General features: G+C 42.6%; 46 protein-coding genes (2 of these 46 cut by a window edge). 30 read left to right on the plus strand and 16 right to left on the minus strand.

Translation table 11 applies throughout. The features are described 5' to 3' along the window. On the minus strand, positions 1 to 883 hold the 5' portion of the coding sequence (locus C4S61_RS11925) for a glycosyltransferase family 4 protein (RefSeq protein ID WP_103925089.1). 407 nt of this gene lie to the left of the window's left edge; 883 of the gene's 1290 nt are visible here — the first part of the coding sequence; its start codon is at positions 881 to 883; its stop codon lies off the left edge, out of view. Between the two features lie 338 nt (positions 884 to 1221). Continuing rightward, positions 1222 to 2676 (minus strand): NADP-dependent isocitrate dehydrogenase, encoded by a 1455-nt coding sequence (locus C4S61_RS11935; protein WP_103925030.1) that lies wholly within the window; start codon positions 2674 to 2676, stop codon positions 1222 to 1224. A gap of 208 nt (positions 2677 to 2884) precedes the next feature. Between C4S61_RS11935 and C4S61_RS11940 the strand changes: the two genes are divergently transcribed. From C4S61_RS11940 to C4S61_RS12015, 16 genes are all read left to right on the plus strand, one after another. Continuing rightward, a complete protein-coding gene (locus C4S61_RS11940; RefSeq protein ID WP_103925031.1) occupies positions 2885 to 3670 on the plus strand; it encodes an enoyl-CoA hydratase/isomerase family protein in 786 nt (261 codons plus the stop codon). A gap of 15 nt (positions 3671 to 3685) precedes the next feature. Continuing rightward, a complete protein-coding gene (locus C4S61_RS11945; protein WP_103925032.1) occupies positions 3686 to 5191 on the plus strand; it encodes a lipopolysaccharide biosynthesis protein in 1506 nt (501 codons plus the stop codon). Between the two features lie 75 nt (positions 5192 to 5266). After that, on the plus strand, positions 5267 to 7015 hold the full coding sequence (locus C4S61_RS11950; protein ID WP_103925033.1) for a tetratricopeptide repeat protein: 1749 nt from the start codon (positions 5267 to 5269) through the stop codon (positions 7013 to 7015). Beyond that, on the plus strand, positions 7008 to 7745 hold the full coding sequence (locus tag C4S61_RS11955; protein ID WP_103925034.1) for a DUF4292 domain-containing protein: 738 nt from the start codon (positions 7008 to 7010) through the stop codon (positions 7743 to 7745). Before C4S61_RS11950 ends, C4S61_RS11955 begins: the two co-directional genes overlap by 8 nt. Before the next feature lie 5 nt (positions 7746 to 7750). Then, complete coding sequence (locus C4S61_RS11960) at positions 7751 to 8992, plus strand: murein hydrolase activator EnvC family protein (protein WP_103925035.1); 1242 nt, start codon at positions 7751 to 7753, stop codon at positions 8990 to 8992. A 112-nt stretch (positions 8993 to 9104) separates the two neighbouring features. Further along, complete coding sequence (gene tatA, locus C4S61_RS11965) at positions 9105 to 9302, plus strand: twin-arginine translocase TatA/TatE family subunit (protein WP_077353614.1); 198 nt, start codon at positions 9105 to 9107, stop codon at positions 9300 to 9302. 18 nt (positions 9303 to 9320) lie between these two features. Then, entirely contained in the window at positions 9321 to 10748 is a 1428-nt protein-coding gene (gatA, locus tag C4S61_RS11970) for an Asp-tRNA(Asn)/Glu-tRNA(Gln) amidotransferase subunit GatA (protein WP_103925036.1), read from the plus strand. A gap of 11 nt (positions 10749 to 10759) precedes the next feature. Next, positions 10760 to 12145, plus strand: a complete 1386-nt coding sequence (locus C4S61_RS11975; protein ID WP_103925037.1) for a LysM peptidoglycan-binding domain-containing protein — start codon at positions 10760 to 10762, stop codon at positions 12143 to 12145. A 112-nt stretch (positions 12146 to 12257) separates the two neighbouring features. After that, positions 12258 to 13355, plus strand: a complete 1098-nt coding sequence (locus tag C4S61_RS11980; protein ID WP_103925038.1) for a DUF4837 family protein — start codon at positions 12258 to 12260, stop codon at positions 13353 to 13355. Positions 13356 to 13375: 20 nt separating this feature from the next. Next, positions 13376 to 15649 (plus strand): NADP-dependent malic enzyme, encoded by a 2274-nt coding sequence (locus C4S61_RS11985; protein ID WP_103925039.1) that lies wholly within the window; start codon positions 13376 to 13378, stop codon positions 15647 to 15649. Continuing rightward, positions 15646 to 16242: a Holliday junction branch migration protein RuvA gene (gene ruvA / locus C4S61_RS11990; protein ID WP_103925040.1), complete on the plus strand. Its 597-nt coding sequence runs from the start codon at positions 15646 to 15648 to the stop codon at positions 16240 to 16242. The genes C4S61_RS11985 and ruvA overlap by 4 nt, the downstream gene beginning before the upstream one ends. Positions 16243 to 16449: 207 nt before the next feature. Continuing rightward, positions 16450 to 23388 (plus strand): T9SS outer membrane translocon Sov/SprA, encoded by a 6939-nt coding sequence (gene sov, locus C4S61_RS11995; protein WP_200820577.1) that lies wholly within the window; start codon positions 16450 to 16452, stop codon positions 23386 to 23388. Between the two features lie 51 nt (positions 23389 to 23439). Next, positions 23440 to 23817 (plus strand): glycine cleavage system protein GcvH, encoded by a 378-nt coding sequence (gcvH, locus tag C4S61_RS12000; protein ID WP_103925041.1) that lies wholly within the window; start codon positions 23440 to 23442, stop codon positions 23815 to 23817. Between the two features lie 16 nt (positions 23818 to 23833). Beyond that, on the plus strand, positions 23834 to 24205 hold the full coding sequence (locus C4S61_RS12005; protein ID WP_146064387.1) for a VanZ family protein: 372 nt from the start codon (positions 23834 to 23836) through the stop codon (positions 24203 to 24205). A 67-nt stretch (positions 24206 to 24272) separates the two neighbouring features. Next, positions 24273 to 24953: an energy transducer TonB gene (locus C4S61_RS12010; RefSeq protein ID WP_103925043.1), complete on the plus strand. Its 681-nt coding sequence runs from the start codon at positions 24273 to 24275 to the stop codon at positions 24951 to 24953. A gap of 133 nt (positions 24954 to 25086) precedes the next feature. Continuing rightward, on the plus strand, positions 25087 to 25755 hold the full coding sequence (locus tag C4S61_RS12015) for an energy transducer TonB (RefSeq protein ID WP_103925044.1): 669 nt from the start codon (positions 25087 to 25089) through the stop codon (positions 25753 to 25755). 93 nt (positions 25756 to 25848) lie between these two features. On the opposite strand, the gene C4S61_RS12020 is transcribed toward C4S61_RS12015, so the two are convergent. From C4S61_RS12020 to C4S61_RS12030, 3 genes are read right to left on the minus strand one after another with little or no spacing between them, the layout of a single operon-like run. Then, complete coding sequence (locus tag C4S61_RS12020) at positions 25849 to 26727, minus strand: YicC/YloC family endoribonuclease (protein WP_103925045.1); 879 nt, start codon at positions 26725 to 26727, stop codon at positions 25849 to 25851. 9 nt (positions 26728 to 26736) lie between these two features. Further along, on the minus strand, positions 26737 to 30036 hold the full coding sequence (locus tag C4S61_RS12025; protein WP_103925046.1) for a BamA/TamA family outer membrane protein: 3300 nt from the start codon (positions 30034 to 30036) through the stop codon (positions 26737 to 26739). Positions 30037 to 30057: 21 nt separating this feature from the next. Next, on the minus strand, positions 30058 to 31125 hold the full coding sequence (locus tag C4S61_RS12030; RefSeq protein WP_235009947.1) for an NAD(P)/FAD-dependent oxidoreductase: 1068 nt from the start codon (positions 31123 to 31125) through the stop codon (positions 30058 to 30060). A 37-nt stretch (positions 31126 to 31162) separates the two neighbouring features. Here C4S61_RS12030 and C4S61_RS12035 point away from each other — a divergent pair, with 37 nt between their 5' ends. Genes C4S61_RS12035 through C4S61_RS12055 form a run of 5 tightly spaced genes read left to right on the plus strand, consistent with a single transcriptional unit; the run spans position 31163 to position 38241 of the window. Further along, entirely contained in the window at positions 31163 to 31816 is a 654-nt protein-coding gene (locus C4S61_RS12035) for an MBL fold metallo-hydrolase (RefSeq protein WP_103925047.1), read from the plus strand. Next, complete coding sequence (gene pssA, locus C4S61_RS12040) at positions 31813 to 32508, plus strand: CDP-diacylglycerol--serine O-phosphatidyltransferase (protein ID WP_103925048.1); 696 nt, start codon at positions 31813 to 31815, stop codon at positions 32506 to 32508. The genes C4S61_RS12035 and pssA overlap by 4 nt, the downstream gene beginning before the upstream one ends. Then, positions 32505 to 35753: a type IX secretion system sortase PorU gene (gene porU, locus C4S61_RS12045; RefSeq protein ID WP_103925049.1), complete on the plus strand. Its 3249-nt coding sequence runs from the start codon at positions 32505 to 32507 to the stop codon at positions 35751 to 35753. The genes pssA and porU overlap by 4 nt, the downstream gene beginning before the upstream one ends. After that, complete coding sequence (gene porV, locus C4S61_RS12050) at positions 35750 to 36970, plus strand: type IX secretion system outer membrane channel protein PorV (protein ID WP_103925050.1); 1221 nt, start codon at positions 35750 to 35752, stop codon at positions 36968 to 36970. Before porU ends, porV begins: the two co-directional genes overlap by 4 nt. Then, on the plus strand, positions 36970 to 38241 hold the full coding sequence (locus C4S61_RS12055; protein WP_103925051.1) for a M16 family metallopeptidase: 1272 nt from the start codon (positions 36970 to 36972) through the stop codon (positions 38239 to 38241). The genes porV and C4S61_RS12055 overlap by 1 nt, the downstream gene beginning before the upstream one ends. Here the strand turns inward: C4S61_RS12055 and C4S61_RS12060 are convergent, their stop codons facing one another. From C4S61_RS12060 to C4S61_RS12070, 3 genes are read right to left on the minus strand one after another with little or no spacing between them, the layout of a single operon-like run. After that, positions 38242 to 39192, minus strand: a complete 951-nt coding sequence (locus C4S61_RS12060; RefSeq protein WP_103925052.1) for a glycosyltransferase — start codon at positions 39190 to 39192, stop codon at positions 38242 to 38244. A gap of 2 nt (positions 39193 to 39194) precedes the next feature. Then, positions 39195 to 40124 carry a hypothetical protein gene (locus C4S61_RS12065; RefSeq protein ID WP_235009951.1) on the minus strand — a complete coding sequence of 310 codons (930 nt, stop codon included), beginning with the start codon at positions 40122 to 40124 and terminating at the stop codon, positions 39195 to 39197. Beyond that, positions 40108 to 40539 (minus strand): sugar 3,4-ketoisomerase, encoded by a 432-nt coding sequence (locus C4S61_RS12070; RefSeq protein ID WP_103925053.1) that lies wholly within the window; start codon positions 40537 to 40539, stop codon positions 40108 to 40110. Before C4S61_RS12070 ends, C4S61_RS12065 begins: the two co-directional genes overlap by 17 nt. An 86-nt stretch (positions 40540 to 40625) precedes the next feature. Here C4S61_RS12070 and C4S61_RS12075 point away from each other — a divergent pair, with 86 nt between their 5' ends. Beyond that, positions 40626 to 41252, plus strand: a complete 627-nt coding sequence (locus C4S61_RS12075) for an IMPACT family protein (protein WP_103925054.1) — start codon at positions 40626 to 40628, stop codon at positions 41250 to 41252. On the opposite strand, the gene C4S61_RS12080 is transcribed toward C4S61_RS12075, so the two are convergent. From C4S61_RS12080 to C4S61_RS12090, 3 genes are read right to left on the minus strand one after another with little or no spacing between them, the layout of a single operon-like run. Next, positions 41239 to 41844 carry a 3'-5' exonuclease gene (locus tag C4S61_RS12080; RefSeq protein ID WP_103925055.1) on the minus strand — a complete coding sequence of 202 codons (606 nt, stop codon included), beginning with the start codon at positions 41842 to 41844 and terminating at the stop codon, positions 41239 to 41241. The two genes, C4S61_RS12075 and C4S61_RS12080, sit on opposite strands and share 14 nt — an antisense overlap. Further along, on the minus strand, positions 41841 to 43298 hold the full coding sequence (nhaC, locus tag C4S61_RS12085; protein ID WP_103925056.1) for a Na+/H+ antiporter NhaC: 1458 nt from the start codon (positions 43296 to 43298) through the stop codon (positions 41841 to 41843). The genes C4S61_RS12080 and nhaC overlap by 4 nt, the downstream gene beginning before the upstream one ends. Positions 43299 to 43347: 49 nt before the next feature. Beyond that, positions 43348 to 44475, minus strand: coding sequence for an NAD(P)/FAD-dependent oxidoreductase (locus C4S61_RS12090; protein WP_103925057.1), 1128 nt, complete (start codon positions 44473 to 44475; stop codon positions 43348 to 43350). A gap of 76 nt (positions 44476 to 44551) precedes the next feature. Here C4S61_RS12090 and C4S61_RS12095 point away from each other — a divergent pair, with 76 nt between their 5' ends. Next, positions 44552 to 45031, plus strand: a complete 480-nt coding sequence (locus C4S61_RS12095; protein WP_103925058.1) for an Mpo1 family 2-hydroxy fatty acid dioxygenase — start codon at positions 44552 to 44554, stop codon at positions 45029 to 45031. A 21-nt stretch (positions 45032 to 45052) separates the two neighbouring features. On the opposite strand, the gene C4S61_RS12100 is transcribed toward C4S61_RS12095, so the two are convergent. After that, a complete protein-coding gene (locus tag C4S61_RS12100; protein WP_103925059.1) occupies positions 45053 to 47311 on the minus strand; it encodes a patatin-like phospholipase family protein in 2259 nt (752 codons plus the stop codon). A 197-nt stretch (positions 47312 to 47508) separates the two neighbouring features. Here C4S61_RS12100 and C4S61_RS12105 point away from each other — a divergent pair, with 197 nt between their 5' ends. Next, the gene (locus C4S61_RS12105) at positions 47509 to 48000 is read left to right on the plus strand and encodes a DUF4494 domain-containing protein (protein WP_103925060.1); all 492 of its coding nucleotides are present in this window, start codon (positions 47509 to 47511) and stop codon (positions 47998 to 48000) included. Between the two features lie 31 nt (positions 48001 to 48031). On the opposite strand, the gene C4S61_RS12110 is transcribed toward C4S61_RS12105, so the two are convergent. Continuing rightward, positions 48032 to 48643, minus strand: a complete 612-nt coding sequence (locus C4S61_RS12110) for a hydrolase (protein ID WP_103925061.1) — start codon at positions 48641 to 48643, stop codon at positions 48032 to 48034. 80 nt (positions 48644 to 48723) lie between these two features. Between C4S61_RS12110 and C4S61_RS12115 the strand changes: the two genes are divergently transcribed. Further along, on the plus strand, positions 48724 to 49770 hold the full coding sequence (locus C4S61_RS12115; protein ID WP_103925062.1) for a PAS domain-containing protein: 1047 nt from the start codon (positions 48724 to 48726) through the stop codon (positions 49768 to 49770). Between the two features lie 56 nt (positions 49771 to 49826). Here C4S61_RS12115 and C4S61_RS12120 read toward each other — a convergent pair whose 3' ends face one another. After that, positions 49827 to 50699, minus strand: a complete 873-nt coding sequence (locus tag C4S61_RS12120; protein ID WP_103925063.1) for an SDR family oxidoreductase — start codon at positions 50697 to 50699, stop codon at positions 49827 to 49829. Positions 50700 to 50777: 78 nt separating this feature from the next. Here C4S61_RS12120 and C4S61_RS12125 point away from each other — a divergent pair, with 78 nt between their 5' ends. Continuing rightward, positions 50778 to 51578, plus strand: a complete 801-nt coding sequence (locus C4S61_RS12125) for a hypothetical protein (RefSeq protein WP_103925064.1) — start codon at positions 50778 to 50780, stop codon at positions 51576 to 51578. Between the two features lie 49 nt (positions 51579 to 51627). On the opposite strand, the gene ahcY is transcribed toward C4S61_RS12125, so the two are convergent. Beyond that, positions 51628 to 52947, minus strand: coding sequence for an adenosylhomocysteinase (gene ahcY, locus C4S61_RS12130; protein WP_103925065.1), 1320 nt, complete (start codon positions 52945 to 52947; stop codon positions 51628 to 51630). Positions 52948 to 53023: 76 nt separating this feature from the next. Beyond that, positions 53024 to 53788 carry a biotin--[acetyl-CoA-carboxylase] ligase gene (locus C4S61_RS12135; RefSeq protein ID WP_103925066.1) on the minus strand — a complete coding sequence of 255 codons (765 nt, stop codon included), beginning with the start codon at positions 53786 to 53788 and terminating at the stop codon, positions 53024 to 53026. A gap of 58 nt (positions 53789 to 53846) precedes the next feature. Here C4S61_RS12135 and rsfS point away from each other — a divergent pair, with 58 nt between their 5' ends. The 4 genes from rsfS to C4S61_RS12155 form a co-directional block, all read left to right on the plus strand. Next, positions 53847 to 54194, plus strand: coding sequence for a ribosome silencing factor (gene rsfS / locus C4S61_RS12140; protein WP_103925067.1), 348 nt, complete (start codon positions 53847 to 53849; stop codon positions 54192 to 54194). 67 nt (positions 54195 to 54261) lie between these two features. Then, positions 54262 to 56316 carry an ATP-dependent zinc metalloprotease FtsH gene (gene ftsH / locus C4S61_RS12145; protein ID WP_103925068.1) on the plus strand — a complete coding sequence of 685 codons (2055 nt, stop codon included), beginning with the start codon at positions 54262 to 54264 and terminating at the stop codon, positions 56314 to 56316. Positions 56317 to 56378: 62 nt separating this feature from the next. Then, positions 56379 to 57155, plus strand: a complete 777-nt coding sequence (locus C4S61_RS12150; protein WP_103925069.1) for a UDP-2,3-diacylglucosamine diphosphatase — start codon at positions 56379 to 56381, stop codon at positions 57153 to 57155. Further along, on the plus strand, positions 57152 to 57671 hold the 5' portion of the coding sequence (locus tag C4S61_RS12155) for a hypothetical protein (protein ID WP_103925070.1). The gene runs 311 nt beyond the window's last position; 520 of the gene's 831 nt are visible here — the first part of the coding sequence; it begins with the start codon at positions 57152 to 57154; the stop codon falls past the right edge of the window. The genes C4S61_RS12150 and C4S61_RS12155 overlap by 4 nt, the downstream gene beginning before the upstream one ends.

The raw sequence follows: 57671 nt of genomic DNA on the forward strand, positions 1-57671 counted from the left end.
TTTGAACTTGCTCACTGACTTTTCCTACAAATGTCCACTCGATTTGTTCTCCTGATTTTTCAAATTCCGCCTTCATTCCTTCCATCAGTGGGATCGGATTTCGGATCGCGTCAATGATTCCGGAGTATACCAAATGGAGTTTTACAGCCTCTTTTTTCTTTGGAGAAAAGCCCAAAGGAATGTCTGCAGGATCGTAGCCGTTGGTGAGAAGCTTGATTTTTCGATGGGCGAGTTTTTCCAGATCCTGCTGAAAAGTCGGGGAAATCGTGAGTACCGCATTTGCCTCTTTTAAGACGCTTTGTTCCATCTTTTGATGCTTTATTCGGATAAAAGAAGTCATCGGAAGGGTATCCAAAAACTCCCATTGCGACCAAGGATCGCGGAAATCAGCGATCCAAGTGATTCCTGTTTTCCGCTTCAGATCCCGTCCGATCAAATGCATGCTATGCGGAGGTCCAGTAGTGATTACCGCCTGAAATTGTCCGCTTTTTAACAAATCAGTCAAAAATTTTACAGAAGGTTTGACCCAAAAAACACGTGGATCAGGGACCAGCAAATTCGCCCGCATCCAGATCGCAAGCTTCTCCAGGAAGCCTCGGTCCTTCTGCTCCATTAGCCTTCCCGGATGCAATTTGGTTTTACCTTTTATCCTAGAAAATAACTGATACGGCTCCCATATTGGGAATTTCAGTACTTCGAGTGAAGATGGGATTTCAATTTCCAAGGTCTTATCCTGCAGATCAAAATCCGGATTTTCAGGAGTAAAAATCACCGGTTCCCATCCGGATTCAGGCAGGTATTTGGCAAACTTCAGCCAACGCTGCACGCCCGAACCTCCACTTGGTGGCCAGTAGTAAGTGATTATCAGAACTCGCTTTTGCATCGGAGTACAAAGTACCATGTACCAAGTACAAAGTACAAATCAGACCAAAGAAAAAGGAGAAAGTTTCCTCTCTCCCCTATTCATCTTCATTCTTCGATATTCATCACTCGGCGTTCAACATTCGAAATTCGTTCTTTTTACTTTACTATCATTGGAGAAAAATCATTCACCAGACGTTCCGCTGGAACGCGGAAACAAACTGACAACTTGATTTTATACCAACCAATTGTCCCGCTGGGACAATCTCGAATTTCAAACTACAAATCTCAAATTCGAATCTTCACATTTCTACTTGAAGGGTTTTCTCTACTCTCTTAAATCAAAAATCGTAGATCCCTTTATTCTCCCTGCGCCAGCGAATAACCTCTCACCCCATCAAACGAATAGAGATTTGCAGTTTGGATGGTATCAAATCCAAGATTATTCACTTGCCCGATTAATTCAAGAACCTGAGCGTGAGATACTTTTGATTGATCTGCCTTAGCAAATCGAGCTCTCCAATGGTCTGTGCAGAAAGTTTCTCTCATTCCTGCCGGAAAGACTTTTACACCCCGATTGGTGATCAACTGAAGCTGAAGCCCATTTACATTAGCTTGACGAAGCTTTTCTCCGATGACATTTGGATCCCTGCCTTCCTCATTCCAATCTATAAATACATCGACTCCAATCAGTTCTTTTTTCTGAGTCGGCTTTCCTTTCACTTTCGTGTTCATAGGAGCAGTTTCGTCTTTGTCGAACGAGGCTGGCACCATAGTTTTAGGCAATTGTCCCAATCGGTCGATTACCGCTTGGGCGAATTCTTTGGTTCCTGCTTTTATTGTAGAAATCCCCTCCTGATAGACATCTCCTGTATGAATTCCATCTTCTAAAGTTTTCATCCACGCATTGGATATCTTCTCCGCCACTTCCGGCTGACCGATATGAACGAGCATCATAATTGCCCCATTGAGCAATCCTGATGGATTGGCAATTCCCATCCCAGCAATATCCGGCGCAGAGCCGTGGATCGCTTCAAACATGGCCACTTCCTCGCCGACATTGGCCGAACCACCAAGTCCTACAGAACCGGTCACTTGGGCTGCCACATCGGAAATTATGTCTCCGTAGAGATTCAAGGTTACAATCACATCAAATATCTCAGGACGATCTGCGATCAAAGCCGTTCCGATATCGATGATCTTATGATCGGTCTGGATGCTGGGATATTCTTTGGCGATTTCGTCAAAAGTCCTGTGAAAAAGTCCATCCGCCAACTTCATGATATTGTCTTTGGTCATACAAGTGACCTTTTTTCGACCATACTTTTTCGCGTATTCAAACGCGTACCGGATGATCTTCTCTGACCCGGGTTGAGAGATCAATTTGATACTTTGCACTACTTCCTGAGTCCCTCGGTGCTCAATTCCTGCATAGAGGTCCTCCTCGTTTTCACGAATGATGACCATGTCTGTCTTTGGGAAATGAGTATGGATGAATGGTGAAAAAGCCTTGCAAGGGCGTACATTGGCAAAAAGCCCAAAAGAAGTCCTCGTAGTTACATTCAGGGATTTAAATCCTCCACCTTGCGGGGTGGTGATGGGTGCTTTCAAAAAAACTTTGGTTTCGCGAAGTGACTCAAAAGCGCTGGGTTCCATTCCTGAACTGATTCCTTTGAGATACACTTGCTCGCCGATTTCGATCACATCATATTCGAGCTGCGCACCTGCTGCTTCCAAAATATTGATTGTGGCTTCCATGATTTCCGGGCCGATTCCGTCGCCATAGGCCACTGTGATTTTTCTTTTTGAAGACATATTAATGGTGGATTTAGTTTATTTTTTCTTGCTGCAAAAGTAAGCAAAAATACCTGAAACCGACCCTGATCCGCGATATTTTCCCCATATCGTATGGTCCAAGTCCTTTGTACAAAAGCAAAATTTAGGTTGAATTTGGATTATTCAAAGTCTCTCAATTTGCCTTTGACCCCCCTAAGCGTATATTTGTTCTATACATCCTACGCTTATGGCTGAATATCTGAATATACTCACTGAAGAAAAAAATGGCATCCTCTTCCTCACTATAAACCGGGAGGAAAAGATGAATGCACTCAATCATGCCACTTTGGAGGAATTGAAAGCGATTTTTGAAAATGTGGTTGATAACCGTGGAATCAAAGCAGTGATTTTGACAGGATCGGGAGAGAAAGCTTTTATAGCGGGAGCGGACATTAGTGAGATCGCATCGTTGAATGAAGTAAACGCACGGAAATTTGCAGAAAGAGGCCAGGAGATTTTTGCCATGATCGAAAACTGCCACAAACCGGTCATTGCAGTGACCAATGGCTTCACCCTTGGTGGAGGTTGTGAATTAGCAATGGCCTGTCACATGCGAATCGCTTCGGCCAATGCCAAATTCGGTCAACCGGAAGTTAATCTCGGAATAATTCCGGGTTACGGCGGAACCCAAAGACTCACCCAACTGATCGGAAGAGGCAAAGCAAATGAGCTGATGATGACCGGTGATATGATCGGCGCAGATGAAGCCTATAGGCTTGGTTTAGTCAATCATGTGCTCCCAACCAAAACAGAAGCGATGGAAAAAGCTGAAGAGCTCATCGGCAAGATCATGAGTAAAGCCCCACTAGCCATCGGGATGATCGTAGATTGTGTCAACGCGGTCTTCCTTTCAGATGAAGATGGATTTCAGACAGAAGCCAATAGCTTCGCCAGATGTGTCAAATCAGGAGATTACAAAGAAGGAACTTCTGCATTTTTGGAAAAAAGAAAACCAATTTTCAAAGGAGAGTAAGCTCCTTGCTCCTGCATGAGTAATCTCAAAAAACTAGCCGGACAGACAGCCATTTACGGGCTGAGTAGCATCCTGGCTAGGTCTATTAATTTTTTAATGATATTCATTTACACTTCCTATCTCAATAGAGAAGTGGTGGGTTCTTTTACGGGAATTTACGCCCTCATTGGCTTTTTGAATATCATTTTTACGTATGGAATGGAAACTTCCTTTTTCAGATTTTCTACAGGGAAAAATCTAGATCCAAAAAAGGTTTACAATACCACCCAATCACTTTTGATTACAACAACGCTAATTTTTGGAAGTGGTGTTTTTCTAGCTGCACCTTGGCTAGCGGAAGTAATGGATTATCCTAATCAAGCTTACCTCTTTCGTTGGACGGCTTTGATTTTATCTTTTGATGCCATTTTAGCAATTCCTTTTGCGAAGCTGAGATTAACAAATCGTGCTATTGCGTTTGCAGGAGCCAAAATGATCAATATTCTACTCAACGTTTTTTTCAACCTATTGCTTATCGTTTGGATTCCGATTTTGATCTCAAATGGAACCATGCCAGCTAGTTTCCTTGGTTATAACCTAGAATGGGGCGTAGAATATATCCTTTTGGCCAACTTATTCGCAAATGGTCTCATCATCCCTTATGTATGGTGGATAGCCGGTTTTTTCAGATTTTCCCTCGACAAAGAAATCCTCCGGCCGATGTGGAACTATGCCATCCCCTTGCTATTTATGGGTTTGGCAGGTGTAACTAACGAACTTGTTTCCAGATTATCTTTCGAATATCTCCTTCCGGAAAACTTCTACCCCGGACTTAACACCAGGGAAGCAGCAGGGATTTTTGGAACAAGTATCAAATTGGCCATTCTGATGAATTTGGTCATTCAAGCTTTTAAGTACGCAGCCGAACCGTTTTTTTTCGGAAAGGCAGCAGACAAAAATTCACCTCAGCTTTATGCCCAGGTGATGCATGCCTTTATCATTTTCTGCTCTGCATTAATGATTGTGATTTCAGTCAACCTGGATTTGGTGGCATTACTTTTCCCTAAAAACAAAGGGTACGATTCCGCCTTTTTTATTGTCCCAGTTCTGTTGATGGGCTACTTGCTTTTAGGGATCTATTTTAACCTTTCGATCTGGTTCAAAATTACAGATAAGACCAACTACAGCTTTTGGATCACATTGGTCGGAGCAATTGTCAGTTTGATTGCAGTATTCACTCTTGTACCCATTTTGGGGTATCTCGGCGGCGCACTGAGCACCTTGATGTGTTACTTAGTTATGACCGGATTATGCTATTATTTTGGGCAGAAACATTTCCCAATACCGTATCAAACCGGCAAGGGAATTTTGTATTTGCTACTCGCTTTTGGATTAAGCTATGCTGGATTTTATTTTCAACTTGACTCTTTTTTGCTGAGTTTTATCGCAAAAAACAGCCTGATTTTTCTATTTATTCTCGTGATTGGTTTCTCTGAAAGAGCACAATTAATTGAATTTCTTAAGAGGAAACAACTTCGCTAATCCTACGTACCTCTTTCAGTCAATTGTAGAAATTGTCCAACCATTTTCCTCAAAAGGCATTATGTTTGCAAACTGATGCTGCCATACCAAGTTCCTGTGAAATTTACCCACTCGCTTTTCCTGATTTTCTTCCTTTTTGCATGCGGGATTCCCGGTTTTGCACAGCAACCTCTTTCCAAAAAAGAGGTAAAACTCCTGGAAAAAAAAAACAAAACCAGTCGTTACTTCATCGAAGGAGAGAAAGCGCTCGTGCTTGGTGATTTAGAAAAGGCATACTTTTACCTGCAGCGTTCTTTGGAACTTTCACCGGAAGAACCCGCTATCAATTACAAAATTGCGGAAGTATTAGTCAGATCGGAGCAGGCCCAAAAAGCACTACCCTATGCTGAGAAAGCAACCTTTTCAGATCCGGAAAATAAATATTACGCCCTGATGGTGGCAGAGATCTACACCGATCTCAATCAGCCACTCAAAGCTGCAGAAATCCTTGATCGTCTCACAGCTGACGGCGAAAACAACCAGCAGTACAACCTTGATCTGGCTTCCATCTACCTCAATGCAGGAGAATTTGACAAAGCGCTTGTAGTTTTGGATCGAGCAGAGGATTTTTTTGGAGTTCGCGAGCCTTTTACGGTTCAGAAGCAGCGGATTTACCTTAGAAAAAATGACCTGCCCAATGCCATCCGTGAAGGTCAAACACTGATTGAGACATTTCCAGGCAATCCGACTTATGTTCTAAACTTGGTCGAAATCCTCTACAACAATGCTCGCCTGGACGAAGCATTGACATTAGTTTCGGCGGAAATCCAAAAATATCCCAATCAGCCGGAACTCCAAATGGCAGCCTATACCCTCTACAAAGAATCCGGTGAAGTTGCAAAAGCCAATAACTTCCTGATTTCGGCAATCGGAAGTCCTGATTTGGATGGAGAAGTGAAAGCAAAAACCTACAAATCCATGCTGGCAGAGATGCAAACCTCGCAGCGGGATGGGCTTTTAGATCAGATGGAATCCCTGATGCTGGAGCTGAATGCCAATGACCCAATGGTTTTGGAAGTCATTGGTGACCGCAAAAAAACTACCGGAGATATACCGGGTGCCATGGACTTCTACAAGAAGTCTCTTCAGAATCAACCTAATAATGCCCCTCTTCTGGAGCAAGTGATACTTAACTCCTTTGGGGATAGTCCTGATTTTGCTGAAATAGAAACCTACACCATCATGGGGGTGGATGAGTTCCCCGAAGCACCGGAATTTTGGTTTTATGACGGGGTGGTGAAGTCTGCCAGAAAAAAGGATTCTATAGCCGTGATTTCGCTTGAAAAGGCAATCGAACTCAATGCCGGAAAAAATTTACAACTGGATCAGGTAGCTTTTGGATCCTTGGCCAACTCACTTTACAACTTGGGAGAAAAAGATTCGGCATTTGTCTACTTTGACAAAGCCCTAAACCTCAATCCGGGGGATGATCAAGTCCTGAACAATTACGCGTATTTTCTTTCGTTGGAGAAAAGGGACTTGGAAAAGGCGCGGGAGATGGCTGAAAAAGTAGTCAAAAAGCATCCGAAAAATGCAACTTACCTCGATACTTACGCTTGGGTTCTTTTCCAGATGGGAAGCTATGAAGAAGCATTCAAATACATGGATGAAGCACTAAAGCATGAAAATGAACCAAGTGGAGTCATGTTGGAGCATTACGGTGACATCTTATTCCACTTAGGCAAAATATCTGAAGCCGTGACTTGGTGGAAAAAGGCGGAAGGAAGTGCTGAAGCCTCAGACAAACTAACTCAAAAGATAAAAGACGGGAAATACCATGAATAAACTTTTTGTTGTTTTATTGACATTATCCGTATTCAGTTTGGCTAGTTGTGCCAAAAAAGTCATTCTCTACGAGGGCGATGGACAGATGGAGGAATTCCAACCGGTAACCGCCGAATATGACTACCTCAGTGCGAAAGCCAAAATTGTAATTGAGGAGGAATCCGGAAAAATCACGCGTGGTACGCTCAGCCTTCGAGCTAAAAAAGACAGCGTACTCTGGTTTACAATGTCACCCGGCATGGGAATGGAGGCAATTCGGGGATTTTTCACGCAGGAAAGAATCCAGATCCGTGATAGAATCGGAAATGAAAACATCAATCTCACTTATGATGAGTTTGAAAAGTTTTATGGGTTAAAACTTTCCCTGGAGCTGTTTCAAAACGTCCTTTGGGCCAATATTCCTTATGAATTTGACTACCAGGACAGGCTGCTCAGAGTTGGCAAAAAGTTTGAACTGACTCAGGTGCGAAATAATGTCCGTTACTTCTCAAAGGTAGATACCAGTCACGGGAAAGTATCCGAACTGGTCAGCAACTCACTGGATGATCGGGGTTCGGTACTAGCCAGTTTCCCCAGATTCCAGGATGCGAGCTCACAGCCCTTTCCTGCTGAAGTGCTATTCAAACTAGCCTACCAAATTCCGGAAGGAAGTCAAAATACCATAATTCATCTCGAATGGACTTCCATTGATCCAAATTCCGAATCTCTAAGCTTTCCTTTCAGGTTCTAATCACTATGCGGATTTATAGAATATTTCCTTTTATACTTTTTTTCCTACTACTGGGAAGTCACGATGCTCATACTCAAACAAAAAAAACCAGAGAAGAGCTGGAGCGGGAGAAGGCCGAAGTGCAGGCACGTTTGAGAGAATTTGATGCAATACTCAAACAGACCTCTGCCACCAAGCAAACTTCCCTTGGAGAATTAAATGCGCTGACCAGACAATTTCAGACCCAAAACAGACTTGTAAATACGCTGGATAGAGAAGTCCGACTGATCAATCAGGAAATCTCTGAAACAGAAAAAAAAATCATCGCACTGGAGACTCAACTGAAAGACCTGAAAGCCGAATATTCTAGGATGATTTACAACTCATCCAAACTCAACAGAGGACTTTCCATAGTTGCTTTTGTATTTAGTTCCGGCAATTTCAACCAACTCTACATGCGGTTGAAATATCTGAAACAATATAGCGACAGCCGAAAACAACAAGCCGAACAAATCGAGAAGCTTTCGGCTGAGTTGGGGGATCAGAGAGCTTTGCTGGACAAGAAAAAAGCCGATAAGATTGCCGTTCTTTCGGAAGAACAAAAAGAAAGAGCTGAGTTGGAGCGCCTGCGGAAAAGTCAGCAGGGTGTCGTCAATACGCTTTCCAGAAAAGAAAGAGATATCCAGCGTCAAATCACTGCAACCAAAAAACAACAGGAGCAGCTTAACCGGATGATCAAACAAGTGATCGAGGAAGAAATCCGACGGGCAGAAGCAGAGGCAAACAAAGCAAACTCCACGACGACAAAAAAAGCCGGAACCAGTATGCCAATGACTCCTGAAGCAGCTGCGCTTTCGAGTTCATTTGCAGGAAACAAAGGAAAACTTCCATGGCCAGTAGAGACCGGTTTTGTGTCGCAGGGCTATGGCACCTACCCTCACCCAACACTGAAAGGAATTGTCCAGGACAGTGATGGATTGGAGATCAGAACCCAGGCAAACTCCAATGTGAGAAGTGTTTTCGACGGAACGGTAAGTAAAATTTCAACCATCCCAGGATATGGACTGACAGTCATTATCAAGCATGGGGAATACTTTACAATGTACAGCCGTCTGAAAAACATTTCAGTAAAGGTCGGACAGTCGGTAAAAGCGAAAGAGACGATCGGCCAAGTAGCTGCAAATGCTGATGGACAGTCCGAAGTTCACTTCCAAACTTGGAAAGGACTTCAAATCATGGACCCCGCAACATGGATTACGTCCAAATAGAAATTAATATCGTATGTTCATAAAAAAGAGCCATTGTCTTGCATCATTTCTTTGACTAAGCGATTGACAATTGTATCTTTGTTATCCTATATATCCTTAAACATACACCATCATGACTACATTAGGTTTCATTCAAAACATGGGCGGAGGTTCGATCGTATTGATCATCGTTGTAATTCTCCTGCTTTTTGGTGCTAAAAGGATCCCTGAATTGGCCAGAGGACTCGGCCGTGGTATCAGAGAATTTAAAGACGCTACCAAAGAAATTCAGAACGATCTTGAAGATGGGCTGAAAGACAAAAAGAAGTAATCCCTTAAGCCAATTCCATTGGAAAAATTTAGTTCATTCGACGAAATAAAAAAATCGATCGAAAACAAAGAAGCCGATTGCAGGGCAGTCGTCACATACTATTTACAAAACATCACAACGAAGGCGCACCTCAACGCCTTCGTTGAAGTTTATACCCAATCTGCTTTGGATCAGGCCGATCTCATCGATGAAAAAATCGTAAAAGGAAAGGCCGGAAAGCTCGCTGGCATGGTCATCGGCATCAAAGACTTACTTTGCTACGCAGGACACGAGGCCAATGCCTCTTCCCACATCCTCAAAGGATTTGAATCTCAAATTACAACGACAGCGGTTCAGCGGTTGATCGATGAAGACGCCATCATCATAGGCCGCCTGAATTGTGATGAGTTTGGAATGGGGAGCTCAAATGAAAACTCCACCAATGGCAAAGTCCTCAATGCTGCCGATGAAAGCAGGGTTCCCGGAGGATCTTCAGGAGGATCCGCAGTAGCAGTTCAGGCCAATCTTTGTACAGTTTCTTTGGGAACGGATACCGGAGGATCGGTCAGACAACCGGCGGCTTTCACAGGAGTCATTGGGATGAAACCTACCTATTCTCGTGTTTCTCGCTGGGGATTAATCGCTTACGCTTCTTCATTCGATACCATAGGTGTATTTTCCAAGACTATCAAAGACAATGCACTGGTCATGGAAATCATGGCAGGTCATGATGATTTTGACAGTACTTCATCCCGAAAACCTGTTTTTCATTACAGTGAGCTTTTGCATTTTGAGAAAAAGGCCAGGGTAGCCTTTTTGAAAGAAACAATAGAATCCCCGGCATTGCAGCCGGAAATTAAAGAACGTACTCTTTCTATCCTCAAAAAATTAGCTTCCGAAGGCCATGAGGTAGAAGAGGTCGAATTCCCACTGTTGAAATACGTGCTTCCGACCTATTATATCCTTACTACAGCTGAAGCGAGCTCAAACCTCTCCCGATTTGACGGAGTAAGATATGGCTATCGCTCCCCTAATGCCCATAATTTGGAGAGTATGTACAAACTGACACGAAGTGAAGGGTTTGGTGAAGAGGTCAAGCGAAGAATTATGCTCGGGACATTTGTACTTTCGGCAAGCTATTATGACGCCTATTTCACCAAAGCTCAAAAGGTCAGAAGGATGATAAAAGATTATACTGAAGATCTTTTGAATGAATTTGACTATATTATCATGCCGACTACGCCATCTACAGCGTTTAAGTTTGGTGAGCATAGCGGTGATCCTGTAGCAATGTACTTAGAGGACCTCTTCACGGTACAAGCTTCAGTATCAGGAGTTCCGGCAATTTCAATTCCCAACGGAAAAGATAAGTCTGGCATGCCAATTGGCCTTCAGATTATTTCCAACTCCTTCAAAGAAGCAGAATTATATGCATTCAGTAATTACCTAACCGAGTTAACCTCCTAAATTGAAAATCCATGAAAAAGTCTTTCCACGGTCTGTTCATCCTTGTAGCTATTACATGTTTGATTCCGATGTCGAAAGGCTTTGCGCAAGAATTTCCAAAGGATGAATTGGCAATCTTGGAGGAGGAGATTCAACCTAACTATCATTACGAATACATTCCGGATTTTACTTATGAAGAAGTAAATCAGCGGATCAAGGTCATGAAAACCGAAATGCCTTTTGAGCTGAATGACCGAATTTTTTCATTTATTCAATATTTTACAGTCAGAAATCGGGATTATACCAAAATGGTCCTGGCTCGGAAGGAAAAATTCTTCCCGCTTTTTGAAGAAACACTCCAAAAGCATGAGATGCCAACCGAAATCGAATACTTGGCTATAGTCGAGTCAGGTCTCGATCCTCAGATTAGAAGCAGAGTCGGAGCGATGGGACTATGGCAATTTATGCCCGCCACAGGCAGAATATACGGCATGAATGTGAATGCCGACATAGACGATCGGATGGATCCGGAGATGTCCACAGACGCAGCAGCCAAATACCTCAAGTCCCTTTACCGAATGTTTGGTGACTGGGAAGTGGCGATGGCAGCCTATAACTGCGGTCCTGGTAATGTTAGAAAAGCGATCAGAAGATCCGGTGGGAAAACTACTTTTTGGGGCATCTACAATTATTTACCCCGAGAAACCCGAAGCTACGTTCCACAGGTACAGGCTTTCCTCTATATCCTCAATCACCTGGAAGAGCACAACTTCAGTCTGGAGGAGCCCACCTACCCTATTGAGTATGAAAAATTCAGATTTGACAGAGCCCTTTCATTGGAAAAATTATCCGAATTGACTGATATCTGCTTAAAAGATCTGGAAGAAATAAATCCATCTGTCAAAAACAAAACTATTCCGGTAAGTAACCGGTCAATGGAAGTAAAAATTCCCCGGGCAAAAGCTTCATTTCTCAAAGAAAATCTGGCTTGGATCGGTGATTCACTCGGAAATCAATCCAGTGTTCTCCTTACCTCTAACGCAACTCCCTCTATAGTCCCAATAGAAAAAGCAATCGCTACCTCATCTGCAGGCAGAATACCTTACAAGGTAAAGTCAGGAGATGTATTGGGCTCAATAGCATCCCGTCATGGAGTAAGTATCACTCAGGTAAAGGAATGGAATAATCTAAATTCCAATCTGATCAAAGTCGGACAGACACTTTATATTTACTCCGGTAATTCCAATCCTTCATCGACTCTTGCCGAAAATAAAGGACAGCGAACCTACACCGTCCGACCCGGAGACTCACTTTGGATTATTTCTCAGAAACATTCGCTCACAGTAGAGCAAATCAAACGCTTAAACAATCTAAACTCCAATCATATTAAGCCAGGCCAGAAGCTTATTATTGGATAATTTATATTATTATTTTTTAAAGTAATTTAACTCAATAATTAATTATTAAAAACAAGCACTGCTTATTTTTTGTAGTTATATTGGTAACCTTTCAAAATCAAATTATCATCACATGAAAGCCATATCCTATACTATCCTGTTTATTTTCTCACTGTTTCTTATTTCCTGTAATCAGGAGGGAAAAGATAGATTTGGTGGAGCAAAACCAAAAGCAAGAGGCTCTATCGGGGAAATTATACTCGCAATAGATTCGACCAAATGGGCCGGTCCTGTGGGAGAAGAATTGAGAGCGATTTTTGAAGCTGATCTGCCTGGAATGATCAGATCGGAAAGTATGTTCAAGGTGGTTCGCGTAGATCCTCGAGCCATGAATACCATGCTCAAAAGATATACTAACCTGATCTATGTGACCACTTTTGATGATAAAAGTGGTGGAAGCCAAGTAATCAATGCGCAATTTTCGAAGGAATCCAAAGAAAAAGCCCAGGCAGATCCCAGTCTCTATTCACTGCGGATGGAAGACGAATATGCTACCGGACAAGAAGTGCTCTATTTGTTCGGAAATACAGAGGATGAGCTAATCACAAACCTCAGAAAAAATAAAGACAGGCTTCAAAACCTTTTCGAAGTGCGGGAGCGGGGCAGATTGGAAAAACCGCTTTTCTCCAGAAAAAATTCAGCTGCTGAATATGAAGCTCGAACCAAGCTGGGAATTAAGATTAAAGTTCCGGCTTCTTACCAAATCGCAAAGACCACAGCTGATTTCCTGTGGTTGCGATCACCGACACCTACCGCAAGGCGACCCGACATCAGTATTTTTTATTACGAAACAGATTACACGGCTGAAGAGCAAACCTTTCCGGCAAACATCCTGAGCCTCAGAGATTCCATAACAAAGCAACATATTTTTGGAGACCCAGAAGACACTAACTCCTATGTCGTGAGCGAAAAACAAATTCCGCCTGCTTTCAGAAACATGGTTATAAATGATAATTTTACCGTCGAAATCAGGGGTACCTGGAAAACCAACAATAACAGTATGGGAGGAACCTACCTCGGGTATGTCATGGTGGACGAAGCAAAAGGTAAACTTTACTACATGGAAGGTTTTGTTTATTTCCCCAATGAAGTACATCGCGACGCACTTCGCGAGATCCAGACCATTCTCCTCAATACTGATATCAGCTGGAAAGAGAACCAGGGTGCCTGACTTTTGTCAACACACCATCTATGACCATCAAAATCAGAAAACAAGACGCCCTAAATTACCATAGCCAAGGTTCGCCTGGGAAAATTGAAGTAATCCCTACCAAGCCAGTATCCAGTCAAATCGATCTCGCATTGGCCTATTCCCCGGGCGTGGCAGAGCCTTGCAAAGAAATCGAGGCAGACAAAGAAAATCTCTACAAGTACACAGCAAAGGGCAACCTGGTAGCCGTAATCTCAAACGGTACAGCTGTTTTGGGATTGGGTGATATCGGGCCCGAAGCCTCCAAACCGGTGATGGAAGGTAAAGCTGTACTTTTTAAAAAATTTGCCGGTATCGATGTTTTTGATCTCGAAATCGACGAAAAAGATCCCAAAAAACTAATTCAAATCATAAAGTCCCTCGAACCTACTTTCGGAGGGATTAATCTGGAAGACATTAAAGCACCCGAATGTTTTGAAATAGAACAGACGCTGAAGCAGCAAATGAAAATCCCCGTGATGCATGACGATCAGCATGGCACGGCAATCATTTCGGGAGCAGCATTGATGAACGGTCTGGAAATCGTAGACAAAAAAATAGATCAAATCAAACTTGTCGTAAGCGGTGCCGGAGCCGCAGCCATTTCCTGCGTGAGATTCTACGTGAGTCTGGGCGTGAAAAAAGAAAATATCATCGTATGTGATAAAGACGGAGTAATCCGATCTGACCGGCCGGGACTCTCGGCCATCCATGCCGAATTTGCCACAGACAAAAATATTCAACACATCCATGAAGCCTTGCCTGGAGCAGATGTGTTTTTGGGACTTTCCGCAGGAAATATCATTACCCAGGAAATGATTAAGTCTATGGCGCCTAATCCAATCGTTTTTGCGTTGGCAAATCCTGATCCTGAGATTTCTTATGATTTGGCTATAGCAGCCAGAAAAGATATCATCATGGCCACAGGACGTTCTGACCACCCAAATCAGGTGAACAATGTCTTGGGATTCCCTTATATCTTTCGTGGTGCATTGGACGTGAGAGCAACCGTGATCAATGAGGAAATGAAGCTTGCAGCGGCAATGGCAATTGCCAAACTTGCCAAAGAGCCTGTACCTGAAACCGTAAATAAAGCCTATGGAGACCAAAATATGGCCTTCGGAAAGCTCTACCTGATTCCTAAACCAGTTGATCCACGACTCATCACCACGATCGCCCCAGCAGTGGCCAAAGCCGCAATTGAGTCCGGTGTGGCAAAAAAGATGATTCACGATTGGGAAGCCTACGAGCTTGAACTTCAAAAGCGGATCGGAATCGATCAGCGGTTAATGTCAATCGTGATCGGGAGAGCTAAAAAAGATCCAAAACGGGTAGTATTCGGTGAGGCGGATAATCTCAAAATCCTCAAAGCTGCTCAAACCCTTCGGGACGAAAAAATTGCAGTACCAATTCTCTTAGGTAATCGGGAAAAAATCCTCGCATTGATTGAGAATAATGCACTGGATCTAGCCCATGTGACGATTGTAGATCCATTGGAGGAGACAGCTATGATCGAGAAGTTTGGCAAATTTCTCTACGAAAAGCGACAGCGAAAAGGCATGACCCTTTTCGATGCAAATAGATTGGTCAAAGAGCGGAATTATTTTGGAGCAATGATGGTAGAAACCGGCTCAGCAGATGCATTTATTTCAGGATTGACGCGCGATTACCCAAAAACAATACTTCCCTCCCTGCAGACTATCGGTGTCAAAAAAGGTGTAAATCGTGTGGCCGGAATGTATATCATGAATACTCCCAAAGGCCCTTACTTCTTTGCCGATGCGACTGTAAACCTGAATCCAACAGCCGAGGAATTGGTGGAAATAATCGGATTGACGGCCAATGCCGTAAAATTTTTCAATATGGAGCCCAGAATCGCACTCTTATCCTATTCCAATTTTGGATCAGCTCAAGGGGATATTCCAGCCAAAATGTCAAAAGCCACCGCATTGGCGAAGGCCAAATATCCAGAACTAATTATCGAAGGCGAGATGCAGGCCAACGTTGCATTGAATCAGGAGCTTCAACGCGAAGTATATCCATTCTCTGCATTGGCAGATAAAAAAGTTAATACCTTAATTTTCCCTGATTTGGCTTCAAGCAATATTGCCTACAAGCTTCTTGCAGAGCTTGGAAATGCAGAAGCAATCGGCCCGATTTTGCTGGGAATGAGCAAACCTGTTCATATCCTGCAATTAGGAAGCTCCATTCGTGAAATAGTCAATATGGTAGCTATAGCAGTAGTGGATGCACAATCTTCGGAAGGAATATTATGATCGCTTACTTAAGTGGCAAACTGGTATTTAAAGACCCTACTTACGTCATTATCGAGGTGGGTGGAATTGGCTACCATGTCAAAATCTCTCTTCAAACGTACAGTAAAATCAAAGACGAGGAGCAAATTCGGCTCCTCACATTTCTCCATATCAAAGAAGACGCACACACCCTCTATGGCTTTAAAGAAGAGTCGGAAAAACGCCTTTTCCTGTTACTGATTTCAATCAATGGAGTGGGCCCAAACACCGGATTGATGATCCTGTCATCCTTGGATACCGGTGAAATTGAGCAGGCAATCCTATCGGGTGATGTAGGCACCATCCAGGCTGTAAAGGGAATCGGCATCAAAACTGCCCAGCGAATAATTCTGGAATTGAAAGACAAAATCGGAAAGCAGGGGACTTCCGATTCCACCACCCCACTGGGATTCCTCAAATCCAGCAATAAAGTTCGTGAAGAAGCGTTACAAGCCCTGGTTACTTTAGGTTTTCCAAAAGCTATGGCTGAAAAAAATATCGCTCAAATACTCAAAAAAACCGAAGGGGAAATTTCCTTAGAAGATTTAATTAAAGCATCTTTAAAGACACCTTAATTTGAAGCTGGATTGAACTTTCAGGAGTTACTGACTTTTTGCAGGGGGAAAAATAGAAGTCACGGGCCTGTACTTTTAATCCTGTTGGGGATAATCGTATTTGTATTACCAATTAATGCCCAACAGGTATCGACTGACAGCACCCAATCCCGAATTGATTCCCTGAATATTCGTAGATTATCACCTTCATTTTTGCTTTGGCAAAATATGAGGACGAACCCGCTATATCCGTTTCGTAATCCGTTTCTCCAGCAAAGATCTCCATTTCTACCCGTTTCTCCAGTCCAGCAGGACGTTCAGGTTTTGATCGATTCTACACTGAGATACAACATCGTGGATCAGCTCGACACCACACGTTTTGGCAATCAGCAAGAGTATGACTTTGAACAATTTTCAGAAATTCAACAATATCGGGTTAGACAGGACTACTGGAGGTCCAGAGCCCGTGGGATGGATGGAGAGAGTGCGGTTGAGGGGCGAAGCTTGATCCCCCCATTGACTGTAAGTCCGTCATTTGACCGGATTTTCGGTGGGAGCGAAATCAATATCGTCCCGACGGGGTATGTCAATCTTGACTTTGGAGCGATTTTCAGAAGAATAGACAATCCCACTCTCCCGATCCGTCAACAGCAGAACGGAGGATTCAATTTTCAGCAACAAATTCAAATGGCGGTCAATGGCTCCATGGGAGAAAAGATGAAAATTGCTGCCAATTTCGATTCCAACAATTCCTTCGATTTCCAAAACCAACTCAAGTTGGAATACGATGGGTTTGATGAGGATATTTTGCAATCTGTCGAAATAGGCAACGTATCAATGCCTATTCAAAATCGGCTAATCCAGGGGGCACAAAATCTTTTTGGTCTAAAAACCCAAATGCGGTTTGGAAAACTGAATGTGACTGCTGTAGCTTCTACCCAGCGCGGACGAAGAGATAATCTCGTGATCGATGCCAACGGTCAGGGAAGATCCTTTGATATTCAAGCTTCCCGATACGATGAAAATCGACACTTTTTCCTTGCCCATTTCTTTCGGGACAACTACGAACGCTGGCTCAGGGGACTCCCTCAAGTGCTATCCGGAGTAAATGTAACCCGTATCGAAGTGTACATCATGAACAGGGCTACCAATACGGAAACACTTCGGAATTTTGCTGCATTCATGGACTTGGGCGAAAGTCGGGTATTGTTGAACCCGACAAACCCAGCCATCGGCACGGGTACTCCCGGTGCCCCGGCTGGCAACAATTCCAATTTGCTTTATTCCAATATTGCAAACAATCCATCTTTCAGACCTTTTGATACCGGGTCCAGAGCATTGGAGTCGGGTTTGGGAATCAGAAAAGGCGTAGATTTTGAACAAATCAACGGAGCAAGAAAACTCGACCAAACCGAATTCTTCTTCAACCCACAGCTGGGCTATCTTTCGCTTTTCAGAAGGTTACAAAACGACGAAGTCCTGGCAGTTTCTTTCGAATACACTTACAATGGACAGATTTATAAAGTCGGTGAGTTGACCGAAGATTATCAAACCCGTCAAGAGGACGAACTCATTTTCTTAAAGCTACTCAGACCTGCCCGGATTAATCCCAGAGTTCCTACCTGGGATTTGATGATGAAAAACGTGTATAGCCTCAATGCCAGTCAGATCTTGAGAGACGGTTTTCAGCTACAGGTGATCTACCGTGATGACCGGACTGGATTGGACAATCCATCACTGCTCGAGGGGGCTAATGTTAAAGACAAACCACTCATCCGACTCACTGGACTGGATAATCTCAATCCTCAAAATGATCCTGCGCCGGATGGAAATTTTGATTTTGTAGAGGGGCTTACCATGATTTCTGACCGGGGACTTTTGATCTTTCCGGTTCTTGAACCTTTTGGATCTAATCTTGAACGAAATTTCCTCCCTGAAGAATTGGTTTTAAAGGAAAAATACGTCTACGACACGCTCTATCGCACTACCCAGGCAGATGCCGAGCTTGTCACCCGACTGAATAAATTTTTCATCAAGGGCCGACTTACAGCAGGTTCGGCAAGCGAAATTCAACTACCCGGGTTGAATATCGCCCCGGGATCGGTAATCGTCCAGGCAGGAAACATTCCATTGACAGAGGGAGTGGATTTTACCATCGATTACAATGTCGGACGGTTGGTAATCATCAATGATGCGATTTTGCAATCCGGAAAACAAATTAACGTCAGCTTTGAAAAGGCTGACTTGGTATCCTTCCAAACGCGGAGCCTCATTGGTACCCGATTGGATTATTTGGCCAGCCAAAAACTTAATATCGGAGGTACATTCATGTACCTCAACGAACGGCCAAACGTCACCCGAATTGCCACAGGCAACGAAACCCTAAGAAACAGCCTTTGGGGTTTGGATGTCAACTTCAATGACGAATCCAGATTCCTCACCAAGCTGGCAGATGCACTTCCTTTCACCAACACCAAGGAAAAGTCGCTGGTACAATTCAACGCGGAATTTGCTCACCTCATCCCGGGTACATCCAACACAGTAGATGGGGATGCTGCATCTTATATCGATGATTTTGAGGCGGCAGTCACGCCTTTCTATTTGGGTGCTGCGGCCAATCAAAACTGGAAGCTGGCCTCCACGCCTAAAACGCCGGGAAATAAATTTGACCTGAGTAATCAGACCGAGGATAACTTAGGCAATGCGTATCGACGGGCAAGGCTTGCCTGGTACAACATTGATAATATTTTCTACAGAGAAAGTGGCCAGGGTGTTCCTACAAACTTAAGTTCTCAAGACAGAAGAAACCACTATGTCCGAAGAGTAATCCCTCAGGAAATCTTCAAAAATCAGGATCGGGATGTGATTGTTGTCCCGCAACCGCTCTTTGAATTGGCATTTTTTCCAAGTGAGCGGGGAATGTATAACTACAATCCAAACCTGGATATCAATGGATTTTTGCCCAATCCCGAACTGAATTATGGAGGAGTAACCCGAGCGATCACCACCGAAGTTGACTTTGACCGAACCAATATTGAATACATTGAATTCTGGCTGATGGACCCCTTCCTTCCAGGGGAAAATGGACGGGTACTGGACGGAGTTTTTAACCAAAACAACACCACAGGGGGTAAGCTTTTTCTGAATCTTGGCGATATCTCCGAGGATATAATGAAAGACGGTAGCCATGCCTTTGAAAATGGCCTTCCGGCAGATGGAGATCCGGCAGAAACAGGCCAAAATGAATGGGGACGAATCACGCGAAAGCAATTTTTGATTCCAGCTTTTGATAATTCAGAGGCCTCGCGGCAGAATCAGGATGTAGGCTTGGACGGCTTAAAAAATGAAAATGAGCCGGAGTTTTTTCGGAATAGATTTTTGGACCGCCTAAATGTGTCCCAGCCTGTCAGAAATGCAATAGAACAGGATGTATCTGCGGATAATTTTCAATACTACCTGAATGAAAGCTTTGATCAGGCTGACATCAAAATCTTGGAGCGCTACAAGAAATTCAATGGCATGGAAAGCAACACACCTGTATCTGCTGATCCTAACCTCCCCTATACCGAATCCGGAGGGAATATGCCTGACAATGAAGATTTGAATACGGATAACACCATCAATGAATTAGAGAATTACTACGAATATGAGATTGACCTGAGACCTGGACAATTAAATGTAGGGCAAAACTACATTGTAGATCGGGTTACCCATAATGAAGGAGGCGAGGAAGTCAATTGGTATCTATTTCGCATCCCCGTTCGTCAGCCGGATCGGGTAGAGGGTGACATTGTAGGCTTCAAATCCATCCGCTGGATGCGAACCTACCTGACGGACTTTGAGCAGCCTGTGGTCTTGAGAATGGCGGAATTCCGAATGGTGGGGAGTCAGTGGCGCGTTTTTCAGGAATCTTTATTTGACAAAGGCTTCTTTGAAATTCCTGAGCCTGACAATTCCAATGTGGTGGTCGACGTGGTAAATATAGAGCAAAATGCCCAGGGGAGCGATAAATCCAGTCCATACGTTCTTCCTCCGGGTATCGTGCGGGACAGGGACAATACCTCTACTGTAGAAAGAAGGCTGAATGAACAATCACTGCGAGTCTGTGTAGAAGATTTAGGTCCAAGAGATGCCCGTGCTGTTTTCAAAAATGTACAATTTGATTTCGTCCAATATGAGCGGATTAAAATGTTTTTCCATGCGAACAGTGAGGATGCTCAGGATGGAGAAATTACTGCTTTCCTGAGATTGGGAACCGATTATACTGATAATTACTATGAAATAGAGGTCCCTCTGTTGATTTCGCCTTTGGGTACCAATGACGCGCGGGCCGTTTGGCCGCTGGAGAATGAAATAGATATTGCCATCCAGGAAATCGTAGGTGTCAAAGTGGATCGTGACAACGCGCAAGCCCCACTCAATCTTCCTTTTTCACAAAATATCCGTCAATATAAAGTTACAGTAGTTGGTCGGCCGGAACTTAGCATGGTTCAGGGGATGATGCTGGGTGCGAGAAATCCAGGGACTGGAATTGGATCTTCCAAGTCGTTTTGTTTCTGGGCAAATGAACTTCGTGTTACGGGGCAGAATGAAAACAATGGTTGGGCAGCCAACGCCTTTTTGAATGCTAAAATCGCTGATGTTGCGGTCGTTTCGGCTTCCATGCGCCACAACTCGATTGGTTTTGGAGGATTGGAAACGAAGCTTTCCCAAAGAGCACGTCAAGCTACCACCCAATACGATATTTCGACCAATGTTGAAATAAACAAGCTACTGCCGGAAGCATTGGGAGTCAGTATTCCGATGTATTTTTCCATAGAAAATACGACAGCACGGCCAGAATTTGATCCACTCAATCCTGATGTGCCTTTCGAGGTTGCGCTGGGGAAATTTGAAACAGATGCTCAGCGAGATGAATATCGAAGTATTGCTCAGGATCAGCTGAAAAGACGAAATATCAGCTTAAACAATGTCCGAAAATTAAAAAGCAATCCTGATGCTCCAAATCGTATATACGACCTTTCAAATTTTGCATTTTCTTATGCGGTAGGTTCAGTTACACAGACCAATGCTCAAATTCAAAGCTATGATTTCAAAACCAATCGTGGGAATGTAACTTATAGTTTTTCACCAAAAGAAAGAAAATTTGCGCCATTCCAAAACTCAGAAGGGATGACTTCCCCCTTTTTGAAATTGATCAAAGATTTTAATCTAAATCTCTCCCCTACCTTGCTGTTGGCAAGATTGGATGTGGATAGAAGATTCTTAAGATCTCAGTATAGAAATGACCAATTAACTAGTAGCGGTGTGGATCCGCTTTTTCAAAAGTCGTTCTTCATGAATCGCTCGTTTGCTGTCAACTGGGATCTTTCCCAAAGCTTGCGTGTGGATTTTGAGTCCAGAGCCAGTGCAGTCGTAGATGAACCGGAGGGAGATCTTGACACGGAGGCAAAGCGCGATTCTGTAAAATATAACGCTTGGCGCTTTGGAAGAACTACAAATTACAATCACAGCGCCACCTTGAATTATTCAATTCCGCTGAATAAGTTACCCGCTACTGATTGGATTCAGACCGACTATCGTTACGTCACCTCTTACAACTGGCAAACTGGTGCAATTGGCCAAAGAGACACCTTGGGAAATATCATTCAAAACACCCGCGATCAGAGCTTAACGGGAAAATTGGATCTGGTAAAATTGTATAATAAGAATAAGAAACTTGCTGCACTGAATGCTCCAAAGCGCCCAAGTATCCCGGGGAGGGCAACTTCAGCTTCGGAAGACACGATTGGGACACCTTTCAGCAATAAGCTTGTGAAATTTCTCATGATGGCCAAGGAAATCACATTCAATTATGGCGTGATTGACGGCACTTTCCTCCCGGGTTATATGCCAAATACCGGACTTTTGGGCATGGATAGAGCCTGGAACAATCCGGGTTGGGCCTTTCTTTTTGGCAGCCAAAATCCAAATGTGCGGTTCAATCTAGCCGAAAGTGGAAATATCGCTCCAAGTACGGAATTGACTCAGACCTTTAAACAAAGCCGGGCAGTAAACCTGAGACTAACTGGTATCGTCGAGCCAATTCAGGATTTCAGAGTGACTCTCGAGGCCAGGAAACGTGAAATTGGAGATTATCAGGAAATCTTTCGCAACTCATTTGATAATCCGGGAGAATACCAAAGCATCAGTCCCAACCGGCTGGGGTCCTATTCTATCACAGCAATCATGATCGGGACTGCATTTGCAAAAGATGATGCACAAAACAACTCTCCTCTTTTTGCAGACTTTGAAAATTACCGATCCATCATCAAAAATAGATTGGACAATGAATCCATTGGATCAGGTGAATATGGCATAAATGGTCAGGATGTATTAATTCCATCCTTCCTGGCTGCCTACCTCGGCAAAGACCCGAATGAGATCAATCTCAATCCTTTTCCAAAGACTCCACTCCCTAATTGGAGGATAGATTACCGGGGCTTATCTCGCATAAAAGGTCTTAGCGATAAATTCAGCAGCATCAATCTTACCCACGGGTATTCTTCCACCTACGATGTGAGTAATTTTTCCAACTCCCTGCAGTATCAGCAGGGCTTGGAATTATTCAATCGGCTCCAAAGTATTCAAAGACCCGATATCACCAATGAGGACGGACAGTTTATTCCGATCTATGTGTTAAATCAAGTCGTTCTGACCGAGAGGTTTGCACCATTGATAGGAATCGATGTGCTGACGAAAGATCGTCTCAACGTCGGAATTAATTACAATCGTGAGCGGAACTTAGGTTTGAATTTCTCGAACTCTCAAGTAACGGAACAGAAAAGCAGCGATTTCGGATTGACCTTAGCCTATACCAAAGCCGGAGTAAAAGTTCCTTTTAAAATTCAAGGAGGTCAAAAAGTCCTCAAAAATGATCTCCAATTGAGACTCGATTCAAAAGTAGTGGACGTGAGACAAGTACAGCGCAAAATCGAAGAAGGCAGCACCGTGACCAATGGAAATCTGAATATTCAAATCAGACCTACCATAGGCTATGTGATCAACCAAAATCTAAATTTGACGATTTATTTTGAGCGAACGATCAATGAACCAAGAGTAACAACTGCCTTCAGAAGGACATCAACGGCCTTTGGAGGTCAACTGAGATTTAATTTGTCTCAATAGATTTTAATCTCATCCGATTCCTTTTAATTTTGAAAATCTAAAAATCTAATCATGAAATTTCCACAAGAACTTAAGTACACCAAAGACCACGAGTGGGTAAAAATTGAAGGTGATATCGCCATCATTGGCATTACTGAATTTGCTCAAAAAGAGTTGGGGGATATCGTCTATGTAGAAGTAGAAACCGTGGGTGAAACAATCCAAGCTGGTGAGGTATTTGGGTCTGTGGAAGCTGTAAAGACTGTATCGGATCTTTTTATGCCCATCACCGGCGAAATACTCGAATTCAATGAAGAACTGAATTCTTCCCCAGAATTAGTAAATGACTCTCCCTACGAATCCGGCTGGATGATCAAAATCAAAATTTCCGATGATTCTCAAGCAGACCTTCTCGATGCTGCCGAGTATTCCGAATTGGTAGGCGAATAATTCTGGACTGGTATTGTTGAGATTAATCCTTGGAATTTCCTGGTTGACTATTTTGTCTTTTGCTATGCTGACACCAGGCAATAAGCTGCCTGATGTGGATCTATTCAATCTTCAAGACAAAGTGATACACTTGGTTACTTTCTTCCTACAGGCCTATTTATGGTGCGGAGTGGGAATTAAAAAGGATCAGGTGTCTTATAAAAACCCAAAAATTTGGCAGAATTTCTTGCTTTTTGGGATTGTATGTGGAGTAGTTTTAGAATCCATGCAACAATTTATCCCAAATCGATCGTTTGATACAGCAGATATGATTGTCAATGGTCTGGGAGCTTGTCTGGGATTATTGGGATATTTAAAATGGCCGTTCATTAAATACATTTTGGATTAATCTTCAATAATTCTTACTCTTGTTATTCAGATTTTAAAAAGATTAACCTGTATAAACCAATTACACCATGGAAGCAAAAAAGTCTCCAAGCGCTGACATAAACAATAAGGTAGGTATGTTTACCAACCTTGGTTTAGCAGTAGCTGTAGGGCTTACTCTTGCTGCTTTCGAATACAAGTCATTTGATGACTCAGGTCTTAAAGACCTCGGGGGAGTGAATGACAATTTCGAAGAGCTGCTTGATGTGCCTATCACAGAACAGCCACCGCCACCGCCACCACCGCCACCAATGGAACAGCCAATCATCGAAGAGATTCCTGATGAGGTAGAAATTGAGGAAAAAATCGATGTTAACTTCGATGTGGATGTGAAAGAAACTACCGTAATCAAGGAAGTAGTCATTGCTGAAGCTCCAGTGGAAGAAAAAGCAGACGAAATCTTTGATGTCGTAGAAACTCAACCAAATCCTCCGGGAGGAATGGAAGGTTGGAATCAATACCTTTACAAAAACCTAAAATATCCAACCCAAGCCCGAAGAATGGGTATTGAAGGTACAGTTATCGTAGTATTCGTAATCAATACCGATGGATCGATCCAAGACGTAGAGGTCTTGAGAGGTATCGGCGGAGGTTGTGACGAAGAGGCTGTGAAAGTAGTTCAAAATGCTCCGAAATGGGAACCTGGTAAGCAAAGAGGCCGTCCAGTTCGTACTCGAATGAGACTTCCGATTCGATTCAAACTAAGCTAAAATGATAGACCCGAGCAATCGGGTCTTTTTTTTGTCCTTATTTTTATTCCGTTTATAATAGTTAATAAATGTTATTGAAATAGCTAATTCCAGATAATAGTTGTAATTTTTTTCTACTAAAACACTTACAGCCATGGAATTAAAAAAGAACCCCGGATCGGATCTTCGCAGATGGTACGCTCCCATTTTCAATTTTGGATTGATTCTTTCAGTCAGTGCGGTTTTGTTGGCTTTCGAATGGAAAGCTTTTGAGGATAAACCTCTTCTCGAATTTACCAGCGATAACACACATTGGGAAGATGATCTGATTCCTCTCACCATCCAGACTCCGCCTCAGACACCACCTCCCATGGTAGCGCCTGAAATCAAGATTATGGAGGATGATATAAAAATTGATGATGTAATCACTATAGACATAAACCTCCCCGATAGTGAGGTTATTCCAGAAATCAAACTTGACGGTCCTCCTATCATCGATGAACCAGAGGTAATTATGGACTTTACGGAAGTTCAGGCACAGTTTATAGGTGGCATGGACGCGTGGTACGCCTATTTGAGAAACAATCTGACTTATCCCAAACAGCCTCAACGAATGGGGATCGAGGGAACGGTATTCCTCAGGTTTGTCATAAATACGGATGGAAGCATTCAGGATGTCGAAGTAGTAAGGTCGGTGGATCCATTATTGGATGAGGCGGCAGTAACCGTTATTCAGAACTCACCTAAATGGAAAGCGGCACTTCATCACGCTAGACCTGTAAGATCAAGAATGACAATTCCCATAAAATTCAAACTTAACTAGACCAACTCCTTAGAATCAAAAGGCCTGCATGAAGTCATGCAGGCTTTTTTTGGTGGAAATTATCAAACCTATCACAATACCCTTCAGAATTGGCTACAAGACATTAAGCGATTGTTCCTTGATCTTTTCGAGCTCATCTTTCATCAGTATGACGTGTTTTTGAATTTCAGCATCATTGGCCTTGGAACCGATCGTATTGATTTCTCTACCTATTTCCTGACTGATAAATCCCAGTTTTTTCCCTTGGCTGTTTTCCTCTTTTAGCGATTTTAAAAAGTAATCCAAATGAGTTTCCAGGCGAACCAACTCCTCTGTAATATCAAGTTTTTCGAAATAATAGATCAGTTCCTGTTCAAACCGATTGGCGTCAAAAGAATTCTCATCCATCCATTGATCGAAATGATTCCGGATTCGCTGTTTTATTCGCTCTTTACGAATGGGTTCCTCCTGCTTCACCCGCTCGAAAGCAGATCGAATCACAAATACATTTTCTTCAAGTTTGGAATACAGGGAGGCGCCCTCATCTTTTCTGAAGCCATCACACATTTTCAATGCCTGCTCCAATACAAGTTTTGTTTGGTTCCAATCTTCAGTTTCTTCCCGTTCCATTGGAATCGAGTTGATAACATTGGGCGACTGCAGGGCAAGTTTGAACAGATCGGTTGGTTTTTCACCTACCATTTCCGCCAAGTTTCTATACTCTTCGAAATACGTCTTGAAAAGGGCCTGATTGATGGTTACAGGTAGATTTTGGCTACCTTTTGGTACAAACTCTATGGAAACATTGACCTTGCCCCGATCCAAAATGGATTGAACTAAGGTTCGTATTTCATGTTCTTTGTCAGAGAATTGTCTTGGACTACGAATGGATAGGTCCAAAAATTTTGAGTTGAGCGATCGAACCTCTACCTGGATCATCATCTGCTCATCCTCAAATCCGGCTACACCAAAGCCGGTCATTGATTTGATCATATATTAGTATTAGAAATTATAGCCCAAAGTAAAGTAAAATCGCAGGTCTTCTGTCTCATAATTTCGAATGGGACGGGCAACATCAAATTTAACGTAATAATTAAGAAGGACAGTCCTTAATCCGGCTCCGTAACTTTGCAGCCAGGGGTTGTTGAAGTTGTTGAGGACAATTACAAACGGCGACCCCTCGGTATTGATCACTTCAGTATTTTGATCGTTCACTCGTTCCCAAGGTGCAAAATCATCCCAAGCAGAGCCAATATCATAAAAACCTACCAGTTGGAAATTTCTGACAAAGTTTGAGGTGATATTTCCTCTCGTCAGGTAAGAAAACAACGGAATTCTCAATTCAGTGGTAAATGTAATTACATTTCTCCCTCTAATCTCGTCATAGTCATAGCCCCTCAAATCCACAAAGTCTGCAAATAGAATATTGGAGTTTTCACTTCCCGAGGGGTTGCGAACAGGAGATGGCTCGGGTCTGTTGGTCGGTGGATTGTAAAACTCATTAAAAAGCCAATTGTCCATACCTCCTACTAGGTAATTTTGAGGATTATTCCCCATAAAGGACCCCACATAGAGTTTGGAAGCTAAAGTGATATTTTTATGGATTTTTTGATAATTCCTCAAGTCCAAATAAAAATTACTAAAGGAGCGATTTTGATGGTTTAATCCCTGATAATGTTGAAATCCAACTTTTCCTTTGAGGCCAGTGAAAGAATAAAGTCCCATCGGTTCACTTCTATCGTAAACGAATTCTACCTTTCCTCCCACATAATTCACATCAAACCGGTTTTCCTCAGGCACTTGGCCGAGAATCAGAGAATCAGAATTAAGGTTGAAATATTGGGATTTCGCTATAAAAGGAGCAGCATAAATTCTTGAATTGATATTCAATGGATAGGATACTCCGGCTTCAACCTGAGTCAACACGTACTTTTGATTTGTGATAAAATCGTTTTCTTCAACTCGAATTGTGCGCCGATCAAATCTTCCCCTGAAGTCCAGCCTACTCTTCAAATACTCATATTCAAACCAAATATCGCCTCCGGAATTAAAATCCATAGCGGTCATTATCCCCCCTGTGAACACGTGGTTATCTAGAATGTCAGTCATTTTCCCGTTGAGATTAATTCCGAATCCCCTCAGCGGATCCACCACAAATCTGGTATTGATGATGTTGGTGAAAAATTGAGGTTCCATTCTCCTGGGACCTGAAACACGCTTTTGCAAGGATTGTCTCCTAAACGCCTCCAAAAGGTTTGTTCGATTGAAGTCAGGTTTATCTGTAGTCTGGGTTGGACTTACTACTTGTGGAATAGTATCGAATGTATAGTTGTCAGTATTTATTCCTTTCCTGGATTCAAATCTCAGTCGATCCAAGTTAATTGAAGAAGTTGTAGTACGGGATATTACTGTATCAAGGACAATTTGCTCTTCAGGTACGACGGTTGGCCTCGCTGGAGCGGGCACTGCCGCGTTTGTTTTTTGTTCGAGAAGTCTCCTGGCAGCCAGTCGTTCATTCAGATCTTTAGCTTGTGCCAGTTGAACCCTTGGCGTACTGGGTGTAAACTGATCTATCCCACTGTATCCTTCCACATAGAGGTGTGATTCTTTACCGCTGCGGAGTGCATAGGCGATTTTATTCATTCTACTGGTCACATCAAAAACCTCAATACTTTTATCGAAAGCTGAAATTTGATTGGACACCTGATTTCCAATAGAATAGCGCATGAGGTTAGTGATTCCGCTTAGATCACTCAGATATAGTACTGTGTTACTGTTTACCCTGCGAGGCTGAATATTCTTACTGTTGGAATTGGTCAGTTTGGTGACGATGGTGGTATCCTTCAATACCTCAACCTTGAACAGATTGTATTGCGAAGGCAACACATTGATATCCGGTGTGGAAGTCAGAACCGAATCAGGTAATTCGACGAAATTAGAAGAATAGACGATTACCGAATCATTGAGAAAAGTAGGTGTCAAGTCGTCAAAAATATCATTGGTCAACCGCTTTCCCTGACCTCTGACGTTTAGCGTATAGATATCCGTTTTGCCATTAGAAATTGCCGAAAGGACCATGTTCCTGCCTGACTCATTGAAATCAATGCTCAATATTTGGGTTATGTTTCTCAGGAATATTTTATCCTGAGTGGTCCCGTCTATCGACCGAAGCCGCAGTGTGGTGAACCCCTTTTTGAATGAAGCTATGGCCAAATTAGCAGAATCTCGCCACGCAATTAACGGAGTATGTAGGTTTGGACTGAGTTCGTCATAGCTCGCTCCTCCCTGAAAAACAGTTTGTTCCGAACCGGTGGAAAGGTCTCGCACGATGACTTTGTACCTTCCTGCATTATTGAGGACATAGCCAAGTAGAAGTCCGTCCGGGCTAAATTTAATATCACTGATGGCACCGTCTACTCTTGAAGATGTCTTGGAAATGGCCGATTCAGGCGAGACATTCTTGAATGAAGAATAAACCGGCTCATTTACTTTGAGATAGTAATTTTTCCAGTCTTCAAAAAATACTTTTGAATTTACTCCTATCGTATTTGCTATGCTATTTTCCTCATTTCTGTTGATTCTGGAAAGATTTAAAATGCTCGACACATATCTCCTTCCATACCTTTCAGCGATATAATTCCAAATGGACTGTCCTACAAGCCCGGCCTCAATGCCGGTTAAATTCAGAATTTTCGGATTCTTGTTCTCTTTTAGATAGTGTCGGATGAAATCATCCATTTCCCGACTCCAACCTTTACCAAGGTAAAGCGCCGCACCATCGATGTACCAGGCAGGAAAATCATTGACCAGGTTTGCCTGGAAAGCATCGGCCACAGATGCACCATAGAGCATCTCCCGGATGATTACTTTGGAGACGGCGTAGATGACATCTTCTTTAAACTGGTCAACCCTACCTCGGTATGAAACCTCAGCTATAAGTCTTGTGAACTTAGTCTGTCCGTCTTCAGTGTACTTTTGACTGTTAAGGTTGAGATTACTCTGCAGTCCTTCCTCCGGAGAATTATAAATGTAAAGTCTGGGTTTGGTATATGCGACATAACCAATCATCTGAGTGAGCTTGTCAAACTCCGACTCAAGGTATTCGATGGCCATTTTTGCATTTGCGCCACCTCGATCATAATAATAAACCTCAAAATTATTGGAGGAATAAAAGTACCATTCCAGCTCTTTGTGCTGGACACGATTTTTACCAAATCGCTCCTGATCAAACTGGGCCAAACTTATGGTGGAGCTTCCGAAGAATAAGACTAAGATCAAAAGTCGAAAGACTAGGTGTCGCATTCGAATCAAGATTGATTGATTTTAAATATACTTAAAATACCGAGCTATATCCACCTCAGGCAAAATTGGCTGAGATTTTATCAGATATTCTGTCATTATTTTACTAAAGTAAGGAACCAAGGAGACACCCTTTGCTCCAAAACCATTAAACATGTAAACGCTATCTTCTTTAGGATGTTTGCCGAGAAATGGTTTTCGGTCTTTGGTCGCCGGTCGAATCCCAACTTTATGACTTTTTACTGCGGTGACGGGCACTCGGACTACCTCAAGAAGCTTGCTCAAAATCTCATTTTTTGCGCTTTCTGTAGGTCCTGAACCCAAATCATGCCAAGTATACGTCGACCCAACCCGATAGACCCCTTTTTCCAGCTTAACTCTAAATACTCCCCTATTTACGATAAAATCGGGATCAAAAGCCTGCTCCACTTCCAGAATTTCTCCCTTTACTGGAGCAAAAGGCAAGTAACTGAAAAATCTACTTTGCAAGGCACCCAGTCCATTGCAATAGAGCAGACTTTTGGCATTAATTGTTTGATCATATCGCCAGCCCTGAGGGGTTTTCTCCAGTAGATTTTCATCAAACTCAGTTCTCAGGAGTCGATCCCCAAAGTACTCCCCCATTCCATCGAGATAATCTTTAATGTTTAACCAACCGGACAACCTCAACAAAACCCCTCCGAAAGGATCTCTGAGCTCCGGATATTGACTTGTGGTGAAAATTTCGTCTATAAAAAGCGCAATTTTAGGATCACTCGAGTGTCCCATCCACTCATTTTGCTCCTCTATGGAAAGAAAAGGCCGATAAATTTTCTCCTTAGTCAAAAACTGCCTTCCTGTGATTTTTTCCATTTCTTGGTAAAAGGGCTCTATTTTAGGAAAAAGATATTCTGCCATCCAGGATTTGACCATTTTTCGGCCTGTCACCGGATTGTAAAGCCCTGCCGCTACCCTGCTGCTCTTATTGGACTCAGGTAAATCAAAAATCAAAAAGCTTTGTCCGGCCTGCTCTAATCTATAGCCCATTGCTGTTCCGGCTATACCTTGTCCGATGATCAAAAAATCAATTTCCATATCCCAAATTAAAGGCATAATTCCTTACTTTGCTGACTTCACGTCATGTTTTAAAATGCTCCACATTAAATCATTCACCTTCAATCCATTTCAGGAAAACACCTACCTGGCCTATGATGATCAGGGAGAGGCAGTTTTGATTGATCCGGGATGTCATAACTCCCAGGAGCGAAGTGAATTGGAAGATTTTGTACTGTCAAACAAATTGAAAGTGCGAAATCTGCTCAATACACACTGCCACATCGACCATGTTCTTGGCAACGCTTGGGCAAAAAACCGATTCAAAATCCCACTTTGGATTCATGAAAAAGAGATCCCGTTATTGAAATCTGTGGAAGTATATGCCCCCAACTATGGATTTCAAGGGTATGAATCTGCAGAGGCCGATCACTACTTGGAAGTGGGCCAGGAATTTAGGGTCGGGGAGGAATCTTTTAAAATCCTTTTTGTACCGGGTCATGCTCCGGGTCATGTGGTCTTTTACCATGAGAAAAGTAACCAATGCATTGCAGGAGACACGCTTTTTAGGGGAAGCATTGGCAGAACTGATCTTCCCGGAGGCAATCATCCTGTACTTTTGGAGAAAATAAAAACTCAACTTTTCACCCTACCTGAGCAAACTATAATTTATCCCGGACACGGACCAGCGACCAACATCGCTTTCGAAAAAATCCACAATCCATTTGTAGGAGAACGAGCATTTCAATGAAAATCAAAACCCAGATTCCAAATCTTCTCACCTTACTCAATTTGTTCTTTGGGGTAATGGGCATCATTTGGGTTCTCGACGGAAACATATTGTCCGGTGCATATTTTGTCTTACTGGCAGCAGGATTTGACTTCTTTGACGGTTTTGTGGCCCGCCTGCTCAAAGTCCAAAGCGATATCGGTAAAGAATTGGACTCCCTTGCAGATGTAGTTTCTTTTGGCGTATTACCAGGTTTGATACTTTTTATGATGGCAAAAAATCAAGCCGAACCTCAGTCTTTTCTCCCGTATTGGACTTTGATTGTCCCGATGCTGTCCGCCTATCGTCTGGCAAAATTCAATCTGGACACACGTCAAAGTGATCGATTTATTGGACTACCCACTCCATCCAACGCATTGTTTATAAGTACATTACCTTACCTTATGGCCCGATGGAGCATCTTCGAAAATTGGCTTTCCTCGCCCATTGTCCTGGTTATTTTGGCTTGGATTTTAGCACTTTTATTAGTAGCTGAGATACCCCTCATCGCCTTAAAGTTCAAAAGTCGCTCCTTTTCAAAAAACATTTTCCGCTATCTCCTCATTTTCATAGGTGTTGCCATATTCGCTTGGATCCAGCTTGCAGGCATCCCGCTGGTGATTTTGGCGTATATTGGACTATCTGTGGTCGAAAACGCAATTGGAAGTGAATGAGGAGGAAAGTTACAGTTTGGGTTTTAAGCCTTTTCTTGAGTCTTTGTGCTGAGCGCACTTTCTCACAGTCGGACTTTTTTCAATTCAAAATTCAAGCTCAGGGTGTGTATAAAATCACAAACGAAGAAGCTAAGAAACTGGGTTTTAGCACACTTTCAGAAATCAGCATTTTCGGCTATCCGGGAATGCTTCCTCAAAAACTTGATTCGGAACAGCTTGAATTACAGGAAATCCCAGCACAGGAGATCGAGGGAAGCTTATATTTTTTTCTCTCAGGCCCAAATAACATCACTTTTTCAGAAAATGGAATTCAATATTCACATCATTTATTTACAGATTCCTTAAATTTTCTGGTTGGAAAAAATCAAAATCCAAGACGTATTTTAAAATTACAAGCAAGTACAATACCTACCGATCCCGATCAGATTTGGTATCAACTTACGGCCTATAAAGAAGAAAAAACCAATATACTCAACTCAGGGAGAAATTGGTTTTCAGCTCCAATCCGACAGGGACAAAGCCTAAACATCAATTTGAGGCTGAATTCAGAGACTTTTACCCCGTGGATTTTTCATGGCAAATTAATGGCCCAATCATCTTCTGCCTCTACGATGAGCGTACTTTCAGGAAATGACCTACTGGAAGAAATTCCTTTCAGTTCGATCCCTAACTCGACTTATGGAATCAAGGGACGAGAAGCATATTTTGACTTTGAATTTAACCCATCATCCAATTCGCTGCCGCAAGTTCGTTTTACATTTCAGGGAACCGGAACCGAGTCAGCTGGATTTTTAGATTATTTTGTTGTAGGTGTTCCCTATTCCAACCCGAATCTCAGAGAAGGGATAGTCGAGGGGAAGACGCGCGGTGTTCTGTCTTTTCCCTCAGGACTATACGTCTGGGAAGTCAGTGATTTCTTTAATCCTTTGGCCTTTGATACCTCGTTCGGATCAAATGCACTGGGTAAAAAATGGGCTCTTTTTTCTCCGGAGAGAACGACTGAAATCAAGGAATTCAAGGCTATTAATATGAATTTGCGGGAGCCTGAGGCCTCTCCTGAACTTTTGATCATCACCCCGTCGCTCTTGCGTTCATCAGCCACCAAACTTAGCAATCACAAACAATCCATGGGTGTGAAAACTGCCGTAGCTAATTTGGATGAAATCTATCAATCTTTTGGCTATGGCAATCCGGACCTTACCGCTATCCGAAATTATATAGCCTATACCTATCAATCCGGTAAAACCCTAAAGAATGTCTTGATCCTCGGCAAAGGAACCTTCGACTACAAAGCAAAACTCGGCGGAAGACCCAATCTCGTTCCGATTTACAGCAGTCGGGAAAGTCTCAACCCACTCACCACTTTCAGTTCAGACGATTATTTTGGGTTGATTGACTGGAATCAGGGTTTTTGGGAAGAATCACGCGAGGGAGACGAACTGCTCCAAATCGGTGTAGGAAGGCTTCCCGCTATCAATTTTGCGGAAGCCAATGAAATGGTAGAAAAAATTATCCGCTACGAGACTAATCCAATCCGTTCACCAAAATCCGCTGCAGTTACATTGCTGGCAGACGATGCTGACAATAATATCCATGCAAGGGATGCTGAAGCGCATGCTTCCTATTTGACTGAGAATCATCCGGAATTTCATTTGAAGAAACTTTACCTGGATAGATTTGAACAGGAAAGCTCGGGAACAACGCAACGCTCCCCTCAAGCTAAGGATGCCTTAAAAAGCACAGTAGACGAAGGCACTTTGATCCTCAACTACATCGGTCACGGAAATGAAACAACCCTGACGGCCGAGGAAATTTTCAAGGTCTCGGATCTGGCTGATTGGGGCAAACAAAAAGATTTGGCACTTTGGGTGACAGCTACTTGCGAATTTGGCAGGCACGATAGCCCATTTATTAGATCTGCTGCGGAGGAATTACTTTTTGCTATTAACAAGGGTGCTGTGGCCTTGCTTACCACTGGAAGACCGGTCTTCAGCAGTGTGAATTTCGCGCTGAATGAAGCCTTTATTGAAGCGGTATTCCAAAAAAAAGAAGGACAATTTCAATCTCTCGGAGCGATTTTTAAGGACACCAAAAACCGAAGTCTGAATGGATCGCTAAATAGAAACTTTTCGCTTTTGGGAGATCCAAGCCTAAAACTTGCCCTCCCTGAACTTGAAGTCAAAATTTCATCCATCGAAGACGTTAGGAAAGAGATTCAGGCAGATACGTTAAAGGCTTTCCAGGAAGTACGATTGACAGCTGAAATCATCGATCCCCTGACCCAGGCTTTTCAGGCTGGATTCAATGGCGACTTCCAACTTGAAATCCGCGATAAGCCTGTGAAACTGGAAACATTGGGGGATGAGAGCAACCCATTTCAGTTTGAAGAAGAAGCGGTTTTGATCTTCAAGGGACAAGGCACAGTGGAATCAGGAATTCTTGAAGCAAGTTTTTTTATACCTGAAGGCATCAATCCTGAATTTGGCAGAGGGAACCTCAGAATTAGAGCATGGGACACCCAATCTGGGTTGCAGGCAATGGGAAGCATCAAACCCATCATCGGTGGGGAAGAATCCGCCAAGCCTCAAGACAATATCGGGCCTGAAATCAATGCCAAACTAAACGGTCAGAATTCAGGGCCATTTATTTTTTCTTCTCCCGCACTCGAAATTGAAGCAGATCTTTTTGATGAAAATGGGATAAACGTGTCCGGATTCATCGGTGGACAAGACTTGACAATTCAAGTGAATAATCAATCTCCCATCGTTTTGAATGAGGCGTTTCTTGCTAAAAACAACAGCTTTCGTTCAGGAACCTTTAAAATTGTTGTTACCGGGCTGGAGGAAGGTCAAAACACGCTGACCATTATTGCTTGGGATAATGTAGGGAATCAAAGTACTTCAACAATAACAGTGGAAATCAGGGGTAGCAATTCCATTCAAATCATCAGGCATAAGGTTTTTCCAAACCCGGCAACTACAGAAAGTAATTTTGAAATCAAACATAATCGACCGGGAGAAAACCTAAACTTGCTAATTGAAGTTTATTCAATAGCAGGTCAAATACTATTTTCAGAGTCTTTTCGTTTGCTACAGGCGGAAGAAAATATCCGTGATTTGTCATGGATATTTTTGCAAAACCAAACGAAATATCCAGCAAAAGGAACTTATATTTACAAATTAGAGCTTTACTCAGAATCAGACTTAACTATGGATTCGGTAAGTGGAAAAATAGTAATTCGATGAATAAAAAGGACGTAAGAAGCTGGAAAAGCATATTTTTAATTGTCTTCACCATTGGTGGTTTTTCCTCTTATGCACAAAACAGTGTAATTATTTCCGGTCAGGATCCCAACAGACGAGTCATCACTACGGCTGTTCCTTTCTTGAATTTTGCACCTGATTCACGGCATTCAGGAATGGGAGATGTCGGCGTAGCTACTTCACCGGATGCCAATTCCGCTCACTGGAATTCCGGTAAACTGGCATTTATTAAGGATGATTTAGGTTTTTCACTTTCTTATTCTCCCTGGCTTGGCAGATTAGTGAACGACATGTCCTTGAGCTATCTGACTGGATTTAAGAAAATAGACGAAAATTCAGCCTTTTCCTTTGATTTGAGGTATTTCAATATGGGCGACATTCAATTGACGGATCAGTTTGGAAACCCATTGGGTGAATTTAATCCCCGGGATATAGCAATTGGAGGGACTTATTCGAGAAAGCTTTCTCAAAATCTGGGGTTGGGTATTTCTGCACGATTTATTCATTCGAATCTATCAGGTAATATTTCCTCTGCGGGAGGTTCTGAAGCAAGGGCAGGAGTCAGCGTGGGTGCCGATATCGGACTATATTACCAGAAACCCATCTTCATAGGCACCAGAGATGGTTCTTGGTCGTGGGGTATGGCAATCACCAACATCGGTCCAAAAATCACCTACAACAGTGCCGAAGACCTGGATTATATTCCAACAAATTTTCGAATTGGTACAGCCTACTCCATCAATCTGAACGAACTAAATTCGCTAACTTTCGCCTTGGATTTCAATAAATTAATGGTTCCTACGCCTCCACTTTACAAAACCAATGAAGACGGAACCTTGGCAACCGATGAAAACGGAAACCTGATCATTGAACCTGGGAATGGAAAAGACCCAAATAGACCATTGATTTCGGGAATGTTCGGTTCATATTCTGACGCTCCGGACGGATTTGCGGAAGAATTGAGAGAATTTACCATTTCATTTGGTGTTGAATATCAATACGCGGAAAAATTCGCCTTTCGTACAGGCTATTTTTATGAAAACCCAAGCAAAGGTGGTCGTAGATATTTTACAATGGGTCTGGGATTTGACCTCAAAAAAGTTGGATTTGACTTTTCCTACCTAGTTCCACAAGTTCAAAATCACCCTTTGGCAGAAACCCTGAGATTTTCACTTCTCTACACGATTAACAGTAATTAATGCTTCTAGACAGATCAAAAGCACCTGAATACATCATTCCGGCTGGCTTTGAATTGACTGCCCCGAGTGTCAAAAAACTCGCTGACGGCAGATCCTTGTTTTTTGTCCACACCCCTAATCACAGCGCTGTAAAACTCGAAGTGATTGGTAAAAGTCAGCGGCTCAGTTTACCACTTGAAAAATCACTCATTCCCTCTGTGACCCTTCAAATGCTCACCGAAGGGACACGAAAGTTATCGGAATCACAACTCTCCGAATTCTTTGATTTCCACGCCTCAGAAGTCCATCCACTAGCTACCTATACCCATGAGGGCATGAGTTTGGTTACTACCAAAAAGCACTTATTTGACGTTTTACCCGTATTTAGCTCACTCTTTGAGCAAGCTACATTTCCGATGGAAAGTTTGGAAAAAAGGAAATCTCAACGGAAACTGGGGCTGAAAATGGAACGGGAAAAATCAGCCTCCCGGGCAAATCAATTATTTCGAAAGGCATTATTTGGAGCAAATCATCCATACGGCATGGAGGTGACTGAAGGTCACGTGGATACTATTCAGCAAAAAGATCTTTTCGATTATTATCAAACCAGCCTACTCTCAGATGCTGAATTCTTTCTTTGTGGCGATCTGACTGAAGCTGAACTGGAGGAAACACTAATCGTTTTGAATGAAATTCCCCTGAGAAATGGAAATACTCCTAATACCCTGCCCGATAGTTTGATGACTCCGAAGATTCTTGAAGATCGACCCCAAGCTTTGCAAAGTAGTATTCGGCTTGGAAATTGGTCAATCCCCAAATCACATCCTGATTTCCTTGCCCTTTCCGTATTTAATACAATTCTGGGAGGGTATTTTGGATCCCGTCTTATCAAAAATATCCGGGAAGATAAAGGACATACCTACGGAATCAATTCCTCACTGTCTGAGATCGGTGATAGGACTTATTGGGTAATTGGAGCTGATGTAAAAAAAGCGCATAAGGAAGAAGTAATAGCTGAGATTTATAAAGAAATCGACTGTCTTGCCAATGTTCTCATCTCCAATGAAGAGCTTGAAGTAGTCAGAAATTACATGATTGGACAAATGATTGGAAGATTCAGTTCGTCATTTGACTTGATCGACCGATTCAGAGCTGTCCATCATTCGGGTTTGGATTTTGATTTTTATGTGAAAAAACTCGAATTCCTGCGGGAATTTAAAGCGAAGGATATACTTGAAATCGGCAAAAAACACTATAACAATCCGCCTTTTATAGAAGTAGTGGTAGGGTAATCAAGTCAATTTCAAATACATCCAGGATAGATCCCAGCCTTTTTTAGCCCAAAGTTTATAAATCCAAAATTTCAAGCCCTTCATTCCTATTTCTTCTCCAAGGACTACCAATTCTCTGGCAGGTCCAAAATTCGCCGACCAGAGCGCATGCTTTAATTCATAGAGAATTCTCTTTTTAAGAGCTTTATTTTCTTCAGGATAAATGTTCATCCCCCGGATTTTGGAACAAACCTTTACCGTACTGGGGAGCATTTTGGATTGATAGACTTGGTATTGTAAGGCTGACATAGACCTGCTATGTTTCCGTTTGAGCACACCGATGTGATCGGAAAATACTACCGGGTGATTTCTGGACAGCCTAACCTGAATATCAAAATCTTCATAATATAAGGATTCATCATATCCTCCCTCTTTTATAAGTATTGCCTTATTAAAAACTAAAGTGGGCGAACAAATAAAATTACGCCGAATCAGCGTTTCATAAATATTACTTAGTTCTATTTCTTCTATTAGTTGTCCAGCATTATTTCTTTTGTAAAACGTCCTGACTTCTCCCATCTGATCCATAATATAGGCATCTGAAAATACAAACGCAGCAAACGGAGCCATTTTCAATACTTCTAGGGAGTGGGAAAGATGATCCGGATAAAGGACATCATCTCCGGATAAATCAATCACATAATGCCCTTTGGCCTCAGCAAGAATCTGGTTAAACAATTGACAATAAGGTTGCATTTCCTCATAAAAGACTGGGACCACAGACAAAAGGCCTGAGGATTCATTGACCCAATTTCTTATTTTTTCGGCCGTTTTGTCAGTACTTCCATTATCCACAATGATCAGTTCCTTGGCATAATAATCCTGGGACCTGACACTTTCGAGGGTCTCTTCAATCCACTCTTCGTGATTGAAAGCGATGCAGATGACTGTGACCAAATCTGTATTATCCATTGCTAAAGATTCAAAGTCCAGGTGACTTTATTACTAATATCGTTGGAAAAACGGGATTTAAAGAAAATGAGGCTATGATTAACTTCGGAATCCAAATCCGAAGACCCCAAATCAACAAAGTTAAGTTTCTGATCAGAAGCAAGTTGAAATAGTTGAAAAAGACACATTTCTCCCAGATTCTTGATATTGGCTTTTGGTAAGGTCCCCGAAAGAAAATAATAAATGGAATCAGGCTGCAATTTGACCCCAAGCGCATGGGCCATCGCAATACCTTCCTTGTAAATACTGATCAAGAAATATCGTTCAGGAAAATCCGAAACCTGGCTGATTAATCTAGTCTCATCAAACAGAATCGCATAGCCTCTTGCCTGATTCCACGTTTTGATTTCCTGAAGGAATCCAAAGTTCTGAATAGAGCCCATCCGAATCTTCAAACCCAATTCCTTGGATTTCGCCAGGTACTTAGCGCCTTCATTTTGGACGAGTCTTTTAATCTTCTTTTTCCCGATGAAAAATTGATGACTCAGGATTGACACTTGCTTGAATCCCAGCTTAAACAAAAGGTAATTGATCAAATCAAAGTTTGATTCATAAGGTTTGGGAGGTTGGATTATTTTTATGCTCGAAATTCTGCGTTGCCTTAATTCAATTATGACGGCTTGAATGAATCCCTCCAAAGAAACAGAAGAAATATTTTCTTCAGTCCAAATCCCTCCAAAGGGAGACTGAGGAAGAGAAATTGCCTCGTAATTATCAGAAATTGCCAAAGTCAATGAAGCCTTTATTTTTCCCTTTTTCATCCACCTGAAGTCCAACTGGCTGGGAAAACCCATCGTCCCACAATTGCGGAGAAAGTAGGAATCCCGCTCTCCTAAAGAAGAAACTACAACTAATTCATGTGCTTCTGACTTTCCTTTATTGTAAGGTTCCAAAGTAGTCTCGGTCTCTGATATAATCCTTTTCTGAAAAAACCCGGTCCCCGAGTCCCAAGAGCACTGCACCTGAGGAAAATTGAATGGAAATCCAATTTAAAGGAGGCACAAAAAGCCCAACATTTGGTTTGTCAAGCTCAAAATGGAATACATTTCCTCCAAAACCATCGACCTTAATTTCAATTTTACCAGCCACTGCCACGATCACTTGTGATTCCTCTCGATGGGCATGATTGCCTCGTGACTCACCTTCCCTCACTCCGGATATCCAAAAGCATCGAAGCACTCCCTGAGGGAAAAGCTCCCTATTTTCCCAAAAATGTACTGATCCATTTTCCTTGATATGCCCCGGAATTTCAATCAGGCGGGGAGCTCGATAGGATAATTTGATTTTATTTAAGGCTTCACTTGACATGGTTAAAATTAAGACAATTCAGGTGAATGGGCGGTTAGCATAAGGTTAATTTTCTAATTTCGGACTTTCATTTCTCTTATTTCCTGATGCATATCTCATCCGAAAATCCAGCTCAATCCGATTCCTATTTTACGCTGTCAAGATCGAGCAAAGGGTTATATAAAGATCGTGGAAGTAAGTTTTTGTATTTCGGATTTCCTGTCCATTCTGAGGTGGAAATCAACTCAAATTTAGCTTCGCTTCGAAAAACTTATTTTGACGCATCACATCTTTGCTATGCCTGGGTATTGGGAAGAGACGGCTCGGTGTTCAGAGCAAATGATGACGGAGAACCCAACCACTCGGCAGGAGATCCTATCCTGGGACAGATCCGGTCCAAACAGCTCACCAACGTGCTACTTGTGGTAGTTAGGTATTTTGGCGGCACCAAACTGGGAATCAGTGGATTAATTCAAGCCTACAAAACTTCAGCAGCACTGGCAATTGAAGAAAATGAAATCTTCCAAGAATGGGTAAAACTCCAACTCGAAATGACCTTTCCCTATCCGATGATGAACGAAGTCATGAAGCTGATCAAAGCCAACCATCTGGAAATCCTGGCTCAGGAGATGACCCTGGACTACAAAATCACCTTATCGATGAGAGAAAGTCTGAGGGATCAGGTTCTTGCTAAACTGAAAGAAATCGAAAACTTGTCGATCAGGATCTGTTAAAAAGCTCATCCAGGAAGCCTTCCTCACGAAGAATATTAAATATCTCCAAGCAAGCCCAAGCATCGGTCGCAGCATACCGCTGTTGCCTTTCGGTAAGTATTTCCGATTCCCAATTGGAAACTTGTTCTGATTTGGAAATTCGGATTTTCAAAACCATACCACTGAGATTTCTTACACCCACGTTGTGGAATCCCACTTTTTTGAGCTCGTCATTCAGATCAAAAAAAGATTGCGGATAAAAACTGTCTGTCAGTTTTCCGAGTCCTTTCAGATCATCATGGACAGCCGCACCGATTTTGACCAAATCTTCCTTTTCCATCAAATTTCGAAGGGGAACAGGAAATCCTATTTTATTTAATCTGAAAAGAAAGGCTTGTTTAGATGTAGAAAGTTGCAAGAGCGATACATGGTTAAACTGTCCTTTTTTGAAAGAGGGTTTCGTTTCGGTATCAAATCCGATGATACGCTGCTCTTCGAGAAAGTCGACTGCCTCGTCTACCTGATCAGGATGATCTATCAAATAAATCTCTCCCTCAAACTGCCCCAATGGCAGCTCATTTACCTCTTCTTTGCTAATGCTGTAAGGAATCATACCAACTCTTCTTCCGGCTCGTAATAATTGATCCCAATTTTCAAATAACCATACAAAATGGTCATAAAGGGACTGATAATATTGAAAAAACAATAAGGTGCGTAAGCCAAAGTGGCCACTCCCAAAACGGATGCTTGGGTCGCGCCACAGGTATTCCAAGGGACTAAAACGGAAGTCACTGTAGCTGAATCTTCCAACGTCCGACTGAGATTCTCAGGTTTAAGTCCTCGCTTTCGGTACACATCAGCATACATTCGGCCAGGCACCAAGATGGCCAGATACTGATCCGAAGTCGTGATGTTGAAAAACACACAGGTCGCTGCTGTGGAAGCAATGAGAGACCCCACTGAATGGACTTTTTTGATAATCGCCTCTGCCAACACCCGTAACATTCCACTTTCTTCCATTATCCCTCCAAATACCATCGCGCAGACTATCAACCAGATCGTATTGAGCATTCCAGCCATTCCTCCAGTGACCAAAAGCTCATTCACAATCGCATTGTCCGTCACTATGCCAATCTCCCCGTAGAGTGCCATCATCACAGCTTTGAATCCAAGGTAAGCATAGGACCCGGTATCATTGGCAATTATTGCCACAGTCTCCGGCTGGAAAATCAAGGCAAAAAGTCCGCCAAGAAGTGCCCCTGTAAGCAAGGCCGGAATTGCGGGTACTTTTTTTACAATCATTCCCAAGACCGCAAGTGGCACAATGAAAAGCCAACCTGAAATATTGAAATTAGCGGCTATCGTGTCTGAAATAGCCTTGACATCAGCTACACTCCCGGCTGTTTCATAATTCAGACCTATGATTACAAACAGAATCAGCGTAATCGTAATCGAAGGCACGGTAGTCTTGGCCATATATCGGATATGGGTAAAAAGATCAGTTCCCGCCATGGCAGGAGCAAGATTGGTTGTATCACTGAGTGGCGACATCTTATCGCCAAAATAAGCGCCTGAAATGATTGCTCCTGCAATGATTCCTTCTTCAAAGCCCAGCGCTTTTCCGATTCCCAGCAATGCAACCCCCACCGTGGCGACTGTCGTCCAGCTACTTCCCGTGGCTACTGATACTACAGAACAGATAACACATGCCGCTACCAAAAAGATCTCCGGGCTGAGAATCTTCAAGCCATAATAGATCATCGCCGGTACTATACCACTCAGTAGCCAAGTACCTGCCAAGGAACCAATAAGGAATAAAATTAAAATGGCACTCATCGAAGAACTGATACTCTTGACAATTCCATCTTGCAGGATTTCCCAGTGAATCTTAAGGCGAAAAACCGCTATACATCCTGCCACTACTGAGGAAAAAATCAAGACCATCTGGTTGGATCCTGATAAGCTATCGGTCCCGAAAATCTGAATATTTACAACCAGCAGGATAATTAAAAAAACAATGGGAATAAGCGCATCTAGGATACTGGGAGCTCTTTGCTGTACTTTCATTCAGATAATCCAGTGGTTTGAAAGGTTTGAATCTAAGGAAAAAAATCAATTACATTTTTGAAAGGAGCTGAGAAAGTTCCTTTCCTACCTGCCAGCCTATTGCCACTCCCATGCCTCCAAGCCGAACAGCCACTGCGGTTTTTTCCCCAATGGGTTGAATCAATGGACTCTTCTTGGGCCCAAAAGCCATGATGCCGGTCCACTCCATCTCCCACTCAATTTCCTGTCCCGGAAAAATCACCTCCTTAGCCAAGTTTTCCAGGTGACTTTTGATTTTGGGGTTGGTTTCAAACTCCAGGGATTTTTCACTTTCAAAATCTTTGTTTCTAGCTCCACCCAACAGCAATCTACCGTCAATTTCGCGGAAATAAACGTAGCCCTTGTCTAAGTGAAAGGAACCCTTCCAAGGGATTTTATGATTCAGGGGTTTACTCAGGAGGATCAGGCCCCGACCTGGTTCGAGTTCAGACTCCGGCCAGAGCTTTTTGGAAAATGCATTGGTGCAAATGGCCACTTTTTCTCCCTTGAATTCAAAAACTTTACTCTTTCCTGTATTTTCTGCCAAGACAATACCCGCATCATTTTGAATTTCCACTACCGAAACTCCCGTCAGAATTTTCACACCCATCCGGGAGGCCTTTTCCCAAAGAGCTCCCAAATATGCTCCAGGATCCAATTCTCCTTCAAAATGATTCTCCACGATCATTTTCACCCGATTGGAAAAGCCTAATTTCTCCGACTTTTTGACAATAGAATAAACGTCCTTTTTGAAAATCTTTCTGAGCATTTTATTGACTTCTCCGATTTGGTCAGCCGCCGAAAGATTTCCCTCCTCCAACAGCTCAAACCCATGGGTATGCTGATAGCGAAGTGTGTTATCTCCAAATATTTTTCGAATCTGTTGTAATCCCTTGTATCTACGCTCTACCAGCGCACTGACTTCTTTTGGATTCATACTCCAAAAATCATCCAATATTTCAGTCAAACTACCAAAACATGCAAAACCTGCATTTTTGGTGCTGGCACCTGTTGGAAATACACCCTTCTCCAGTATTAAGACAGTCGATTTTGGGTGTTTCTTTTTGTAATTAATTGCCGTGGAAAGCCCCGTAAACCCAGACCCAATTACAATCAGATCATAGCTAAAGAAGTTTTTTTGCTCCCAATAACTAAACATTTTTTATAAAATTGTTTAAAAATTAAAATGAGTTGCTTAATTTGAATCGAAACTAGCTTAATTAAACCCAAAAGCCATGAGAAAAATTGATTTGCTACTCGCAGAGTATGGCGAAAGTCATCGCAATCACACCAATAAACTGATCCATTGGTTTTGTGTTCCTGCCATTTTTTTCAGTGTGGTGGGACTCCTCTTCAGTATCCCTTCAGGACTTTTGCTAGAGCCGCTTTCGTTTTTGGGCAACTTCTCCAACTGGGCAACCATTACCTTGCTGGCAGTATTGATTTACTACATTTCACTCTCAGTTCCGCTGAGTCTTGGCATGTTGTTTTTTTCTGCCTTGTGCCTCGCTTTGGCTAATTTTCTCAATATTGCTTTTCCCGGAAAACTCTGGATCATCTGTCTTGGCATCTTCGTTATTGCATGGATTTTCCAGTTTTTCGGTCATAAGATAGAGGGTAAAAAACCCTCATTCCTGAAAGATGTCCAGTTCTTGTTGATTGGCCCAGCTTGGTTGATGCACTTCGTCTATAAAAGAATCGGGATAGCCTACTGAATCTGATTTGAATTTATAATCTTAATTCAGCGGGAAAATTTCTTTTATCCGATCCAAAGCTTTTTTGTTTTCGAAGGACTCAATGCTGGAGATGATTGATTTTTTCTCTTTTGCAGTCAATCGCCAGTTTAAGGAGGCCCGCTGCATCGTCTCCTGCGAGCCTGAGAGTTCCTGTACCTGCACCTTCTCCGGAGCATATTCAAATTCGATGCGCTCCATTTCAAACGGCATGGATTCGTTCATATAGTTGTATAACACCTCATTTTGAATGGTTTGCACATTGCCCCAATTGATATAGATGTTTTTCAAAGGATTGAATATTTTTTCAAAAATCCTCGGAGGCTCCGTTTGCGGAATTTCCGTCGATTTCTCAGAATCCCGGATAGAAACAAGCACTACACCTCCGGTATTTTTTGCAATCCAATCCTGAAACACATACAAAAACCTCAATGCATCCTGTATTCCAAAATTATCGGACAATCCGGTATCCATCGTTTCCATGGCGGGCACAGATGGCAGTTCGACATTGGGTGTGATAAAGGGAAAAGTGGCACTCATACGCAGTGCGCTCAAAAACCTGAGATTTCCCGGATCGTGAGCGGCAAAAAATCGAAGAAAATCGATGGATTGCTTTTTCTCATCCGGACCGGTTTTTCCCATCCTAGAGGTTCCCAGGTAAGACATGGAATGCGGTGAAATCACTAATTTTCGTCCATCATTAGTCACAAGGGTGGTGACGGGCAGCAAAGGGATTTGGGCATCAAACTCAGGCTTTTTATAGGCTATCAGCGGCTTATCCAGGATCGAACGTGTATTGGAATTGAGTTGATTTTCAAACGCAAAACCCCGATCCTTTAAATGACTATATCCTCGATATTCAAACCGTTGATTTCGAATAAAAAGGTCATTGACCAGGAGGGTAAAGATGATTGGGTTGAGGTTATCCGCGGACAGTTGATCCAAAAACTCCGGATCAGTAGGATCAATCTTCGGATCGGTGAGTGACCTGAGGTAAATTTCTCTGAAAAATGCCTCCCCCAATACCCCTCCTGAGGCCCCAGTATACAATTCAGTATGTTTGGTAAGCGCTCCCGCTGTTGCTTTATGGATAGTCTGTAGGACATGTAGTGTCCAAAGTGCAGCTCGTTGTCCTCCTCCACTGGCTGCCACTAAGACCAGCTTCGGCAAGGAATCGTTGGGGAATTTTGATTTCCAATTAGCCAGTATCTGAAGGGTATTTTTACGATCCTTTGTCAAGGTATCCGGATGAACCAGTGAATCAAGTTTGGCCAGGGTGTAAGGCGTGGGATCGATGGTGTAATTTATCCCAAATGCCTCGTGAGGTCGGTTCAAGAAAGAAAAATTTGAAAAATAATTTACTAAAAACAGCATCAATACTACCACCAAAGTCGCCCAACTTCTCAACCAAAAACTCAACGCCCCTACCAGCATGACCAAAATCGACAATAACAAAGTGGCACTCATGGCAGCCGGAAACTGAAGAATTTCTTTCTCTTTGAAAAAACCCAAAAACAAGACAAAAAGGATTAGAAAACTCTGAATGAGAAAAAGATTAAGATGATTTTGGTCAAATACCCTCAATAATTTTTGAGCATCAAACCGGGCTAAATCCGGCCGTACATCCCTCAGTCTTAATCCAAGATCCAAGTAGGTAATGACTTGATCCTTTTTATTCTTGATCTCCTTGTATTGACTTAAAACTGTAGCTCTTGTCAACCGAACATTTCGGAGTCTCTTGTCCAGGTTTCCCGCGAAAAGAATAAAAAAATCTTTGTTGGTAAATGAAAAGTACCCGAAAATAAGGCCAAAACTTACAATACTTCCGAGCGTGAATCCAAAGTAAAATTCTAACACCTCCCAATCGGAAGGGAGATCGTTATCCAACTGAAATACAATGAATTTAATCGTATAGACCAGGTAAAAAAGTAAGGGAATGACGGAATTATTGACACAAAAGTGAATGAATGGCTTGGGTACGACCGCCAAAAACTTAAACTGCCTTCCATCCAAAATGTAGGTGGTCATGTGGAAGGCCATGGTCAGAACGGCTAATCCCACTCCCATCAGAGCAAAACTCAACCAGGAAACTTCATGAAGATACTCCGGATCCAAAAAAAGAAAGGGAATGCCCAGCACAACTCCAAACTGCTCCAAAATCACACCTGCCAAAATCAGCCAAACCAGCAGTAGCGCTAGATTTTTGCGAAGATGAAGCAGAAAAAGCTGAACTGGAAAGCTGAATAGAATTCGTTCTCTCATGGGCTAATTGTTGCAAACAAGTTAGACTTTTTTGAGAAATCATCCCGATTAATCCAGCCAAATTAGTTTGTATAACTTTATAACCTGAAAGTCAATATTTTGATCCTGTTCTAACTTTTATTTAAAAGATATCCGATCAAATCATTCGTAGCTTTAGCATAGAAAAAGTACCTTCGAGGCGCTAAAAAAATATAAAAATGAGAACCTGGTTTTTGTGCAAAGTAAAGTACGCAAAAGAAAATGAAGAGGGCTTGTTGAAAAGCATTTCCGAACAATACTTAGTGGATGCTGTGTCATTTACAGAGGCAGAAGCGATCCTTTACGATAGACTGGGATCGCAGATTAGAGGGGATTTTCAGGTTACCGGTATCAGCAAAAGCAACATTGTCGATGTATTCTTCTTTGAGGATGCAGATCAGTGGTACAAGTGCAAAATCACCTATCTCATCGCCGATGGTGACAATGGCAAGGAGAAAAAAGTAACCCAATACATGATCGTGACTGCCGAGGATTTGCGTCAGGCATACGACAGAATCCAGGAAAGCCTGAGTAACATGCTTGTGAGTTTTCGGGTCCCTGATATTACCGAAAGCCCCATTGTAGAAGTTTTCCCCTTTGAAAAAGACGAAGTGGCGGAGCAACTTCCTCCCGGCAATTTCAGACCGGTCAATTCCATCGAAGAAGAATAAGTTCAAAAGCCACCCATCGAGGTGGCTTTTTTTAACCCAAGTCTGCCGCTCCTTGATTTGAGATCACAAATTGAATAAGCTCCTCTACGGGGATACCCGCCCGTGAGCTGGCGTCCGCTATGTCTTCCCTACTCACTTGAGCAGCAAAAGTCTTATCCTTCAATCGTTTTTTTACGCCTTTGACCTCCATCCCTGTATAACCTTCCGGGCGCATCAGTGAGTAGGCATGAACAAATCCGCTTAGCTCGTCAAAAGCATACAGCATTTTATCTATCTCATGCTCTGGTTCTACGCCAAAATACCTCGGCCCATGTGAGGCAATAGCTCGAATGACTTCAGGATCAATTTCTCTTGCTTCGAGTTCCCCGATTATTCTTTTGCAATGCTGCTCCGGCCACTGATCCCAATCAGCATCATGAAGCAAACCTGCCAAATACCACTTTTGTACTGTCAGGTCATCAAACCCTTTCAAAGTTGCAAAAACCTTCATCAAATGTCCTACCTGCTTCATGTGAACCTTGAGTTTTTCATTTTTGACCCAATCGTCCAAAAGCATTTTAGCCTCTTCCCGGGTTAAAATTTTTCCAAGATTCCTTGGATCTCCAAAACTGGTCCTGCTTAAAAAAAGCGAATTATATTCCATTATAAATATATTTTTATGTATTTTAAATAAATTTTATTGCAATACGTACTTGAAACGAAGTAATCAATTACATTTGTCAAATGCAAAGTTGGGATTCGATCCAAGTCTTGAGTAACCTCGCCATTACCTCGGAATATTTCCTACAGGTGACCTTAGATAAGTCAGGAAAGGTATTGTCTTCGGATTCCGGCATAGGCCCTATTCCCTCACTTTTCGACCATAAAGAAAAACCCATCTATTTCTCGGATTGCTTTTTGGCTTCTGATTGGTCAAAATATGAAAATCAACGAATAAAAGCTTGGAAAAGCAGCCATCAATCTTTCCTTGTCGATTTACAAAAAATCAACCATCCTGATGAAACCACGGTACTAACTAAATGGGAATTTTTCTTCATCACTGAAGATTTTGGCACTTGTCTGGGACTTGGACATCCTCTTGACCCTCTTCGTCCTTATAATCTGGGGCTTGGTGAATTCATCGATGGAACCACCAACAGTAATGAATTGGTCGACATCCTTCTTGAAAACAAACTTTTGGGTTTTTGGGATTTCGACCCTGAGTCCAAAACTGATTACATCAGCAGCGGCTTGGCTCAAATGCTCGGCTACACGGAGGAAGAGATAATTCGCATGAAGAACATTTCGTGGAAAAATCACATCCATCCGGATGATTATCCCGGAATGATCAAAGACTTGGCTTTACACTTCAAAACGACAGGCAATCTTCCATTTCGAAGGGAGTTCAGAATCATTTCCAAAGGAAATCAAATCAGCTGGGTCATCAGTTTTGGGAAAACAACCAAATGGGATGAAGCCGGTCGACCTAGGAAAATGCAGGGACTGCTAATTGACATCACGGAAAAGAAGAAACAGGAAATCTGGATGAAGGAACACCACTATTTTCTTCGTGATTTAGCCTTTCAGCAATCCCATTCTTTACGGGCTCGGGTGGCTAATATCCTTGGGATTTTGGAGATTCTCGATATAGAACAGCAAACACCCGAATCCAGGAAGCTGCTCGAAATCCTCAAAAAAGAATCCACTCAACTCGATCAGGCTTTGAAGAAGAGTATAAAAGAATCAGTCAATCAAAATAAATCCTGGGAACGCGGTATTGGCACCGAATAATTACAAATTTCTTATTTTCCACTTTGCCTTCAGATAGCCCCAAACTACGCCGGGGCTCATGACTTTTTTCCCCTGGAAGCCTCCATCATGTCCCACATTTCTTGAGGTATTTGATCCAGGTTATTGAATTCGCCGGCTCCCTTAAGCCACTCCCCTCCATCGATAGTGATCACTTCACCATTGACATAGGCTGAAAAGTCAGATACCAGGTAGGCCGCAATGTTTGCCAACTCCTGATGTTCTCCCACCCTACCCACGGGCACTTTCTTCGCCGGATCAAATTTCTTAACCAAATCGCCCGGCAGCAGTCTGCTCCATGCCCCTTCGGTGGGAAATGGTCCCGGTGCAATGGCATTGGATCGGATTCCATACTTGGCCCATTCTACCGCAAGTGACCGGGTCAACGCCAATACACCAGCCTTAGCCGCAGCAGAAGGAACGACATAGCCCGAACCTGTCCAGGCATAGGTCGTGACAATATTCAAAAATGTACCGGGCTGTTTTTGAGCAATCCAGTCCTTACCGGCTGTAAGTGTTACTTGTGAAGTACCTTTTAATACAATATCCAAAACTGTATTAAATGCATTTGTAGAAAGACGCTCTGTAGGACTTATGAAATTTCCGGCGGCATTGTTGAGTACCACATGAATGTGTCCAAGTTCAGTTTTTGCCCTTTCCCACATTGCTTCTACCTGATCTATATCACGCACATCACAAGCTACGGGAATGACTTTTCCTCCATTTTTTTCCATCATTTCCCTGGCAGTCTTCTCCAAGACATCCAGCTTGCGGGAGGTGATCACAAGATTTGCCCCAAGCTGCAAAAAATACTCCCCCATAGATCGGCCAAGACCCGTTCCTCCACCTGTGACAAGAATATTTTTGCCTGCCAGCGCTCCATCCCGGAGCATTCCTTCGTTAAATTTCATGAAGTCGATTTAATTTGATCCAGCCCAAGATAGCAATCAGGCGCGGTAATTGAAAGGGGTTGTAAATACGGTAACCCTATGAAAAATCTCCTGTTCTTCTCCTTTATTTTACTCTGTTATACTTCCTGTACAGAGGATGTCAGCCGAAATATCACTACGGACTTAACTCAAGAGGCGGATCAGTTCTTTAGTTTTTCGGAAGCATTGAGTGAAAGCAGTTACCTCGCAAACATTTCTTATTCTGATTATTTCAGAATTTCTTCGGAGGATTTGCCCGGCTGTCCTACCATTATTCGAAGGACTGCAGATCGGATTATTGAACTTGATTACACTAATTCACAAGATTGTGATCAGCAAAACAAGACGCCAAGGAAAGGGAAAATACTACTTGACTTTGCACTGACCAATACTCCTGACTTAAGTTGGACGCTCACATATGAGGGGTATTCTTTTGATAGTACCAAAATTGAGGGCAAAAGAAATTTCTCGAATCCTTCAGTGGGTGAAAACACCGAGACAATTGAAAATCTCAAGATTGAACTTGAAAATAAACTTGGCTTTAATGTCTCCGGATCATTTTCCTATTCTATTGCCCGATTAAGCTTAAGGCCTTTTGCACTGAGTACCCGCGGAAGAGTAGAAGGAACAAATCCAGCGGGAAGAGAATTTACCTTGGCGATCACAATGCCGAAAGAACAACTTTTTTCCTGCTACAGTCAAGGTTGGGAATTGCCCCAAACTGGAAATGAATCCTGGATTATTGCACGCAGTCCTTCCCGTAGTTTGGACTATTTGGTCAAGTTTGAAAATAGAGAAGGCTGTGACCCAATGGTGATTTCCACTCTGCCTGATGGAAGAACGCTTCAGTTAAATCCATAAAAAAGCCCCGAATTTCTCCGGGGCCTCTTCAAGCAACTTTTACTCTGTATTAATATCTGTAATACTCCGGCTTGAACGGTCCCTGAACCTCCACTCCGATGTATTTTGCCTGATCTTCTGACAAGGTATCCAATTCTACCCCTAGCTTGGCTAAGTGAAGAAACGCTACTTTCTCATCCAAGTGCTTAGGAAGTACGTAGACTCCAGGCTGATAGTTTTCATGATTTGCCCAAAGCTCAAGTTGAGCCAAAGTCTGATTGGTAAATGAATTTGACATGACAAAAGAAGGGTGTCCTGTCGCACAGCCCAAATTCACCAATCGGCCTTCAGCCAAGACAATGATTTCTTTTCCGTCCAAGTCATACAAATCCACCTGAGGCTTGATCACGTTTTTGGTATGTCCGTAGTTTTTATTCAACCATGCGATGTCTATTTCATTGTCGAAGTGGCCGATGTTACACACGATCGCTTTGTCTTTCATGGATTTGAAATGCTCAGCAGTGATGATGTTTTTGTTACCGGTAGCGGTGACGATGATATCGCCTTCTTTGACGGCATCTCTCATCTTTTTCACAGCAAAACCATCCATAGCGGCCTGAAGCGCGCAAATAGGATCGATTTCCGTGACAATCACCCGTGCACCTGCTCCCTTGAGCGAAGCAGCAGATCCTTTTCCTACGTCGCCATATCCGGCTACGACTGCTACTTTTCCGGCCATCATGACATCCGTAGCGCGTCGAATCGCATCTACCAAAGACTCCTTGCAACCGTATTTGTTGTCAAATTTGGATTTGGTAACTGAATCGTTCACATTGATTGCCGGCAGAGGAAGTGTACCGTTTTTCATTCTTTCGTAAAGTCTGTGAACTCCGGTAGTCGTTTCTTCGGACAAACCCCTGATTCCGGCCACCAATTCTGGATACTGATCCAAAACCAGGTTGGTTAAGTCACCGCCATCGTCCAAAATCATATTTAATGGCTGTTTTTCTTCACCGAAAAATAAAGTCTGCTCGATACACCAGTCAAACTCCTCGGCAGTCTGCCCTTTCCAGGCATATACCTGGATTCCCGCTGCTGCAATTGCAGCCGCTGCGTGATCTTGAGTAGAGAAAATATTACAGGAAGACCAAGTCACCTCAGCACCTAAAGCTACCAAAGTTTCAATCAAAACTGCAGTTTGAATCGTCATGTGAAGACAACCTGCAATTCTAGCGCCTTTCAATGGCTGTGAGGGACCAAACTCCGCTCTCAAGGCCATTAGGCCTGGCATCTCCGCCTCTGCCAATCTGATTTCTTTTCTCCCCCACTCAGCGAGTGAGATGTCTTTTACTTTGTACTGAATGAATTTTTCAGATTTAATTTCTGACATATTATTGATAGTTAAAGAATTATAATCTTTTAAAGACTGCAAAGTTACCGCTTAAAGTTGGGAATAGAAAACCGCATCAAAGATTTGGAAAGGTGATTTCTTTCAATCCAAAAAATCGCTCAGTTCCATCCCTCAGCTTGATTTGAAGTTTACCGTCTTTGGAAACCCCAGTGATTTTTCCTTCAAATTTGTCTTCGTTTTCAGAGAAAACTTCCCAAATATCTTTTAGAAATAAGTGGATGAGATACTCCTTTCGGATTTCTTCCATTCTACCCTTTTTCAAGGCAATGTATCCTTGTTCAATATGGGCGATCAATAACCGAAAGAGCTCCTGAAGATCAAATTGACCTCCGGTAATCAAAGACAAGGAAGTAGCCTTTTTGTTTTCAAAATGACGTTGATTGATGTTCAATCCAATTCCCACCACAGCAAATTCCCAGGCCAGCGAGTTGATGATGTTCTCTATGAGCACTCCTCCGATTTTGCCACGGCCAGGAACCACCAAATCGTTTGGCCACTTGACCATCAAATCCGGTAGGTAGTCATTAAGCATCTTTCTTATACTATTGGAAATCATCATATTAAGAAAAAATTGCTCGGACACATCCAGAAAATTAGGCTGCAATACCAATGAAAAAGTTAGATTTTGACCCGCCTGGGTTTCCCATGTATTCCCCCGCTGTCCTTTCCCTCGGGTCTGATGATCACAGATGACAACCGAGCCTTCTTTAGCTACTTTCTCACGGATGAGTTCGATGGCTTTGTCATTGGTAGAGTGACACTCTGACAGGAAAAGGACATCTTTCCCCAAAAAAATCGTGTTGGCAAGAATTTTATACATTATTTTTAGGTTGGGCTAACAGAGTTAAAATTATCGTCCTGTAAAATTAAATCAATATATGACAGCAGAAGCGCTGAGCAAGGTTATCGTCAAAGGAATGGAAGAAAAAAAAGCTTCGGATATTTTAGTTATGGATCTAAGAAAAATAAAAAATTCGGTAGCTGACTTTTTTGTTATTTGTTCTGGAAATTCAAATACTCAACTTGAAGCAATTTCAGAGTCTATTGAAGAAGAAATCAAAAAAGCCAATGAGAAACCTGCAAAAAGACTGGAAGGTAAGGCCAACGGTGAATGGGTGCTGATGGATTATTTTGATGTGGTGGTTCATATTTTCCTCAAAGAAAAACGAAACTACTACGGTCTGGAGGAACTCTGGGGTGACGCCAAAACCACCCGAGTCAATTGAAATTCCGGATAAACTTTCAAAAGGTTAATCCGTTTTAGCATAAGTTTACAGAATTACCATAAATGCGATGAGCGAAAAAAATAAGAATAAAAGTTTTGTCCCTAAAGCACCCCAAAAACCCAATTTTCAACTATGGTTGATTATTGCTGCTGTCATGGTACTTCTGGGTTTGACATGGATTCAACAGCGTGGAGCAGTGATCGACATCACTCAGAGGCGATTTGAGGACATGTATATGGCTGGAGATATAGCCAAAGTCGTGATCGTGCGAAATATGAATCGCGTGGACATCACGCTGAAGCCAGCGGCCTTACAAAATGCAAAGTATAAAACCGAACTAGAATCTAATTCTTCCTTCTTCAACCCAACAGGTCCACACTATTCCCTGCAGGTGACGACTTCAGATAAATTCCAGACGGACTTTCAGGCTTTGGAAGAAAAAGTGCCTGAGGAAAGTCGGATTGGAGCCTCTGTCACCAATGAAGAAAACTGGAGCAGTTACTTTGGAAGTTTTGGTTTTCTGATCCTTTTGTTTGTCTTCTTCTGGTTTATGATGCGGCGGATGGCTGGACCATCAGGTCCCGGTGGACAGATTTTCAATGTAGGCAAATCAAAAGCACAGCTTTTTGATGCTGAAAATAAAGTCAAAATCACCTTTGACAATGTCGCCGGATTAGATGAAGCCAAAGAAGAGATTCAGGAGATCGTAGAATTCCTTAAAAATCCGGGCAAATTCACCAAACTGGGTGGTAAAATCCCGAAAGGTGCGCTATTGGTAGGCCCTCCAGGTACAGGTAAGACGTTGCTGGCAAAAGCTGTAGCTGGCGAGGCCGGAGTACCGTTCTTTACCCTTTCAGGTTCAGACTTTGTCGAAATGTTCGTCGGTGTCGGTGCAGCCCGTGTGCGTGACTTGTTTAAGCAAGCCAAAGAAAAAGCACCTTGTATCATCTTCATTGATGAGATCGATGCCATTGGTAGATCAAGAGGAAAAGGCCAAATGCCCGGTTCAAATGACGAGCGGGAAAACACCTTGAACTCACTGTTAGTAGAGATGGACGGCTTTGGTACAGACTCAGGAGTTATTGTACTTGCCGCCACCAACAGACCTGATGTGTTGGATAGTGCTTTGTTGAGAGCAGGTCGATTCGACAGACAAATCTCTATTGACAAGCCGGATATCAACGGACGCGAGGCTATTTTCAAAGTGCACTTGAAGCCAATCAAAATCGCCGATGATATCGATCCTAAAAAATTGGCAGCACAAACTCCGGGATTTGCAGGTGCTGAGATTGCCAACGTGTGTAATGAAGCAGCTTTGATCGCAGCGAGAAGAAACAAAACTGCGGTGGACATGCAGGACTTCCAGGATGCAGTCGATCGGGTAATTGGTGGACTGGAAAAGAAAACAAAGATCATTTCTCCAGAAGAAAAAAGAATCGTTGCCTACCACGAAGCAGGTCATGCCGTAGCGGGTTGGTTCTTGGAGCATGCCGATCCTCTGGTCAAAGTAAGTATTGTCCCTAGAGGGGTAGCCGCCTTGGGATATGCGCAATACTTGCCTAAGGAGCAGTTTTTATATCAAACCGAACAGTTGATCGATGAGATGTGTATGACCCTCGGTGGACGTGCTGCCGAAGAGATCATCTTTGGAAAAATTTCTACTGGAGCACTGAGTGATCTGGAGCGGATCACCAAGATGGCTTATTCCATTGTCTCAGTATATGGAATGAATGAAAAATTGGGAAATGTCTCTTACTATGACAGCAAAGCAGATGGGTATAAAATGACCAAGCCCTACTCTGAGGCTACGGCTGAATTGATCGATCAGGAAGTAAGTAAATTAATTCAATTGGCTTACAACCGAACGATTGATCTTCTCAAAGAACATCAGGAGCACCTTGAGGTTCTTGCCAAAGAGCTTTTAGAAAAAGAGATCCTTTTTCAGGCAGATCTTGAGAAATTGATTGGAAAGCGACCTTTTGCGAAAGAAACTACCTATCAGGCATTTACTAACAAAAAGGATAAAGTCGTAATCGATCAGGATGTGGTTAAGGATGATATCGCCCCTACAGAGCCCGCGGCTGAAAAAAAAGAAGAAGCTGAAGTAAAAACAGAAAATTAACGGTAAAAGCCCCAAGCAGATTGGGGCTTTTTTATTTTTGCCCCACGATACTATCTTAGTACATGCAAGTTGCACCTTTGGACTTCCCCTTAAAGGGTAAAAAACTATATTTCGCTTCTGATTTTCACTTGGGAGCACCGGATGCAGTACAAAGCAAAATCAGAGAAAAAAGGATTATCCGATGGCTGGACACCATCACATCTGACGCAGCGGCGATTTTTTTGGTCGGTGACATATTTGATTTTTGGTTTGAATATGGGCAGGTGATTCCCAAAGGTTTTGTTCCCTTTATTTCTAAAATTTCACAACTCCGGGACCAAGGGATACCTATTCTTTTTTTCACAGGAAATCATGATCTCTGGATGAAGGATTACTTTACCCAAGAGTTGGGAATACCAGTTTATCAACACCCGATCGAAATTTCAGTAAATGGAAAAAAAATCCTTGTCGGGCATGGCGATGGGCTCGGACCGGGTGACGATTCCTACAAATTGCTTAAAAAAGTATTTACCAATCCATTTGCAAAGTGGCTTTTTCGCTGGCTTCATCCGGATCTGGGTATCAAATTTGCGAAAGCTTGGTCGAGCCATAGCAGGGTCGCTAACATGGAAAAAAATGAAAATCATTTTCTGGAGGATGACGAATGGCTTTGGCAGTATTGCAAAGAAATAGAAGCGCGATTCCATCACGATTACTATGTTTTTGGACATCGGCACCTGCCCTTGGAACTTCCTGTGGGAGAAAAAGCAACCTATTTTAATTTGGGAGAGTGGGTCACTCAAAACACCTACCTTGAATTTGATGCCGATGGAGGCAAGCTAATGACCTTTGAGAAATGAGATTTTTCCTGATTCTTGTTCTTTCCTTCGCTTCTTCCGCGGCTTTCTCACAGGAAAGGTTGGAGTTCAAAACTCCTCTTGCCGAGATATCAATTAAAGAGTTGGATCAAGTCTCTCTGGACACTCGGGATCAAATTTTCGCCAGCACAGCCTCCGGTGATGTATTTCTATTTGACAAATCAGGCAAACAATTGAATCTCTTTTCACCGCCTCGCCAAGCCAGAATCCAGCAACTGGAGGCTTCCTGGACGGTAAATATTTTCACCTTCTCGGCAGATTTGCAGGAATATCGAGTCATGGATCGCTTTCTGAACCCGATAGCTGAGAACAGTCTTTTGCTCGATAATATCATTTTGCCGAAGGCTGCCACTCTGGGAAATAATAATGTCATCTGGGTCTGGGATGAGTCCGATTTATCTTTAAAGAGTGTGGACTACATTCGAAAGCTGATCCTTCAATCCCAACCGCTAAACCTTATTTTGGACTCCGAAGATCTTCGAGTGACTGAGATACGAG

Source organism: Algoriphagus boritolerans DSM 17298 = JCM 18970 (assembly GCF_900108085.1).
Taxonomy (GTDB): domain Bacteria; phylum Bacteroidota; class Bacteroidia; order Cytophagales; family Cyclobacteriaceae; genus Algoriphagus; species Algoriphagus boritolerans.

Excerpts from the sequence above, each read along its gene's own strand:
- gcvH (WP_103925041.1), top strand. The coding sequence starts at position 23,440 with ATGAAATTTCCACAAGAACTTAAGTACACCAAAGACCACGAGTGGGTA.
- C4S61_RS12035 (WP_103925047.1), top strand. The coding sequence starts at position 31,163 with ATGCTCCACATTAAATCATTCACCTTCAATCCATTTCAGGAAAACACC.
- rsfS (WP_103925067.1), top strand. The coding sequence starts at position 53,847 with ATGACAGCAGAAGCGCTGAGCAAGGTTATCGTCAAAGGAATGGAAGAA.
- C4S61_RS12100 (WP_103925059.1), bottom strand. The coding sequence starts at position 47,311 with ATGAGAGAACGAATTCTATTCAGCTTTCCAGTTCAGCTTTTTCTGCTT.
- C4S61_RS11985 (WP_103925039.1), top strand. The coding sequence starts at position 13,376 with ATGACCATCAAAATCAGAAAACAAGACGCCCTAAATTACCATAGCCAA.
- C4S61_RS12015 (WP_103925044.1), top strand. The coding sequence starts at position 25,087 with ATGGAATTAAAAAAGAACCCCGGATCGGATCTTCGCAGATGGTACGCT.
- nhaC (WP_103925056.1), bottom strand. The coding sequence starts at position 43,298 with ATGAAAGTACAGCAAAGAGCTCCCAGTATCCTAGATGCGCTTATTCCC.
- C4S61_RS12125 (WP_103925064.1), top strand. The coding sequence starts at position 50,778 with ATGAAAAATCTCCTGTTCTTCTCCTTTATTTTACTCTGTTATACTTCC.
- C4S61_RS12030 (WP_235009947.1), bottom strand. The coding sequence starts at position 31,125 with ATGCCTTTAATTTGGGATATGGAAATTGATTTTTTGATCATCGGACAA.
- C4S61_RS12135 (WP_103925066.1), bottom strand. The coding sequence starts at position 53,788 with ATGTATAAAATTCTTGCCAACACGATTTTTTTGGGGAAAGATGTCCTT.
- C4S61_RS12090 (WP_103925057.1), bottom strand. The coding sequence starts at position 44,475 with ATGTTTAGTTATTGGGAGCAAAAAAACTTCTTTAGCTATGATCTGATT.
- C4S61_RS12025 (WP_103925046.1), bottom strand. The coding sequence starts at position 30,036 with ATGCGACACCTAGTCTTTCGACTTTTGATCTTAGTCTTATTCTTCGGA.
- C4S61_RS12115 (WP_103925062.1), top strand. The coding sequence starts at position 48,724 with ATGCAAAGTTGGGATTCGATCCAAGTCTTGAGTAACCTCGCCATTACC.
- C4S61_RS12055 (WP_103925051.1), top strand. The coding sequence starts at position 36,970 with ATGCTTCTAGACAGATCAAAAGCACCTGAATACATCATTCCGGCTGGC.
- C4S61_RS11955 (WP_103925034.1), top strand. The coding sequence starts at position 7,008 with ATGAATAAACTTTTTGTTGTTTTATTGACATTATCCGTATTCAGTTTG.
- C4S61_RS11940 (WP_103925031.1), top strand. The coding sequence starts at position 2,885 with ATGGCTGAATATCTGAATATACTCACTGAAGAAAAAAATGGCATCCTC.
- C4S61_RS11945 (WP_103925032.1), top strand. The coding sequence starts at position 3,686 with ATGAGTAATCTCAAAAAACTAGCCGGACAGACAGCCATTTACGGGCTG.
- C4S61_RS12070 (WP_103925053.1), bottom strand. The coding sequence starts at position 40,539 with ATGTCAAGTGAAGCCTTAAATAAAATCAAATTATCCTATCGAGCTCCC.
- ahcY (WP_103925065.1), bottom strand. The coding sequence starts at position 52,947 with ATGTCAGAAATTAAATCTGAAAAATTCATTCAGTACAAAGTAAAAGAC.
- C4S61_RS12095 (WP_103925058.1), top strand. The coding sequence starts at position 44,552 with ATGAGAAAAATTGATTTGCTACTCGCAGAGTATGGCGAAAGTCATCGC.
- C4S61_RS12010 (WP_103925043.1), top strand. The coding sequence starts at position 24,273 with ATGGAAGCAAAAAAGTCTCCAAGCGCTGACATAAACAATAAGGTAGGT.
- C4S61_RS11935 (WP_103925030.1), bottom strand. The coding sequence starts at position 2,676 with ATGTCTTCAAAAAGAAAAATCACAGTGGCCTATGGCGACGGAATCGGC.
- porV (WP_103925050.1), top strand. The coding sequence starts at position 35,750 with ATGAATAAAAAGGACGTAAGAAGCTGGAAAAGCATATTTTTAATTGTC.
- sov (WP_200820577.1), top strand. The coding sequence starts at position 16,450 with ATGAGGACGAACCCGCTATATCCGTTTCGTAATCCGTTTCTCCAGCAA.
- C4S61_RS11980 (WP_103925038.1), top strand. The coding sequence starts at position 12,258 with ATGAAAGCCATATCCTATACTATCCTGTTTATTTTCTCACTGTTTCTT.
- C4S61_RS11975 (WP_103925037.1), top strand. The coding sequence starts at position 10,760 with ATGAAAAAGTCTTTCCACGGTCTGTTCATCCTTGTAGCTATTACATGT.
- tatA (WP_077353614.1), top strand. The coding sequence starts at position 9,105 with ATGACTACATTAGGTTTCATTCAAAACATGGGCGGAGGTTCGATCGTA.
- porU (WP_103925049.1), top strand. The coding sequence starts at position 32,505 with ATGAGGAGGAAAGTTACAGTTTGGGTTTTAAGCCTTTTCTTGAGTCTT.
- C4S61_RS11950 (WP_103925033.1), top strand. The coding sequence starts at position 5,267 with ATGCTGCCATACCAAGTTCCTGTGAAATTTACCCACTCGCTTTTCCTG.
- pssA (WP_103925048.1), top strand. The coding sequence starts at position 31,813 with ATGAAAATCAAAACCCAGATTCCAAATCTTCTCACCTTACTCAATTTG.
- C4S61_RS12080 (WP_103925055.1), bottom strand. The coding sequence starts at position 41,844 with ATGATTCCTTACAGCATTAGCAAAGAAGAGGTAAATGAGCTGCCATTG.
- C4S61_RS12110 (WP_103925061.1), bottom strand. The coding sequence starts at position 48,643 with ATGGAATATAATTCGCTTTTTTTAAGCAGGACCAGTTTTGGAGATCCA.
- C4S61_RS12020 (WP_103925045.1), bottom strand. The coding sequence starts at position 26,727 with ATGATCAAATCAATGACCGGCTTTGGTGTAGCCGGATTTGAGGATGAG.
- C4S61_RS12060 (WP_103925052.1), bottom strand. The coding sequence starts at position 39,192 with ATGGATAATACAGATTTGGTCACAGTCATCTGCATCGCTTTCAATCAC.
- ftsH (WP_103925068.1), top strand. The coding sequence starts at position 54,262 with ATGAGCGAAAAAAATAAGAATAAAAGTTTTGTCCCTAAAGCACCCCAA.
- C4S61_RS12150 (WP_103925069.1), top strand. The coding sequence starts at position 56,379 with ATGCAAGTTGCACCTTTGGACTTCCCCTTAAAGGGTAAAAAACTATAT.
- ruvA (WP_103925040.1), top strand. The coding sequence starts at position 15,646 with ATGATCGCTTACTTAAGTGGCAAACTGGTATTTAAAGACCCTACTTAC.
- C4S61_RS12105 (WP_103925060.1), top strand. The coding sequence starts at position 47,509 with ATGAGAACCTGGTTTTTGTGCAAAGTAAAGTACGCAAAAGAAAATGAA.
- C4S61_RS12120 (WP_103925063.1), bottom strand. The coding sequence starts at position 50,699 with ATGAAATTTAACGAAGGAATGCTCCGGGATGGAGCGCTGGCAGGCAAA.
- C4S61_RS12075 (WP_103925054.1), top strand. The coding sequence starts at position 40,626 with ATGCATATCTCATCCGAAAATCCAGCTCAATCCGATTCCTATTTTACG.
- C4S61_RS11960 (WP_103925035.1), top strand. The coding sequence starts at position 7,751 with ATGCGGATTTATAGAATATTTCCTTTTATACTTTTTTTCCTACTACTG.